General features: G+C 73.7%; 47 protein-coding genes. 23 read left to right on the top strand and 24 right to left on the bottom strand.

All coding sequences use genetic code 11. The features are described from left to right. Positions 1-2,151 (top strand): M14 family zinc carboxypeptidase (locus tag ABKW28_RS12255; RefSeq protein WP_348609934.1); only part of this gene is annotated, 2,151 nt, incomplete at its 5' end. A gap of 48 nt (positions 2,152-2,199) precedes the next feature. On the opposite strand, the gene ABKW28_RS12250 is transcribed toward ABKW28_RS12255, so the two are convergent. Next, positions 2,200-2,847, bottom strand: coding sequence for a TrmH family RNA methyltransferase (locus ABKW28_RS12250; RefSeq protein ID WP_193668427.1), 648 nt, complete (start codon positions 2,845-2,847; stop codon positions 2,200-2,202). An 88-nt stretch (positions 2,848-2,935) separates the two neighbouring features. Between ABKW28_RS12250 and ABKW28_RS12245 the strand changes: the two genes are divergently transcribed. Then, the gene (locus tag ABKW28_RS12245; RefSeq protein WP_307822982.1) at positions 2,936-3,589 is read left to right on the top strand and encodes a VTT domain-containing protein; all 654 of its coding nucleotides are present in this window, start codon (positions 2,936-2,938) and stop codon (positions 3,587-3,589) included. Positions 3,590-3,672: 83 nt separating this feature from the next. On the opposite strand, the gene ABKW28_RS12240 is transcribed toward ABKW28_RS12245, so the two are convergent. Both ABKW28_RS12240 and pyrE read right to left on the bottom strand, forming a co-directional pair. Then, the gene (locus tag ABKW28_RS12240; RefSeq protein WP_348609931.1) at positions 3,673-4,635 is read right to left on the bottom strand and encodes a DUF368 domain-containing protein; all 963 of its coding nucleotides are present in this window, start codon (positions 4,633-4,635) and stop codon (positions 3,673-3,675) included. Next, positions 4,632-5,183 carry an orotate phosphoribosyltransferase gene (pyrE, locus tag ABKW28_RS12235; RefSeq protein WP_348609928.1) on the bottom strand — a complete coding sequence of 184 codons (552 nt, stop codon included), beginning with the start codon at positions 5,181-5,183 and terminating at the stop codon, positions 4,632-4,634. Before pyrE ends, ABKW28_RS12240 begins: the two co-directional genes overlap by 4 nt. A 44-nt stretch (positions 5,184-5,227) precedes the next feature. Between pyrE and ABKW28_RS12230 the strand changes: the two genes are divergently transcribed. Further along, positions 5,228-6,442 (top strand): pyridoxal phosphate-dependent aminotransferase, encoded by a 1,215-nt coding sequence (locus tag ABKW28_RS12230; protein ID WP_348609925.1) that lies wholly within the window; start codon positions 5,228-5,230, stop codon positions 6,440-6,442. A gap of 70 nt (positions 6,443-6,512) precedes the next feature. Here the strand turns inward: ABKW28_RS12230 and ABKW28_RS12225 are convergent, their stop codons facing one another. Next, positions 6,513-7,634, bottom strand: coding sequence for a hypothetical protein (locus ABKW28_RS12225; RefSeq protein ID WP_348609922.1), 1,122 nt, complete (start codon positions 7,632-7,634; stop codon positions 6,513-6,515). Positions 7,635-7,702: 68 nt separating this feature from the next. On the opposite strand from ABKW28_RS12225, the gene ABKW28_RS12220 reads away from it, so the two are divergent. Next, positions 7,703-8,113, top strand: coding sequence for a hypothetical protein (locus ABKW28_RS12220; protein ID WP_348609919.1), 411 nt, complete (start codon positions 7,703-7,705; stop codon positions 8,111-8,113). Between the two features lie 37 nt (positions 8,114-8,150). Here ABKW28_RS12220 and clpB read toward each other — a convergent pair whose 3' ends face one another. Continuing rightward, positions 8,151-10,745 carry an ATP-dependent chaperone ClpB gene (gene clpB, locus ABKW28_RS12215; RefSeq protein ID WP_348609916.1) on the bottom strand — a complete coding sequence of 865 codons (2,595 nt, stop codon included), beginning with the start codon at positions 10,743-10,745 and terminating at the stop codon, positions 8,151-8,153. 221 nt (positions 10,746-10,966) lie between these two features. Here clpB and ABKW28_RS12210 point away from each other — a divergent pair, with 221 nt between their 5' ends. Genes ABKW28_RS12210 through ABKW28_RS12200 form a run of 3 tightly spaced genes read left to right on the top strand, consistent with a single transcriptional unit; the run spans position 10,967 to position 13,832 of the window. Beyond that, on the top strand, positions 10,967-11,683 hold the full coding sequence (locus ABKW28_RS12210; RefSeq protein WP_348609913.1) for a hypothetical protein: 717 nt from the start codon (positions 10,967-10,969) through the stop codon (positions 11,681-11,683). 2 nt (positions 11,684-11,685) lie between these two features. Next, positions 11,686-12,312 carry a hypothetical protein gene (locus ABKW28_RS12205; protein ID WP_348609910.1) on the top strand — a complete coding sequence of 209 codons (627 nt, stop codon included), beginning with the start codon at positions 11,686-11,688 and terminating at the stop codon, positions 12,310-12,312. After that, positions 12,309-13,832: a response regulator gene (locus tag ABKW28_RS12200; RefSeq protein WP_348609907.1), complete on the top strand. Its 1,524-nt coding sequence runs from the start codon at positions 12,309-12,311 to the stop codon at positions 13,830-13,832. The genes ABKW28_RS12205 and ABKW28_RS12200 overlap by 4 nt, the downstream gene beginning before the upstream one ends. A 76-nt stretch (positions 13,833-13,908) precedes the next feature. Here the strand turns inward: ABKW28_RS12200 and ABKW28_RS12195 are convergent, their stop codons facing one another. Then, entirely contained in the window at positions 13,909-14,916 is a 1,008-nt protein-coding gene (locus ABKW28_RS12195) for an Abi-alpha family protein (protein WP_348609904.1), read from the bottom strand. 19 nt (positions 14,917-14,935) lie between these two features. Continuing rightward, positions 14,936-16,234, bottom strand: coding sequence for a hypothetical protein (locus ABKW28_RS12190; protein ID WP_348609901.1), 1,299 nt, complete (start codon positions 16,232-16,234; stop codon positions 14,936-14,938). Between the two features lie 131 nt (positions 16,235-16,365). Here ABKW28_RS12190 and ABKW28_RS12185 point away from each other — a divergent pair, with 131 nt between their 5' ends. Beyond that, complete coding sequence (locus tag ABKW28_RS12185) at positions 16,366-18,270, top strand: alpha-amylase family protein (RefSeq protein WP_348609898.1); 1,905 nt, start codon at positions 16,366-16,368, stop codon at positions 18,268-18,270. Between the two features lie 190 nt (positions 18,271-18,460). Here ABKW28_RS12185 and ABKW28_RS12180 read toward each other — a convergent pair whose 3' ends face one another. The 4 genes from ABKW28_RS12180 to dnaK all read right to left on the bottom strand — a co-directional run bounded on the left by ABKW28_RS12180 (position 18,461) and on the right by dnaK (position 22,751). Beyond that, the gene (locus tag ABKW28_RS12180) at positions 18,461-18,901 is read right to left on the bottom strand and encodes a MerR family transcriptional regulator (RefSeq protein WP_193668429.1); all 441 of its coding nucleotides are present in this window, start codon (positions 18,899-18,901) and stop codon (positions 18,461-18,463) included. Beyond that, entirely contained in the window at positions 18,901-20,109 is a 1,209-nt protein-coding gene (dnaJ, locus tag ABKW28_RS12175) for a molecular chaperone DnaJ (protein ID WP_348609895.1), read from the bottom strand. Before dnaJ ends, ABKW28_RS12180 begins: the two co-directional genes overlap by 1 nt. 72 nt (positions 20,110-20,181) lie before the next feature. Then, on the bottom strand, positions 20,182-20,868 hold the full coding sequence (gene grpE, locus ABKW28_RS12170) for a nucleotide exchange factor GrpE (protein WP_348609892.1): 687 nt from the start codon (positions 20,866-20,868) through the stop codon (positions 20,182-20,184). Further along, on the bottom strand, positions 20,865-22,751 hold the full coding sequence (dnaK, locus tag ABKW28_RS12165) for a molecular chaperone DnaK (protein WP_193668296.1): 1,887 nt from the start codon (positions 22,749-22,751) through the stop codon (positions 20,865-20,867). Before dnaK ends, grpE begins: the two co-directional genes overlap by 4 nt. A gap of 162 nt (positions 22,752-22,913) precedes the next feature. Here dnaK and ABKW28_RS12160 point away from each other — a divergent pair, with 162 nt between their 5' ends. Continuing rightward, positions 22,914-23,435 (top strand): GNAT family N-acetyltransferase, encoded by a 522-nt coding sequence (locus ABKW28_RS12160; protein ID WP_348609889.1) that lies wholly within the window; start codon positions 22,914-22,916, stop codon positions 23,433-23,435. A 22-nt stretch (positions 23,436-23,457) separates the two neighbouring features. On the opposite strand, the gene ABKW28_RS12155 is transcribed toward ABKW28_RS12160, so the two are convergent. Continuing rightward, positions 23,458-23,895 (bottom strand): NUDIX domain-containing protein, encoded by a 438-nt coding sequence (locus ABKW28_RS12155; RefSeq protein ID WP_307822976.1) that lies wholly within the window; start codon positions 23,893-23,895, stop codon positions 23,458-23,460. A 65-nt stretch (positions 23,896-23,960) separates the two neighbouring features. On the opposite strand from ABKW28_RS12155, the gene ABKW28_RS12150 reads away from it, so the two are divergent. After that, entirely contained in the window at positions 23,961-24,806 is an 846-nt protein-coding gene (locus ABKW28_RS12150; protein ID WP_348609887.1) for an aldo/keto reductase, read from the top strand. Positions 24,807-24,844: 38 nt separating this feature from the next. Here the strand turns inward: ABKW28_RS12150 and ABKW28_RS12145 are convergent, their stop codons facing one another. From ABKW28_RS12145 to ABKW28_RS12135, 3 genes are all read right to left on the bottom strand, one after another. Next, entirely contained in the window at positions 24,845-25,429 is a 585-nt protein-coding gene (locus tag ABKW28_RS12145; protein WP_348609885.1) for a hypothetical protein, read from the bottom strand. A gap of 23 nt (positions 25,430-25,452) precedes the next feature. Further along, entirely contained in the window at positions 25,453-26,010 is a 558-nt protein-coding gene (locus ABKW28_RS12140; protein WP_193668305.1) for a hypothetical protein, read from the bottom strand. A gap of 90 nt (positions 26,011-26,100) precedes the next feature. Next, positions 26,101-26,526, bottom strand: coding sequence for a nuclear transport factor 2 family protein (locus ABKW28_RS12135; protein ID WP_193668307.1), 426 nt, complete (start codon positions 26,524-26,526; stop codon positions 26,101-26,103). A 45-nt stretch (positions 26,527-26,571) separates the two neighbouring features. Between ABKW28_RS12135 and ABKW28_RS12130 the strand changes: the two genes are divergently transcribed. The 4 genes from ABKW28_RS12130 to ABKW28_RS12115 are packed head-to-tail and all read left to right on the top strand — an operon-like array spanning position 26,572 to position 30,720. Then, a complete protein-coding gene (locus tag ABKW28_RS12130) occupies positions 26,572-27,450 on the top strand; it encodes a TIGR03619 family F420-dependent LLM class oxidoreductase (RefSeq protein WP_193668309.1) in 879 nt (292 codons plus the stop codon). Then, positions 27,447-28,688, top strand: a complete 1,242-nt coding sequence (locus ABKW28_RS12125; RefSeq protein WP_348609882.1) for a hypothetical protein — start codon at positions 27,447-27,449, stop codon at positions 28,686-28,688. Before ABKW28_RS12130 ends, ABKW28_RS12125 begins: the two co-directional genes overlap by 4 nt. Then, positions 28,685-29,563 carry an SDR family oxidoreductase gene (locus tag ABKW28_RS12120; RefSeq protein WP_348609879.1) on the top strand — a complete coding sequence of 293 codons (879 nt, stop codon included), beginning with the start codon at positions 28,685-28,687 and terminating at the stop codon, positions 29,561-29,563. The genes ABKW28_RS12125 and ABKW28_RS12120 overlap by 4 nt, the downstream gene beginning before the upstream one ends. Further along, positions 29,560-30,720 carry a sulfotransferase gene (locus ABKW28_RS12115; RefSeq protein ID WP_348609876.1) on the top strand — a complete coding sequence of 387 codons (1,161 nt, stop codon included), beginning with the start codon at positions 29,560-29,562 and terminating at the stop codon, positions 30,718-30,720. The genes ABKW28_RS12120 and ABKW28_RS12115 overlap by 4 nt, the downstream gene beginning before the upstream one ends. 39 nt (positions 30,721-30,759) lie before the next feature. On the opposite strand, the gene ABKW28_RS12110 is transcribed toward ABKW28_RS12115, so the two are convergent. From ABKW28_RS12110 to ABKW28_RS12085, 6 genes are all read right to left on the bottom strand, one after another. Next, the gene (locus ABKW28_RS12110; RefSeq protein ID WP_193668312.1) at positions 30,760-30,897 is read right to left on the bottom strand and encodes a hypothetical protein; all 138 of its coding nucleotides are present in this window, start codon (positions 30,895-30,897) and stop codon (positions 30,760-30,762) included. Positions 30,898-30,901: 4 nt separating this feature from the next. Beyond that, complete coding sequence (locus tag ABKW28_RS12105; RefSeq protein WP_348609873.1) at positions 30,902-32,200, bottom strand: MFS transporter; 1,299 nt, start codon at positions 32,198-32,200, stop codon at positions 30,902-30,904. 107 nt (positions 32,201-32,307) lie between these two features. Then, entirely contained in the window at positions 32,308-33,738 is a 1,431-nt protein-coding gene (locus ABKW28_RS12100) for a cytochrome P450 (protein WP_348609870.1), read from the bottom strand. 39 nt (positions 33,739-33,777) lie between these two features. Continuing rightward, the gene (locus ABKW28_RS12095) at positions 33,778-34,752 is read right to left on the bottom strand and encodes an alpha/beta fold hydrolase (RefSeq protein WP_348609867.1); all 975 of its coding nucleotides are present in this window, start codon (positions 34,750-34,752) and stop codon (positions 33,778-33,780) included. Further along, the gene (locus ABKW28_RS12090; RefSeq protein WP_348609864.1) at positions 34,749-35,351 is read right to left on the bottom strand and encodes a TetR/AcrR family transcriptional regulator; all 603 of its coding nucleotides are present in this window, start codon (positions 35,349-35,351) and stop codon (positions 34,749-34,751) included. The genes ABKW28_RS12095 and ABKW28_RS12090 overlap by 4 nt, the downstream gene beginning before the upstream one ends. Beyond that, positions 35,348-36,703 (bottom strand): NAD(P)-binding domain-containing protein, encoded by a 1,356-nt coding sequence (locus tag ABKW28_RS12085; protein ID WP_348609862.1) that lies wholly within the window; start codon positions 36,701-36,703, stop codon positions 35,348-35,350. The genes ABKW28_RS12090 and ABKW28_RS12085 overlap by 4 nt, the downstream gene beginning before the upstream one ends. A 138-nt stretch (positions 36,704-36,841) precedes the next feature. Between ABKW28_RS12085 and ABKW28_RS12080 the strand changes: the two genes are divergently transcribed. Continuing rightward, positions 36,842-38,239, top strand: a complete 1,398-nt coding sequence (locus ABKW28_RS12080; protein ID WP_348609859.1) for a M1 family metallopeptidase — start codon at positions 36,842-36,844, stop codon at positions 38,237-38,239. A 149-nt stretch (positions 38,240-38,388) separates the two neighbouring features. Here the strand turns inward: ABKW28_RS12080 and hutI are convergent, their stop codons facing one another. Genes hutI through ABKW28_RS12065 form a run of 3 tightly spaced genes read right to left on the bottom strand, consistent with a single transcriptional unit; the run spans position 38,389 to position 42,124 of the window. Further along, complete coding sequence (gene hutI / locus ABKW28_RS12075; protein ID WP_348609855.1) at positions 38,389-39,564, bottom strand: imidazolonepropionase; 1,176 nt, start codon at positions 39,562-39,564, stop codon at positions 38,389-38,391. Then, positions 39,564-40,895, bottom strand: a complete 1,332-nt coding sequence (locus ABKW28_RS12070; protein WP_348609852.1) for a formimidoylglutamate deiminase — start codon at positions 40,893-40,895, stop codon at positions 39,564-39,566. Before ABKW28_RS12070 ends, hutI begins: the two co-directional genes overlap by 1 nt. 8 nt (positions 40,896-40,903) lie before the next feature. Beyond that, entirely contained in the window at positions 40,904-42,124 is a 1,221-nt protein-coding gene (locus ABKW28_RS12065) for an allantoate amidohydrolase (protein WP_348609849.1), read from the bottom strand. A 61-nt stretch (positions 42,125-42,185) separates the two neighbouring features. On the opposite strand from ABKW28_RS12065, the gene ABKW28_RS12060 reads away from it, so the two are divergent. From ABKW28_RS12060 to ABKW28_RS12025, 8 genes are all read left to right on the top strand, one after another. After that, positions 42,186-42,806 (top strand): nitroreductase family protein, encoded by a 621-nt coding sequence (locus ABKW28_RS12060; protein WP_348609846.1) that lies wholly within the window; start codon positions 42,186-42,188, stop codon positions 42,804-42,806. A gap of 148 nt (positions 42,807-42,954) precedes the next feature. Next, entirely contained in the window at positions 42,955-44,322 is a 1,368-nt protein-coding gene (locus tag ABKW28_RS12055) for a M20/M25/M40 family metallo-hydrolase (RefSeq protein WP_348609843.1), read from the top strand. Further along, positions 44,319-45,776 carry an MFS transporter gene (locus ABKW28_RS12050; protein WP_204797228.1) on the top strand — a complete coding sequence of 486 codons (1,458 nt, stop codon included), beginning with the start codon at positions 44,319-44,321 and terminating at the stop codon, positions 45,774-45,776. Before ABKW28_RS12055 ends, ABKW28_RS12050 begins: the two co-directional genes overlap by 4 nt. Before the next feature lie 60 nt (positions 45,777-45,836). Next, a complete protein-coding gene (locus ABKW28_RS12045; protein WP_348609840.1) occupies positions 45,837-46,202 on the top strand; it encodes a hypothetical protein in 366 nt (121 codons plus the stop codon). A 52-nt stretch (positions 46,203-46,254) separates the two neighbouring features. Further along, positions 46,255-46,587: a hypothetical protein gene (locus ABKW28_RS12040; RefSeq protein WP_348609837.1), complete on the top strand. Its 333-nt coding sequence runs from the start codon at positions 46,255-46,257 to the stop codon at positions 46,585-46,587. A gap of 54 nt (positions 46,588-46,641) precedes the next feature. Continuing rightward, positions 46,642-47,220 carry a DUF1992 domain-containing protein gene (locus ABKW28_RS12035; RefSeq protein WP_348609834.1) on the top strand — a complete coding sequence of 193 codons (579 nt, stop codon included), beginning with the start codon at positions 46,642-46,644 and terminating at the stop codon, positions 47,218-47,220. An 82-nt stretch (positions 47,221-47,302) separates the two neighbouring features. Then, positions 47,303-48,406, top strand: coding sequence for a CoA ester lyase (locus ABKW28_RS12030; RefSeq protein ID WP_193668334.1), 1,104 nt, complete (start codon positions 47,303-47,305; stop codon positions 48,404-48,406). Between the two features lies 1 nt (position 48,407). After that, complete coding sequence (locus tag ABKW28_RS12025) at positions 48,408-49,274, top strand: CoA ester lyase (protein WP_348609829.1); 867 nt, start codon at positions 48,408-48,410, stop codon at positions 49,272-49,274. Positions 49,275-49,350: the final 76 nt, after the last annotated feature.

The raw sequence follows: 49,350 nt of genomic DNA, 5'->3' as shown, positions 1-49,350 counted from the left end.
GTCCCCCACCCCCGCCGGGCGCGCCGCCGCGTCGCCGGCCTGGCCGCGCTCGCTGCGCTGGCGGTGACCGCCCCGCTGGCCGCCACCGTGAACGCCACCGGCGCCGCCGCGACCACGGCCGCACCCAGCGTCTTCGCGCCCCAGCTGGTCACCGTCGACACGCCCGGGCGCGCCGACCGCACCCGGCTGCAGAAGCTCGGCCTCGACCTGACCGAGCACGCCGGCCGCGACTACGTCGAGGTGCTGCTGCACACCGCCGCCGACCGGGCCGCGCTGCGCGCCGCCGGCTTCACCTACGACGTGCGCATCGAGAACCTCGTCGAGCGCGGCGTCGAGATCGCCGAGCTCAACGAGGCGTACGCCGCCTCGGTCGACGTCTCGCCGCTGCCCTCGGGCCGCGACACCTACCGCACCCTGGCCGACTACGTCGCCGACATGACCACGCTGGCCGCCGACTTCCCGGGCCACGTGCGGATGTTCGACCTGGCCGACCCGACGCTCGACGGCAACACCGTGCACGCGATCGAGATCGGCGCCGACGTGGACAAGAAGGCGTCGGGCAAGCCGACCTTCCTGCTGATGGGCCTGCACCACGCCCGGGAGTGGCCGTCGGGCGAGCTGGCGATGGAGTTCGCCACCGACCTGGCGCAGGGCTTCGGCAAGGACAAGAAGATCACCCGGATGCTGAAGAGGGCCCGGGTGCTGGTCGTGCCGGTCGTCAACCCCGACGGCTTCGACCTCTCGCGCACCGACGGTGAGTACGTCGACCTGCGGGCCCTCAACGACGCCGACCCGCTGGGCGGCACCGGCACCGTGCTGGCCACCCCCGGCCAGGCCTACAAGCGCAAGAACTGCCGGGTGGTCGACGGCCAGGACATCCCCGACGGCACCTGCCGGCTGACGCTGACCAGCCCGGGCGGCTTCGGCCTCGGCGTCGACCTCAACCGCAACTACGGCGGCTTCTGGGGCGGCCCCGGCGCGGCCGGCCCGGTCCCGGCGGCCGGCGAGGTCGAGGCGGGCGTCCTCGACCCGACGTACCGCGGCGCGTCGGCGTTCTCCGAGCCCGAGACCCAGAACATCCAGACCCTGGTGCGCGAGCGCCAGGTGACGATGATGATCTCGAACCACACCTTCTCCAACCTGATCCTGCGGCCCAACGGTGTCGCGCCGACGACCATCGGCCCCGACGGCAACCCGGTCGGCAACGCCCCCGACGAGAAGGGCCTCAAGGCGCTCGGGGCCCGGATGAGCGCCCAGAACGGCTACCTGAACCAGAACAGCTGGCAGCTCTACGACACCACCGGCACCACCGAGGACTGGTCCTACAACGCCACCGGCGGCTACGGCTACACCTTCGAGATCGGCGCGCACGAGTTCCACCCGCCGTTCCCCGAGGTCGTCGACGAGTACCTCGGCGCCGGCGAGCACGAGGGCCGCGGCAACCGCGCGGCGTACCTGCTCGCGCTGCAGCACGCCATCGACACCAGCAAGCACGGCGTCCTCAAGGGCAAGGCGCCCAAGGGCGCGACGCTGCGCCTGCGCAAGGACTTCGAGTCCCCGACGTGGGAGTCCTCCTTCGAGGACCACCTCGACTCGACCATCACCGTGGGCCGCAAGGGGCGCTTCTCCTGGGTGGTCAACCCCTCGACGCGTCCGCTGCTGCAGGCGCGCCCCATCGAGGAGCTGGCCGCCGAGCCGTTCGCCGGCGAGACCATCGAGGGTGGCACCACCGAGCCGCTCGTCGGCACCGTCGACCACGAGTACGTCGCGCGCAGGGCCTCCGACGTGCTGCGCATCGACCTCGACTGGCCCACCCCCGACGACTTCGACCTCGAGGTCTACCGCAAGGACGCCTCCGGCGAGCTGGTGGAGGTCGGCACGTCCGGCAACGCGCCCGGCGAGAAGGAGCAGGTCCAGGTGCCCGACGCCGCCGCCGGCACCTACGTGGTGCGGGTCGTCAACTACGCCTCGGTCAGCCCGTCGTACACCGTCGAGGTCGGGCAGTACGCGACCCGGTCGACCTTCACCGACGGCCGGCGCGAGAAGTACACGCTGACCTGCGAGGTGGGCGGCAAGGCGCTGGCCACCCGCAAGGTCTTCATCGACCGCGGCCAGGTCAAGCGCTTCGACCTCGAGCGCGCCTGCCGCTGACCACAGCAGAACCCCTGAGCCGGCTCCCGCGCACCAGCGGGGGCCGGCTCAGCCGCGCCAGGTGCGCTCGTCGCCCAGGTCGGCGTGGTCGCGCACCCACGAGTGCATCGCGATCGCCGCGGCGGCCGAGGCGTTGATCGAGCGCGTCGAGCCGAACTGGGCGATCGAGAAGGTGGCGTCGCAGGCCTCGCGGGCGCCCTCGGAGAGCCCCGGGCCCTCCTGGCCCAGCAGGAAGCAGACCCGCCGCGGCACCGGCCCGGCCTCCAGCGGCCGCGAGCCGGGCAGGTTGTCGATGCCGTGCAGCTCGACCGGCCCGCCCGGCAGCGCGTGGAGGTAGTCGCGCAGCGCCGGCACGTCCTCGTGGTGGCGCAGGTGCTGGTAGCGGTCGGTGACCATCGCACCGCGCCGGTTCCAGCGCCGGTTGCCCACGATGTGCACCTCGGCGGCCAGGAACGCGTTGGCGCTGCGCACCACGGTGCCGATGTTGAAGTCGTGCTGCCAGTTCTCGATCGCGACGTGGAAGTCGTGGCGCCGGGTGTCGAGGTCGGCGCGGATCGCCTCGAGGCTCCAGTAGCGGTAGCGGTCGACGACGTTGCGCCGGTCGCCGCCGGCGAGCAGCTCGGGGTCCCACTGCGGGCCCGTGGGCCAGGGGCCCTCCCACGGGCCGACGCCCACCTCGACCGGCCCGTGCGGCATCGGGTCGTAGGGCGCTCGGCGTACGTCGTCGGGGGGTGAGGAGGACACGCGCCGCAGGCTAGTCGGCACCGCCCGATAGGCTGACGTCGTGCTGGGTATCGAGCCGTTCCTGTTCGGCATCGACTGGCTCCAGCTGGAGTGGTGGCTCGGCCACTTCGGCGAGACCCTCTTCTGGATCGCGCTGGCCGTCATCTTCGTGGAGTGCGGGCTGCTGTTCCCGTTCCTGCCCGGCGACACGCTGCTCTTCAGCCTCGGTCTCTTCATCGCCACCGGCCAGATCGACCTGTTCCCCGGCGGGGTCGTCGCCGAGCTGGTGATCTCGATGGTGCTGCTGGTCACCGCCGCCTTCGGCGGCAACGTCGTCGGCTACGAGATCGGGCGGCGCATCGGGCCGCCCCTCTACGCCCGCGACGGGCGGATCATCAAGCGCAAGCACTTCGACCAGACCCACGAGTTCTTCGACCGGCACGGCTCGACCGCGCTGGTGCTGGGCCGGTTCGTGGCGTTCGTGCGCACCTTCATCACCGTCGTGGCCGGCGCGACCGGCATGCCGCGGCGCACCTTCTGGCTGTGGAGCTTCATCGGAGCCGTCCTGTGGGTGCTGGGGATCACCCTGCTCGGCTACTTCCTCGGCGGGATCGCCTGGCTCGGCGACAACCTCGACTTCGCCCTGCTGCTGATCCTCGCGGTCTTCGCCGTGCCGCTCGTCCTCGAGTGGCGCCGCGAGTCCCGCACTCCCTGACCCGGCCCAGACTTCGCGCTGACCCGGCCCAGATCTCACGCTGACCCGGCCCGGACTTCGCGTCGAGCCGGCCCGGACCGGCGTCAGGCAGGGGCGTCGCGGTTCGCGCGCGACTCGACGACCACGAGCACCAGCACCACCGCGGCGCCCAGCAGCGCCAGCAGCACCGGCCCGGCCACCGGCGCGTAGGGCGCCAGCAGTGCGCCCGGGCCGTGGGCCTCGCCGTCGGCGGACGTCTCGGGCACCGACTGCCAGGGCCACAGCGCTCGCAGCGAGCCCAGCATCAGTCCGACCATCACCAGCAGCGTAGTGCGCCGGCGGTGGTCGAGCAGGTGGTTGAGCAGCTGCACGAAGGAGGCCAGGCCCAGCGTCGCGCCCGCTGCGAAGACGGCCAGGTAGACCAGGTCGCGCCCGTCGATGGCCTCGAGCGTGGTCGTGTAGAGGCCCACGGTGAGCAGGAAGAACGACCCCGAGACGCCGGGCACGACGAGGGCGCAGATCGCGATCGCGGCCGCCCCGAAGACGACGACCAGGGACGGGTCGGCCTCGGCGCCACCGCCGGCCAGACCGACCGTCCAGAACGTGGCGACCGCCACCAGCGCGACCAGCACCACGTCGACCCAGGCCGGGCGGTGCCCCGCGGGCATCATCCGCAGCGGCACCAGGATCGAGACCGCGACCATGCCGAGGAACAGCCCCCGCGACAGCTCGGGGTGGTCGGTGACGAACGAGCCCATCAGGCCCGCGATCGTCACCAGCGCCGTGGCCATCCCCGCCAGCACGGGCAGGATCAGGAACCAGTCGGTGCGCTTGAGCTCGGCCCGGGCGGAGGCGAGCCGGTCGGGGCCGGTGACCAGGCGGCGTACGGCCGAGACGACGTGGTGGGCGGAGTCGATGAGCTGCTCGTAGACGCCGGTGACCAGCGCGACCGTGCCGCCGGAGACGCCCGGCACCAGCTCGGCGGAGCCGATCAGGAAGCCACGGACCAGGTCGAGCGGCAGCGCGTGGCGCGGGCGGTTGGTGGCGAGGGTGCGGGCCTCGGTCACGAGACGGCGTCCAGCTGGGCCTTGGTCAGCACCGGGCGCACCTCGAGCCCGACGTCGGCCAGCGGGTCCTGGCCCTCGGGGCTGCGGTCGATCGCGCAGACGACGACCTCGACGACCGCGCCCGCGGCGCGCAGCGCGTTGGTCGCGTCGCGCACGGCGCCACCGGTGGTGACGACGTCCTCGATGAGCGTCACGCGGCGACCCTCGACGCCGGGGCCCTCCGCGAGCTTGCAGGTGCCGTACTCCTTGGCCTTCTTGCGCACGAAGAGCGCCGGTCGCCCGGTCAGGCTCGAGACCATGGTGGCGATCGGCACGCCGCCGAGCTCGAGGCCGCCGAGCAGCCCGGTGCCGTCGGGGTCGTCGGGCAGCAGGCCCACCATCTGGCGCGCCACCCGCAGCAGCAGCGCCGGGTCGGACTCGAAGAGGTACTTGTCGAAGTACTCCGGGGCCACCTGGCCCGAGCGCAGGGTGAAGCTGCCGGTCAGGCGGCACAGCGCGTCGATGTCGGCGGCCAGGGCGGCGTCGGGGGCAGCAGTCGTCTCGCTCACGCGAGACATTCAACCCGACCCGGGCGCGTGGCTACGGTGGGGCCATGGCTGCACCCGGCACGTCCACCGCCTCCTCCACCGTCCCCCGGCCCCGCGGCGCCTCCCCCGCGCACCGCCTCGACGGCATCCCGCCGACGATCTTCACGCAGATGTCGGCGCTCGCGCTGCGCACCGGGGCGGTCAACCTGGGCCAGGGCTTCCCCGACGTCGACGGGCCGGCCAGCAGCCGGGCGCGGGTCGCGCAGGCCGTCGAGGAGGGTGCCAACCAGTACGCCCCCGGCACCGGCGTGCCGGCGCTGCGGCGGGCGGTCGCCGAGCACCAGCGCCGCCACTACGGCATCGACCTCGACCCCGACACCCAGGTCTGCGCCACCACGGGCGCCACCGAGGGCATCGCGGCCGCGCTGCTCGGCCTGGTCGACCCGGGCGACGAGGTGGTGGTGCTCGAGCCCTACTACGACTCCTACGTCGCGATGATCCAGATGGCCGGCGGCGTACGACGCCCGGTCACCCTGCGCGCGCCCGACTACCGCCTCGACGTGGCCGAGCTGCGCGCCGCGGTCACGCCGCGCACCCGGTTCGTGCTGCTGAACTCCCCGCACAACCCCACCGGCACCGTGCTCTCAGCCGCGGAGCTGCAGGCCGTGGCCGACGTGGCGGTCGAGCACGACCTGGTGGTGATCACCGACGAGGTCTACGAGCACCTGGTCTTCGACGACGCCGTGCACACCCCGATCAGCACGCTGCCGGGCATGGCCGAGCGCACCCTGAGCCTGTCGTCGGTGGGCAAGTCGTGGTCGTTCACCGGCTGGAAGGTCGGCTGGGCGACCGGGCCGTCGTACCTGGTCGAGGCGGTGCTGGGCGCCAAGCAGTGGCTGACCTTCACCTCCGGCTCGCCGCTGCAGCCGGCGGTCGCCCAGGCCCTGCGCGAGGAGGCCGACTTCCCGCTCGAGCTGGCCCGCGACCTGCAGTCGCGGCGCGACCTGCTCTGCGCGGGCCTCGGGGCGGCCGGGCTCCCGTCGCGGGTGCCGCAGGGCACCTACTTCGCCAGCGTCGACGTCGAGCACCTGGGCTGGGAGGACTCCACGGCCTTCTGCCTGGCCCTGCCCGAGCGCGCCGGCGTCGTCGCGATCCCGCTGCGCGGCTTCTACCCCGACTCCGACGCCGGGCGGCACCTGGTGCGCTTCGCCTTCTGCAAGACCGTGCCGGTGATCGAGGACGGCCTGGCCCGGCTGGCCGCCGCCGACCTCACCGCCTGACGCCGACCCGGGAGATCCGGGCCGGGTCGGCGCGAAGTTCAGGCCGGGTCAGCGCGAGATCTGGGCCGGGTCAGCGTCGCCAGGCGCGCACTCCGGGCAGCAGCAGCAGGACGAACGTGGCGGCGACGGGGACGAGCACCAGCACCATCGGCGGAGCCGCCAGCACCGCCGCCAGCAGCATGCCGGTCAGGGCGCCCGTCGAGACGGTCAGCGCGATGCGGGCCCAGCGCACGCCGCGGAAGGCGAGCACGGCCAGCACGCTGGCCACGATGCCCCCCAGGACCAGGACCGCGGTCGCCGCGTAGATGCCCTGGACGAGGCTCTCCCAGCCCAGGTCCTCGATCTGGGCGGCCAGCTCGGCACGCTGGTCACCAGCGGCCTCCAGGAGCTCGGCCTCGGTGACGACCGAGAAGACCAGCGAGGCCAGCAGCATCAGAGCGACGGCCAGGCCGCTGCCGACCCAGACCAGCGCGCAGGCCCAGGCCAGCGCGGCCGGGCGCCGCTGGGGGCGGGCGGCGTGCCCGCCGACCGGGGCCGTCTGGGGCCGCTCGGGCTGCGCCTGGCCGAAGCCGGCGTACGGCGCCGGGCCGGGCTGCTGCTGGGGGTACGCCGGCGGCGGCGGGCCGGCGTGACCGACCGGCTGGCGCTCCTGCTCGTGCCGGGGAGCGGGAGGCGTGGGAGGCGCCGTGGGCGGAGGGGTCTGCTTGCGCGGCGCCTCCTCGGCCTTGCGCAGGGTGCCGTCGGCGTTGAAGCGCTCGGGCAATGGCTCGCCGGCCAGCCAGGAGCGGGCCGGCTGCAGCCACAGCATCACCACGGCGGCCGCGACCAGCGCGCCCATGAAGCCGCCGATGAAGGCGGCGGAGAGGAAGAGCGGCACCGCCAGCACCGAGAGCCACAGCCGGGCCGACCGGGAGCGCTGCAGCACCTGCGTGCCCAGGATGGCGGTGGCGGTCGCGGCGGCCGCGGCGACCATCGCGACGATCCGCAGGATCTCGAGCACGGTGTCGACCGCGAGGCCCAGGCCCTCGGCGGGCGGCTCGGAGAGCAGGGTCTCGATGCGTTCGCGGGTCTCGAGCGAGCTGCCGGCGGAGACCTGGCCGAAGGCGGAGAAGACGACGAAGACCGAGCCGAGGATGATCAGCCAGGCAGCGACCGTCACCTGCCGCGGTCGGGCGGGGGCGGCATCTGACATGGCACCCATTCCACCAGACGGCAGGTGAGACGACCGCGCCGCCCGAGGCCGGCTCCTAGGCTGGCGTCATGTCCTCGATGCTGCGCACCGCCTCTCGACTCCTGCTCGGCTCGGCCATGGTGGGCGCCGGGGTGCTGCACCTGACCACCCAGCGCGCCGAGTTCCAGGCGCAGGTCCCCGACTGGTTCCCCCTCGACGACGACCTGGTCGTGGTCGGCTCGGGCGTCGTGGAGATCGGCCTGGGAGCGGCCTTCGTGGCCCTGCCGCGGCGGCGCCGGCTCGTCGGGGCGCTGCTCGCGGCGTTCTTCGTGGTGATCTTCCCCGGCAACGTGGCGCAGTACGTCGAGGGCACCGACGCGTTCGGCCTCGACACCGACCGCGCCCGCCTCGTCCGGCTGTTCTTCCAGCCGGTCCTGGTGGTCTGGGCGCTCTTCGGTGGCGGCTGGCTCGGCCGGCGCCGCGGGGGCGATGGGGCCTGAGCCCGGCCGCCCCCGCCGGCGGTCCCGCCGCGCGACGTCAGGCGCCCAGCACCAGCCCGTCCTCGCCGACGTCGACGTGCACGGCTCCCCCGTCGACGACCTCGCCGCCGATGAGCATCCGCGCGAGCCGGTCGCCGATGGCGGTCTGGATCAGCCGGCGCAGCGGCCGGGCGCCGTACGCCGGGTCGTAGCCGGTCTCGGCAAGCCAGCGGCGCGCGGCGTCGGTGACCTCGATCGAGATCCGCCGCACCGCCAGCCGCTTCTCCAGCAGCGCCAGCTGCAGGTCGACGATGTGGGTCAGCGCCTCCTGGCTCAGCGACTCGAAGGTGACGATCTCGTCGAGCCGGTTGAGGAACTCGGGCTTGAACGAGGCCCGCACCAGCGCCAGGACCTTCTCTCGGCTGGCCTCCGCGTCGAGCGCGGGGTCGACGAGGTACTGCGAGCCCAGGTTGGAGGTCAGGATCAGCAGCGTGTTGCGGAAGTCGACGGTGCGGCCCTGCCCGTCGGTGAGCCGGCCGTCGTCGAGCACCTGCAGCAGGATGTCGAAGACCTCCGGGTGCGCCTTCTCGACCTCGTCGAGCAGCACCACCGAGTAGGGCCGGCGGCGCACGGCCTCGGTCAGCTGGCCGCCCTCGTCGTAGCCGACGTAGCCGGGAGGGGCACCGACCAGCCGCGAGACCGAGTGCTTCTCGGAGTACTCGCTCATGTCGATGCGCACGATCGCGCGCTCGTCGTCGAAGAGGAAGTCGGCCAGCGACTTGGCCAGCTCGGTCTTGCCGGTGCCGGTGGGGCCGAGGAAGAGGAACGAGCCGGTGGGTCGGTTGGGGTCGGCGATGCCGGCGCGCGAGCGGCGTACGGCGTCGCTGACCGCGGTGACCGCCTGGCGCTGGCCGATGAGCCGCTCGCCGATGACCTGCTCCATCTCGAGCAGCTTGGCGCTCTCGCCCTGCAGCATCCGGCCGGTGGGGATGCCGGTCCAGGCCTCGACGACCTCGGCGATCTGCTCGGGGCCGACCTCCTCGCCGACCAGCGGCTCGGTGCCCTCGACCTGGCCGCTCTCGGCGGCGGCCGCGGCCTCGATCTGCTGCTCGAGCTGGGGGATGCGGCCGTAGAGGATCTCGCTGGCGCGGCCCAGGTCGCCCTCGCGCTGGAGCCGCTCGGCCTCGATGCGCAGCCCGTCGAGCTGGCGGCGCAGCTCGCCCTCGCCCTCGAGGGAGGCCTTCTCGGACTCCCAGCGGGCCTCGAGCCCGCGCAGCTCCTCCTCGGCGTCGGCGAGGTCGGCGCGCAGCGACCCGAGCCGCTCGACGGAGGCCTCGTCGCTCTCCTTGGCCAGCGCGAACTCCTCCATCTTGAGCCGGTCGACGTGGCGGCGCAGCTGGTCGATCTCCTCGGGCGAGGACTCGATCTCCATCCGCAGCCGCGAGGAGGCCTCGTCGATGAGGTCGATGGCCTTGTCGGGCAGCTGGCGCCCGCTGATGTAGCGGTCGGAGAGGGTGGCGGCGGCCACCAGCGCGGCGTCGGTGATGCGCACCCCGTGGTGCGCCTCGTACTTCTCCTGGATGCCGCGCAGGATCTGGATGGTGTCCTCGACGCTGGGCTCGCCGACGAAGACCTGCTGGAAGCGGCGCTCCAGCGCCGGGTCCTTCTCGATCCGCTCCCGGTACTCGTCGAGCGTGGTGGCGCCGATCATGTGCAGCTCGCCGCGCGCCAGCATCGGCTTGAGCATGTTGCCGGCGTCCATCGAGGAGTCGCCGCCGGCGCCCGCGCCGACCACGGTGTGCAGCTCGTCGATGAAGGTGATGACCTGCCCGCCGGCCTCCTTGACCTCCTCGAGGACGGCCTTGAGCCGCTCCTCGAACTCGCCGCGGTACTTCGCGCCGGCGACCATCGCGGCCAGGTCGAGGCTGAGCACCCGACGGCCCTTGAGCGAGTCGGGCACATCGCCGTCGACGACGCGCTGGGCCAGGCCCTCGACGACGGCGGTCTTGCCGACGCCGGGCTCGCCGATGAGCACGGGGTTGTTCTTGGTGCGCCGGCTCAGCACCTGCACGACGCGGCGGATCTCGGCGTCGCGGCCGATGACCGGGTCGAGGCGGCCCTCCCCGGCGGCGGCGGTGAGGTCGACGGAGTACTTCTCGAGCGACTCGTACGTCGACTCCGCGTCCTGGCTGGTGACGCGGCGGTTGCCGCGCACGGCGGTGAGCCCCTCGCGCAGGCCGGCCTCGGTGAGCCCGGCGTCGGCGAGCACCTTCTGGGCGCTCGACTCGGTGCCGGCCATCGCGATCAGCAGGTGCTCGGTGGCGACGTAGTCGTCCTTCATCGAGGCGGCCAGGTCGAGCGCGCCGGCCAGCACCCGGGTCAGCGCGGCGGAGGCGGCGGGCTGCTGGACCGTCGCGCCGCTGGCGCGCGGCAGCGCCTCGAGCGCCGAGCCGGCCCCGGCCACGAGCTGCTGCACGTCGACGCCGGCCTTGGTGACCAGGCTGCGGGTGGTGCCGTCGTCCTGGCCGAGCAGGGCGACGAGGAGGTGCACGGGCTCGGTGTGGCTGTGGCCCGAGGTGGTGGCCAGGCGCTGGGCGGTCTCGATGGCCTCGCGGCTGCGGGTGGTGAACTTCTCGGCACCGAACTGGCTCATGGGGTCTCCTCCAGGTGCGGGTCCCGGCGGGCGGGACGGATCTCGCCGACACGACGATTGTCGCTGTCACCGTGCTCAACGCGCCAGGAGTTGAGTCTGTTCCGCTCAACTTTGACGGTCGACAAATTTTCTGTGATTCCGCTCGCACCGCCGCACGCGCGCCCTAGCGTGGGGCTCGGAGCAGGGCCCACCTGGGGAGGACGGGCCCGGAGGGGAAGCCGGTGACGGCCTGGGTAGGCGCCACGAGTGCCAGCACAGCCGCCCACACCGTGCACTACGCACTGGTGGTCGGCGGGCTCGTCGCGCTCGCCTGGCTGCTGGGCGCGCGCCTGCTGCCGGCGGGGCACCGGCCCCCGGACGCCCACGACCTGCGCGTCGCCGCGCTGCGCCGCGCCGCCACCAGCGGCACGCTGGGCGTGCGCCCGGTGCCGGCGAGCACCTCCGTGCGTGCGCCCGCGCCCCCGGGGCCCGCCGACGCGCTGCTGCCGCTCGCCCTGATCGCCAGCGGTGCGGCGGCCGGGGTGCACGCCGCGATGGGCCCCGCCCACCTGCGCGCGCAGACCGTCTTCGGGCTCTTCTTCGCCGCGGCCGCCCTGGCCCAGCTCGCCTGGACCGCCGTGGCGCTGCGCGGCCGGCCCGGTCGCGGCCTGCTGCTGGCCGGCGTCGTGGGCAACGGCGCCTGCATCGCCCTGTGGGCGCTGAGCCGCACCTCCGGGCTGCCGCTGGGCCTGCTGCCCGCCCCCGAGGCCGTCGGCGCCTGGGACCTCGCCGCCCTGGCGTGGGAGCTCGTCGTCGTGGGCGCCTGCCTGGCGCTGCTGCGCGGGGCGCCGGCGGGACGACGTACGACCCCGGGCCGGTGGCACCCCGCCGCCACCGCGTTCCTCGGCGCCTCCGTCACGGCGCTGGGCCTGCTGTCGCTGAGCGGGACGGGGGGTTGAGCATGGAGCCGTGGATCGTCGGGATGGTCTGCAACGCGTTGATCGCGATCGCCTACCTGCTCATCAGCACCGCCATCGTGGTGCCGCTGGCGCGCTCCAACCAGCTGCGCAGCAACCCGCTCGGCGCCGCGACCGCCGCGATCTTCCTGACCTGCGCGGTCCACCACGGCGCGCACTCGGTGCACATGCTGCTGCCCGCCTTCGGCCTCGACGACACCCAGGGCCTGGCGATGCGCACCGCGTGGGGCTGGCCGCTGGCGCTGTGGGACGTCGTCGGCGCCGCCGTCGGCATCTACTACTGGACCCAGCGCCGCCAGTACTCGTCGCTGATGGAGGGCGCCCAGCTCTTCCAGGACCTGCGCCAGCGCGAGCAGCAGGCCCTCGAGCTCAACGACACGGTGCTGCAGGGCCTCGTGGTGGCCAAGATGGCCCTCGACCTCGACGACACCGCGCGCGCCCAGGCAGCCCTGACCGCCTCCATCGACTCCGCCAGCCGGATCATCACCGACCTGCTCGGCAGCGCGAGCGCGAGCCAGTCGCTCGAGCTGGTGCGCAGCGCCGCCGCCGACATCGTCCGCGAGCCGCCCCCGGACGGCCCCGCGGGCCCACCAGAGAGGCCCGTCCCGTGAGCGCAGCAGCCCGAGCCCGACCGCTGCGGGTCGTGGTCATCGACGACACCGCCGACCTGCGCGACCTGCTGCGCCTGGCCCTGGGCCGAGGCGGGTACGACGTGGTGGGCGAGGCAGGCGACGGCCGCCGGGGCATCGAGGTGGTGCGCGAGCTGCGGCCCGACCTGGTGCTGCTCGACCTGTCGATGCCGGTGATGGACGGGCTGGAGGCGCTGCCCTCGATCCGGCGCGCCGTGCCGCGCGCCAAGGTCGTGGTGCTCTCCGGCTTCGGCGCCACCCAGATGTCGGAGCGCGCGCTGGCCGCCGGCGCCGACGGCTACGTGCAGAAGGGCGCCTCGCTCGACTCCCTGCTCACCTACGTCGCCGAGGTGACCGCCGGCCCGCCCGCCGCGCGGGCCCCGCGACCCCTGTCGGTGGTCACCACCCCCGAGCCGACGGCCGACGACACGGCACCGGTCCCCGAGGCCGACTCGGGGGCGACGCCGGCGCCGACCTCGGCGGGCCAGGTCTCGTGGTGGCAGGCGCTGAGCCTGGCCCCGATGGGCATCCTCGAGCTCGCCGACGAGCCGGTGTTCCGCATCGTCTTCGCCAACACCACCGCGCAGCGCCTGCTGGGGCCCACCGCCGCCCCGGGCACCCCGCTGGGCTTCGTCTCCGGCCCGCTGGCCACGCTGGTGGCCTACCACCGCCTCGACGCCGACGCCTCCTTCGAGGTCGAGCTCGACGGCGGCTCGGTGCGCGCGACGATGAGGCGTACCGGCTGGTCGGTGCTGGTCTTCCTCGACTCCACGGCCGACGACGTGGGGCTGCTGCGCCGCGCCATCGCCACCACCGCCCACGAGATCCGCGGCCCGGTCGCGGTCATCTGCGGCATCGCCGAGGCCAGCGACTGGGGCGAGAGCGACCTCGAGCCCGAGGTGCGGGGCAGGCTGATGGGCTCGGTGGCCCGGCAGGCGCGGATGCTCGACTCGATCACCGCCGACCTGCTCACCGCGGCCCAGATCCAGCACGGCACGCTGCGCCTCGACCTGCGCCCGGTGCGTCCGCGACAGGTCATCGAGTCGCTGGTCCACGACCGCTACCGCGGAGACCCCGACCTGGTCGTCGAGGTGCGCATCGACGACGACCGCGAGGTCCACGCCGACGCCCTGCGGCTGGAGCAGATGGTCGGCAACCTGCTCGGCAACGCGCTGAAGTACGCCCGCGCGCCGTTCCTGGTGCACGTGCGCGGCGAGGGCGAGCGGGTCTGCATCGACGTCGTCGACCACGGCCCGGGGGTGCCCGAGGACTTCCGCGACGCCCTGTTCCGCGAGTTCACCCGCGCCAGCGGCACCGTGGCCACCGGCACCGGCCTGGGTCTCTACGTCGTGCGCACCCTCGCCGAGGCCCAGCACGCGAGCATCGCCTACGCGCCGGGACGCTACGGCGGCTCGGTGTTCACCATCTCCCTGGCCGCGGCCCAGGAGCCGCTGCTCGCCGAGTCGCCCGTGGAGGGAGTGGGCGGCACGGTCGAGCAGTAGCCGGTCGCACCGGCGGAGCGGCCCCCGGCCCGGCACCGGGCCGGGGGCCCGGCACGTCCTGCGGGCGCCGCGTCCCTCAGTCGGAGCGGTGCTGCGACGGCTCGCCGCTCTCCGCCTCGGGCGGCGCCTCGTGGGCGGGGAAGGACCGCTCCGCGGTGACCTCGTCGACCAGGCAGGTGCGGCAGAAGTCCTCGCCGAAGGGCGTCAGGTGGATGCTGCGCCGCACCACCTTGGCGAACTTCACGCTGTGGCAGGCCTCGAGCACGTCGGGCTGGGCCTCGAGGACCTGGTAGTCCATCGGGTCGCGCACCGGCTCGCGGGGGAACCACACCAGCCCGAGCCGGAACAGGTTGTTGAGGTACGCCGGCACCTGGTCGACGTAGCGGCACCCCGCGCGGGCCCCGATCATCGTCAGCCCCGGCGCGATCAGCTGGCTGCTGACCATCCCGATCGGGCCACCGGTGCGCACGTCGACGCTGGGCTGGGGCCCGTGCTCGAGCAGGAGCAGCAGCACCCGGGCCTCGTCGGGCGCCAGCTCGCCGAGCATCCGCTCGTACGCCGGGTGCCCGTCGCGCTCGCTCCACACGTCGCGCGAGCGCTCCAGCAGCTGGGCGCCGCGCTCGCGCAGCGACGGGCGGCGCGGGTCGGAGCGCGGCGCCTCGTCGGCGTCGCGCCGGGCGCCCCGCCCGGCCCGCTGGGGGACCTCGGAGAACGACCCGAGCGTCTCGCCGGCGCGCACCAGGGCCGAGGAGACGGGGATGCCGGCGGAGACCGAGCGGGCCAGGTCGCTGACCACCTGCACCGCCTCGGTGGCCTCGTGGGCCAGCGAGGCGGCCTCGTGGGGGTCGGTGACCGCGCGGGCCAGCCGGGCGGTGCTGCGCAGCGAGGTGCGCACCCCCCAGCCGGTCGTGTGCCAGGCGGCGGAGGCCGCGACCCGGGCCAGGCCCGGCAGCGCCTCGACCGCTGGTGCCAGCCGGTCGTGGGCGTGCGCGCCCTCGTCCGGGGGCTCCTCGCGCAGCGCCTCGGGGGGATCGGGCAGCGGCGCGCCCGCCGGCGGCACCACCTCGTCGTGCAGATCGGTCATGACCAGCCCTCCTGTCGGCTCATGCGACACCGAAGATCCACAGGTGCAGGAACCCGCCGCCGAGCCCCATGATGGCGCCGTGGGCGTAGAGCATCCACTCGTCCTCCCGGATGGCCGAGCGCATCATCTCCACGAAGTCGCGCGGCGGCAGCTCCTTGGTGCGCCGCGCGATCAGCACCTGGATCTTGTCGGACTGCTGCCGGCTGAACTCGGGGTCGCGGAACGGCGTGAGCGTGCGCCCCACCGCCTCCTGGGCGACCTGGTCGCGGATCGTGTCGAAGCGCCGCGTGCCGACCGCGACCCGCACCGCCCCGCGCGCCGGGCCCACCGCCCGCTCGATCGCCGGGCGCAGCGAGTGCGCCAGCATCTGGCGGGTGCGGTCGCCGCTGGGGCCGTCGAGCAGGAAGTCGCCGATCCGCTCGAGGGTGATGACGTCCTCGGCGATGATCCGGGCGTACACCTCGGCCGCCTCGGCCTGGCGGCGCAGGAACAGCCCGTGCACCTTGACGCCGAGGATCCGGCGCGGCTCGGGCGGCTCGAAGATCAGCCACATGCCGAGCGCGTTGGTGATCCAGCCGACCACCACGCCCATCACCGGCAGCAGCCACCACTGGCCGAAGAGGCTGTCGACGACCGCGACCGGCACCCCGAGCGCGAAGCCGAAGACGAAGCCGAACGCGACCATCAGGTTGAGCTCGCGCTGGCCGAAGTCGCGGAAGATCCGCACCACCAGCGACGGGTTGTCGCGGAAGTGGTCGATGACCATGATCTTGGGGTCGAGCAGCTGGTCGATGTGCACCCCGATCTCGGTGGTGATGCCGCTGACCACGCCCGGCAGCTGCGACTGCACCCGCTCGACCATCGCGTGGCGGATCGGTCGCGGCAGGTCGCGCCACAGCCGCGGGTGCTCGCGGCGCATCACCTCCTCGACCAGGCCGGGCACCTCGGGGCGGAAGGACTCGACGATGTGCTCGGCGATCCGCTCGGGCTCGAGCTGCTGGTAGAACTCCGCCGGCGTCCCGAGCTTGGAGATCGCCTTGTCGACGGCGATCGAGCCCATCTTGGCCGCGCGCGCCGGCACGATCCCCTGCCAGCCGATCCCGCCCTGCAGGACGCCGGGCACCTCCTGGACCTTGCGTGGCAGCACCCCGGCGAGCTCGCGCATGCCGGGGATCCGCACGCCCTTGAAGTGCAGCGGGCTGAAGAGCATGAAGAGGCCCGACCAGTTGATCAGCCAGCCCACGACGCCGGTGAAGACCGGGATGGTCAGGAAGTGGACCCAGTGGATCCCCGCGACCCACTCGTTGATCCAGTCCACCGACGCCTCGTCCTTCGTCCGACCCTCCCCAGAGCCTGGCCCGGTGCCGGGGCACCCGGGCTGACCTGGTGAGACTAGCGTCGCACCCGGCGGTGCGACAGGCCCTGACGCAGGCCGGATAACGTGACGGCGTGACCCACGACACGTCGGCAGCACCGGCCCGCGCGCTGGCCGCCCTCCCCGAGCACCGGCAGCGCACCTTCGCCGCACGCGTCGAGCGGTGGCGTCCCGACCTGGTCGCCGCGCTCACCGAGGTCACGCCCGGGCCCGCCGAGGCCGAGGCCCTCGCCGAACGGCTGCTGGGCGTGGCCGCGCGCCGCTTCGCCGAGCGCGACGACGACCTGCACGACCTCGACGAGCGCCGGACCCTGGCCCCCGACTGGTTCCAGCGGCCCGGGATGCTCGGCTACGCGGCGTACGCCGACCGCTACGCCGGCACCCTCGCCGGCGTCGGCGAGCGCCTCGACCACCTGCGCGACCTCGGGGTCACCTACCTGCACCTGATGCCGCTGCTGCGCCCGCGCCCGGCGCCCAACGACGGCGGCTACGCGGTGATGGACTACCGCAGCGTGCGCGAGGACCTCGGCACCATGGACGACCTGCGCGCGCTCGCGGCCCGGCTGCGCGAGTCGGGGATGAGCCTGTGCCTCGACCTGGTGCTCAACCACGTCGCCCGCGAGCACGAGTGGGCCGCGCGCGCCCGCGCCGGGGAGGCGGCGTACCTCGACTACTTCCACGTCTACCCCGACCGCACCGAGCCCGACCGGTGGGAGGAGACGCTGCCCGAGGTCTTCCCCGACTTCGCGCCCGGCAGCTTCAGCTGGGACGACGAGCTCGACGGCTGGGTGTGGACGACGTTCAACTCCTGGCAGTGGGACCTCGACTGGTCGAACCCGGCGGTGCTCGAGGAGTTCGCCGACATCATCTGCGACCTGGCCAACGCCGGGTGCGAGGTGTTCCGGCTCGACGCGATCGCCTTCACCTGGAAGCGGATGGGCACCGACTGCCAGAACCAGCCCGAGGTGCACGCGCTGACCCAGGCGCTGCGGATGGTGGCGCGCATCGCCTGCCCGGCGGTGGCGTTCAAGGCCGAGGCGATCGTGGGACCGCGCGACCTGGTCGCCTACCTCGGCGAGGGCCGCCACCACGGCAAGGTCAGCGACCTGGCCTACCACAACGCACTGATGGTGCACCTGTGGTCGATGCTGGCCACCGGCGAGACGTGGATGAGCTCGCACGCGCTGGCCTCGCTGCCCACGCCACCCTCGAGCACGGCCTGGATCACCTACGCCCGCTGCCACGACGACATCGGCTGGGCGGTCTCCGACGAGGACGCGGGCGCGGCGGGTCTCGACGGCTTCGCCCACCGCCGCTTCCTCTCCGACTTCTACGACGGCTCGTTCCCCGGCTCCTGGGCGCGCGGGCTCGTCTTCCAGGCCAACCCCGCGACCGGCGACAAGCGCATCTCGGGCTCGCTGGCCTCGCTGGCCGGGCTCGAGGCGGGCGACCCGCACGCCCTCGACCGGGTCGTGCTGGCCCACGCGGTGGTGCTCGGGTTCGACGGGGTGCCGGTGATCTGGATGGGCGACGAGGTGGGGCTCCTCAACGACCCCGCCTGGGACGCCGAGCCCGACCACGCCGCCGACAACCGCTGGGTGCACCGGCCCCGGATGCCCTGGGCCGCCGACGGCACCGTGCCCGACCCGCACGGGCTGCTGCCGCGCCTGCGGCACCTGGTCGGCGTACGCCGCTCGCTGCCGCACCTGCACGCGGCCACGCCCGCCGAGGTGCTCGACCCGCCCGACACGGGCGTCTTCCACGTGCTGCGCCGCCACCCGGAGGGCCCGTTCCTGGCGCTGCACAACATGACCGCGGTGGAGCGCCGGGTGCCGTGGTGGCTGCTCGAGCAGGCCGGGCTGGGCCGCGCCGGCGCCCCGGTGCACGACCACCTCGCCGGCGGCCCGGTGCGCGCCGCCGACGGCCACGTCCTGCTGGCGCCCTACGCGGTCTCCTGGCTCACCGCCCCCACCCGCTGACCCGGCCCAGATGTCGCGCTGACCCGGCCTGAACTTCGCCTCGAGCCGGCCCGAACCTCCCGCCGCACGCACCTGCTCCGACGAGCGGGGATCCGGGCCCGGTCAGTGCGAAGTTCGGGCCGGCTCGGCGGGAGATTCAGGCCGGGTCGGCGGGAGATTTGGGACGGGTCGGCGGGAAGTTTGGGCCGGGTCAGCGGGGACGGCGCCACACCACGACCGAGCCGGAGGCGTCGGGGGCGCGCAGGACGGGCAGCTTGTTGGGCGGCAGGTCGCCACGGCGTACGGCGACGGCCTGGCGCAGGGCGGCGCGGGTGGCCTCGAGCTCGGCCACCAGCTCCTCGTTGCGGGCCGAGAGCGCGTTGACCCGGTTCTCCAGGTCGAGGATGCGCCGCACGCCCTCGATGCCGATGCCGGCGCCGGAGAGCTCGGCGATCTCGCGCAGCCGCTCGATGTCGCGCCCCGAGTAGCGCCGCCCGCCACCACCGGTGCGCCCGGGCGTGATCAGCCCGAGGCGCTCCCAGGTGCGCAGCGTCTGGGGGTGCAGCCCGGTCAGCTCGGCGGCCACCGAGATGACGAAGACGGCGGCGTCGGGGTGAGCGTCACCGAAGGGGCTGGCCGACCGCCTGGCCATCACGCACCGGCCTGCTCGAAGAGGTTGGCTCGCAGCGGCTTCGACGCCGTCGCCTCGCGGTAGGCCTCGACCGCGGCGCGGGCCTCGGCGTCGAGCACCGCCGGCACCTGCACCTCGACGGTCGCCAGCAGGTCGCCGCGCGACCCGTCGGCCTTCTTGGCGCCCTTGCCGCGCACCCGGAAGGTGCGCCCGTTGGGGGTGCCGGCCGGCAGCCGCAGCGTGACCGGGGTGCCGCCGAGGGTGGGGACGCGGATCTCGGCCCCGAGCGCGAGCTCGTCGAACGAGACCGGCACGTCGATGGTCAGGTTGTCGTCCTTGCGGCCGAAGACCCGGTGCGGGGAGACCTTGACGGTCACGAAGAGGTCGCCGGCGGGGCCGCCGTTCTCGCCGGGCGATCCCTTGCCCCGCACGCGGATGCGCTGGCCGTCCTTGACGCCGGCGGGGATGCGGGTCTGGATGGTGCGCGCCGAGGTGCCGCGCCCGGTGCCGCGGCAGGTGGGGCACGGCTCGTCGTAGACGAGCTGGCGGCCGCCGCAGGCGGGACAGGTCTCGTTGACCGAGAACGAGCCGCCCATCGAGGCGACCACGAAGCCGGCGCCCTCGCAGGTGGTGCAGATGTGCGGCTTGGTGCCGGGCTTGCCGCCCGAGCCGCCGCAGGTCGTGCAGGCCGACTCCGAGGAGAGCCGCAGCGAGACGGTCACGCCGTCCATGGCGTCAGTGAAGCTGATGGTCGCGGTGGTCTCGACGTCGCCGCCCTTGGTCGGGCGCGGGCGCGTCGTACGCCGGCGCCCGCCACCGCCGCCACCGCCGAAGAGGTCGCCGAACATGTCGCCGAAGCCGCCGGCGCCGGCCCCGCCGCCGTCGCGCAGCAGGTCCTCGAGGTTGATCCCGCCGCCCTGGCCGCCGAAGCCGCCACCGAAGCCCCCGCCGGCACCGCCCGCGGGGTAGCCGCCGGCGGCGTAGAGGCGGCGCATCTCGTCGTACTTGGCCCGCTTGGCGGGGTCCCCGACGACGTCGTAGGCCTCCGCGACCTTCTTGAACGTGTCGTGCTTGGCGGTGTCGCCGGGGTTGGAGTCGGGGTGGTTGGCCCGCGCGAGGCGCCGGTAGGCCTTCTTGATCTCGTCGGCCGGGGCGTCCTTCTTGACGCCGAGGACCGCGTAGAAGTCCTTGCCCGCCCAGTCGGCGCGCATGCCGTCGGTGTCGCTCACGTGGCCTCCCCTCGCTGCTGGTCTGGTGCTGGTGCGGGCCGGCCCGGGTGGGGGCCGGCCCGCCAGCGTGTCCTACTGGTCCTGCTGGTCCTGCTGTCCCTGCTCCTCGGGCGCGGACTGCGCACCCTCGGCAGCGGGGTCGACCACCAGCACCTGGGCGGCGCGCACCACCCGGTCACCGATGCGGTAGCCCGCCTTGGCGACGATCTTGCAGGTGGTCACGCTCACCTCGGGATCCTCCCCGACGTGGGAGAGGGCCTCGTGGAGGCTGGGGTCGAACGGGTCGCCGGGCGCGCCGTAGCGGGTCAGCCCGGCCGCACCCACGGTGCGCTCGAGCTGCTCGGCGACGGCCTTGAAGCCACCCTCGAGGGGCTCGTGCTCACGCGCCCGGTCGATGGTGTCGAGGACCTCGGTGATCGGGGCCAACGCGGCGTACGTCGCGTTCTCCTTGATCAGGTCGCGGTCCCGCTCGACGCGGCGCTTGTAGTTGACGAACTCGGCCTGCAGGCGCTGGAGGTCGAGCGTGCGCTCCTCCAGGGCGATGCGGGCCAGGGTCAGCTCGTCGTCGGCGCCCTCACCCGCGGTGTCCGCCGAGTCGGCGGCGGCGTCGGCGGCAGCGTCGGCGGCAGGGTCGGCGGTGGCGGGGTCACCACCGGCCGCACCCGCCTCGACGTCGGTCTCGGCGACCATCTCGGCCGCCTCGTCGGGGAAGGACCCCTGGGGCGGAGGGATGTTCTGCTCGTCGCGGGGCTCGGTCACTTGCTCTCACCCTCGGCAGCGCCGTCGGTGCTGTCGGTGCCCTCGGTGCCGGGCTCCTCGTCCACGACCTCGGCGTCGACGATGTCGTCGTCGGCCTCACCGGTCGCGCCGGTGGTGCCACCCGCAGCGGCCTGGTCGGCCTCGGCGGCGGCGTACATCGCGGCGCCCATCTTCTGGCTGGACTCGTTGAGCTTGGTCAGCCCGGCGTTGAGCTCGTCGGCGTCGGCGTCGTCCTTCTCCAGGGTCGCCTTCAGCGCGTCGACGTCGGCCTGAACCTCGGTCTTGACGTCGTCGGGCAGCTTCTCGGCGTTCTCGGAGAGGAACTTCTCGGTCGTGTAGACGAGCTGGTCGGCCTGGTTGCGGACCTCGATCGCCTCGCGACGCTTGGCGTCCTCCTCGGCGTACTGCTCGGCGTCCTTGACCATCCGGTCGATCTCCTCCTTCGACAGCGCGGAGCCGCCGGAGATGGTCATCGACTGCTCCTTGCCGGAGCCCTGGTCCTTGGCCGAGACGTGCACGATGCCGTTGGCGTCGATGTCGAAGGTGACCTCGATCTTGGGCACGCCACGCGGCGCCGGGGGCAGGCCGGTGAGCTCGAAGTTGCCCAGCGGCTGGTTCTGCGCCCACATCTGGCGCTCGCCCTGGGCGACCTTGATCTCGACCGACGGCTGGTTGTCGTCGGCGGTGGTGAAGATCTCCGAGCGCTTGGTCGGGATCGTGGTGTTGCGCTCGATGAGGTTGGTCATCACGCCGCCCTTGGTCTCGATGCCCAGGGAGAGCGGGGTGACGTCGAGCAGCAGCACGTCCTTGACCTCGCCCTTGAGGACGCCGGCCTGCAGGGCCGCGCCGATGGCGACGACCTCGTCGGGGTTGACGCCCTTGTTGGGCTCCTTGCCGCCGAGCAGGTCCTTGACGACCTCGGTGACCGCGGGCATCCGGGTCGAGCCGCCGACGAGCACGACGTGGTCGATCTTGTCGACCGCGACGCCACCGTCCTTGAGCACGGCCTGGAAGGGGGCCTTGGTGCGGTCGAGCAGGTCGGAGGTCAGCTTCTGGAACTCCGAGCGGGTCAGGCGCTCCTCGAAGTGCAGCGGGCCCGACTCGCCGTGGGTGATGTAGGGCAGGTGGATCGTGGTCTCGGAGCTCGAGGACAGCTCGATCTTCGCCTTCTCAGCGGCCTCCTGGAGGCGCTGCTTGGCGATCTTGTCGGCGGCGAGGTCGACGCCGTTGTTGTCCTTGAACTTCTTGACCATCCACTCCACGACGCGGGAGTCCCAGTCGTCGCCACCGAGGTGGTTGTCGCCGGAGGTCGCCTTGACCTCGACGACGCCCTCGCCGATCTCGAGGAGGGACACGTCGAACGTGCCGCCACCGAGGTCGAAGACGAGGATCGTCTGGTCGTCGCCCTTGTCGAGGCCGTAGGCCAGCGCGGCCGCGGTCGGCTCGTTGACGATGCGCGAGACGTTGAGGCCCGCGATCTCGCCGGCCTCCTTGGTGGCCTGGCGCTGGGCGTCGGAGAAGTACGCCGGCACGGTGATGACCGCGTCGGTGACCGTCTCGCCGAGGTAGGCCTCGGCGTCGCGCTTGAGCTTCTGCAGGACGAACGCGCTGATCTGCTGCGGCGTGAAGTCCTTGTCGTCGATCTTGGTCTTCCAGTCGGTGCCCATGTGGCGCTTGACCGACCGGATGGTGCGGTCGACGTTGGTGACCGCCTGACGCTTGGCGACCTCGCCGACGAGCACCTCGCCGTTCTTGGCGAACGCGACGACCGAGGGGGTCGTGCGGGCGCCCTCGGCGTTGGCGATGACGGTGGGCTCGCCACCCTCGAGGACCGACACGACGCTGTTGGTGGTGCCGAGGTCGATTCCGACCGCTCGGGCCATGGTGTTACCTCCATCTAGGGGGACGTGCTGGGGAAGTCCGGTGCGACCATCGTGCGTCGCTGCCGAGAGTCTGGCAAATTAGTTGAGCCGATTCAACTCAACTTTGCTCACTGGTCTCAATGCAATGGCGGCCGGTTTCATTCCCGTGCTTGGCTGCGCCCCATGAGCGACCTCCTGCTGCGACCCCTGGGCCCCGACGACGAGGCGCAGGCGCGCGCCGCGCACGCCGAGCTGGCGGCCGACGGTTTCGGGTTCTTGATGTTCGAGCGCGACGGAGAGTCGTGGCCCGACTACGTCGCCCGGATCGAGGGACACCGCCGAGGGCAGGGCCTCGAGGAGCGGATGGTGGCATCGACCTTCCTGGTCGCCGAGGTCGACGGCGAGATCGTCGGACGCGCCTCGGTGCGCCACGAGCTCAACGACTTCCTGGCCACCTGGGGCGGCCACGTGGGGTACGGCGTGCGCCCGGCCCACCGCCGGCGCGGCCACGCCACCGCGATCCTGCGCGGCTGCCTCGAGGTGTGCCGCGAGCACGGCATCGAGCAGGCGCTGGTGACCTGCGACGTCGACAACGTCGGCTCGGCCGCGGTGATCGAGGCCTGCGGCGGGGTGCCCGACGGGGTCGCGCCGGCCACGGAGTCGGTGGCGGCGAAGAAGCGCTACTGGGTGCCGACGGGGCCCTGAGCCGCGGCCCCTCAGACCAGCCTCAGACCAGCCCGGCGAGACGCAGCGAGATGTCGACGATCGAGACCCGGTCGAGGCGGCGCACCTCGTCGAGGGTGAACCAGCGCGCCTCGTCGGTGCTGCCGTCGCGCTCGTGGGTCAGTTCGCCGCCGACGATCTCGGCGCGGAAGACGGTGCGCACGGCCTTGAGCGAGCGGTCGCTGTCGTTGAGCCGGCGGTGCGGGGGCAGCACGTAGGTGTCGACGCCCAGCAGCGCGCCGGCCACGACGTCGTACCCGGTCTCCTCGCGCACCTCGCGCACGACGGCCTGCTCGACGCCCTCCTCGAGCTCGACCCCGCCACCGGGCATCGTCCACTGCCGGCGCGAGCCCTCGTTCCACAGCGCGAGCAGCACGCGCCCCTGGTCGTCGGTGATGACGGCGTACGCCGCGAGCCGGGTGTCGTAGTCGGTGTAGTGCACGTGAGCATCCTCTCCCCACCCCGTTGGCAGGAATGACCCAGGGCGTGATGGGCATTGTGGACACCATGAACGTTCCCACCATCACCCTGAACAACCAGACGCAGATCCCGCAGCTCGGCTTCGGCGTGTTCCAGGTGCCGCCCGAGCAGACGGCGGACACCGTGACCAAGGCCTTCGAGGTGGGCTACCGGCACATCGACACCGCGCAGATGTACGGCAACGAGCAGGAGGTCGGCATCGCCATCGCGAACGCCGACATCCCGCGCGACGAGCTGTACGTGACCAGCAAGCTCAACAACAGCTTCCACCGCCCCGACGACGCCCGCCGCGCCTTCGACGACACGATGGACAAGCTGGGCCTCGACCAGATCGACCTGTTCCTCATCCACTGGCCGCTGCCGACGCTCTACGACGGCGACTTCGTCTCGACCTGGCAGACCCTGGCCGAGTTCGTGGCCGACGGTCGCGCGCGCTCCATCGGCGTCTCGAACTTCCAGCCCGCCCACCTCGAGCGGATCATCGCCGAGACCGGCGTGGTGCCGGCGGTCAACCAGATCGAGGTGCACCCCTACTTCACCAACGAGGAGGCCCGCGCCGCCTCGATCCGCCACGGGATCGAGATCGAGGCCTGGTCGCCGATCGCCCAGGGCGCGGTGCTGTCCGACGACACCATCGGCAAGATCGCGGCCGCGCACGGCAAGTCGATCTCGCAGGTGACGCTGCGCTGGCACGTCGAGCGCGGCGACATCGTCTTCCCGAAGTCGATGCACGAGGAGCGGATGCGCGAGAACTTCGACATCTTCGACTTCTCCCTCACCGCCGAGGAGGTCGAGACGATCGCCGCCCTCGACCGCGGCGCGGACGGGCGTCGCGGGCCGAACCCCGACGAGTTCGACTACATCCCGGGCTGAACCAGCCCCCGCACGCCCCGTACGCCGCCCGGCCCGCCTCAGGTGAGCCGGGCGGCGACGTCGTCGGCCTCGGCGCGGGTCCAGCCCCCGCCGACCTGCAGGACCGCCCCGACCCCGTCCGCGGCGCGGGGCAGGTCGACCACGGTGCCGTCGACCACCACGGCGAAGCGGCCCTCGGAGCCGACCAGCCCGCCCACGAGGTCGCCCAGCGCGTCGGCGGAGGCCTGGTCGAGACCGACCTGCACGGCGTACCCGCCACGGACCTCGACCACCTCGGCCCGCTGCACGCCGCCGTCGACCCCGGCCGGGCCGAGCAGGAACCCGGCGCCGCGGGTGTCGCAGGCGAGCATCGCCTCGGCGGTCGGCGCGTTGGCCGTCGGCGCCTTGCGCAGGCAGTCCAGCGTCTCGAGCCGGCGCACCAGCCCCGGCTCGAGCCCGGCGCCGTCGAGGACGCGACCCTGCACGGCCAGCACCGGCCGCGCCTGGAAGGGCGCCGGCCCACCGGCCGCGCTCGGCGTCACGCCGTCGCCCGGGCTCGGCTGCGAGGGCGACGAGCCGCCGTCGGCGCAGCCGACCGCCCCCGCCGCGACCAGCAGCAGGCCCACGAGCCGAGTCGTCCGCATGCCTCGAGCCTACGCACGCGGGCTCAGCCCACCGTCACCTTGACCTCGTTGGAGGCGGTCTCGGAGTCGTTGTCGACGACCCGGAAGCGGTTGACGCCCTGGGCGCTGGTCTGCACGTAGGTCGCGAAGGTCTCGTTGCTGACCACGGCGGTGACGGGGAAGTCCTGCCAGCCGCCGCTGACGAACTTCTGCACCTGCAGCACCGCGCCCTCGCCGCCGGGGTAGACACCGGTCAGGTCGATCTGGCCCATCGGGGCGACCTGGGTCTGCCCGGCCGACAGGGAGATCTCCTTCTCGGCCTTCTCCTTCTCGGTGGGCTCCTGGCTCGGCTCCTGGCTCGCGCCCTGGCCCGGCTCGGCGCCCAGCGTCAGCAGCGGCCCGGAGGGCTCGCCGGTCTCGGAGGGCCGGGGCAGGTAGAGCGAGCCGACGTCGGTGGCCGTGGTGGTCGCCGAGGAGCCGTCGACGCCGAGCACCCGCGTCACGGCCAGCGCGCCGCCGCCGAGCACCAGCCCGACCGCGAGGCCGACACCGACCAGGGCGAGCAGACCGGTCAGGACCGGACGGTCGTCGTGCAGGGCCACAGGGGTCTCCGTCGTCTCGGCGTGCAGTGGCTTCTCATTGTCGCGGAGAGGACGGCCGCGACCAAGCCACGCGCCCCGGCTCGGCGTTGCTCAGAGCCCGCGCCGCCAGGTGATCTGCTCGTGCAGGCGCCGGCTGCGCCAGCCCTCGGCCGTGCGCACCATCTCGTGGTGGTAGATCCCACCGAGCTCGACGACCTTCTCGCCACCCGCCCCGTCGGCCATCGCCATCGGGTTGTGGAAGTACGCCGCCACGCGCGCGGTGTCGCCGTCGACCACGCTCTCGACCTGGCCCAGCATGTGCAGGCGGCGCAGGAAGAAGGCGGGCAGCACCTCGGCCAGCCACGGCTTCACCGCGGCGTACTCGCCGGCGATGCCGCCGGACTCGGTGTAGTCGATGGTCGCGTCGGGGGTGAAGACGGTGTCGAGCAGGTCCCACTCACCGGTGTCGATGGCACGCGTGTAGCGGGTCAGCACGTCTGCTGTCTCGAGCCGGTCACTGATCTGTCGGAGGTCCACGTGCCGACCCTGGCACAAAACTGGAACACGTTCTAGTGTGACTGCATGCGTTTCACCTATGCCGAGGCGATGACCCGCCTGGAGCTCTACGCGCCGCTGGCCCAGGCCGCCGAGGCGGCCGGCTACACCTCGATGACGGTGGCCGACAGCCTGATCTACCCCGAGGTGTCGGACTCGACCTACCCCTACACCGACACCGGTGACCGGGAGTTCCTGGCCGGCAAGGACTTCGTGGAGACGATGGTGATGTGCGCGCACCTCTTCGCGCTCACCTCCACGCTGCGCCTGACGCCGTTCGTGCTCAAGCTGCCGGTGCGCCCGCCGGTGCTGGTGGCCAAGCAGGCCTCCAGCCTGGCCGCGCTGTCGGGCGACCGGCTGGGTCTGGGTGTGGGCCTCTCCCCCTGGCCCGAGGACTTCACCGCGCTGGGCGTGCCGTGGGAGCGCCGCGGCAAGCGGATGGACGAGTGCCTCGACATCGTGCGCGGCCTGACCTCCGGCGAGTTCTTCTCCTACGAGGGCGAGTTCTTCTCGATCGAGTCGATGCAGCAGCGCCCGGCGCCGGGGCGGCCCGTGCCGCTGCTGGTCGGCGGGCACGCCGACGCCGCGCTGCGCCGCGCGGTGCGCAAGGGCGACGGCTGGATGCACGCCGGCGGCGACGGTGAGGAGCTCGACCGGCTGCTGGCCCGCCTCGCCGAGATCCGCCGCGAGGAGGGCGACACCCGCGACGACTTCGAGGTGCACGTGATCTCCTACGACGCCTACGACCTCGACGGCATCAAGCGCCTGGCGGACAAGGGCGTCACCGACTGCATCGTCGGCTTCCGGGTGCCCTACATCAAGGGCCCCGACACCGAGCCGCTCGAGACGAAGCTGGCCCACCTGGAGTCCTACGCCGAGAAGATCATTAGCAAGGTCGGCGCATGAGCAGCCCGACCCAGGCCCAGCCCCAGGACCAGGCACAGGCCCAGGCACAGTCCCCGTCGCAGGAGCCCACCGCGGACCCCGGCTGGGACCTGACGGCGCCGCTGCGCGAGGCCATCGCCGAGGGCGAGCACCTGGTCGCCACCGCCCCCTTCATCCGCACCGAGCAGGACCGGCTCGAGGGCTACGACTACCTGGCCGGCCGCATCCGGATGGCGATGCAGACGGCCTTCGACCACGACCTCGAGCGGCCGCTGTTCATCAACGCCACCCACCAGTTCGCCCGCCAGGGCCTCGACAACCCCGACGCCGTCTACTTCAGCGCCTACCTGCGCGAGGGCGTCGAGTACGTCGTGCGCGGGCGCCGGGGCAGCTCGGCCGACCTGTCCTTCCAGGTGATGGGCGGCGCCTACACCGCCGACTCGGCCGCCACCTCGCTGATGGCCTTCGACGACCGCGAGCTCGAGGTGCGCCCCGACGGCACCTTCGACTTCACCTACACCGCCGAGCCGGGCGCCAGGACGATGATCGTGCGCGAGGTCTTCAACGACTGGGACACCGAGGAGCGCGGCACGATCACCATCGAGCGCACCGACACCCTGGGCCGCCCCGCCCGCGAGCTGACGCGAGAGCTGCTGGCCAAGAGGTACGACGTCGCCGCCCGCACCCTGACCGGGTCGATCCGCACCTGGTTCGCCTTCCCGCACTTCTTCCAGTACGCCGAGCCGGTCAACACCCTGACCACCCCGCAGCAGACCCCCGGCGGGCTGGCCTCGCAGCGCTCCTCGATCGGGCACTACGCGCTGGCCGAGGACGAGGCGATGATCGTCTCGGTGCCGCGCTGCGACGACTGCTCCTACCAGGCGATCCAGGTCGGCTCCGACTGGTACGCCTCCACCGACTACGAGACCCACCAGACCTCGCTGACCAAGGCCCAGGCGGTCACCGACCCCGACGGCGTGATGCGCTTCGTGGTCTCCGAGCACCCGCCCAGCGGCCACGCGGACGCGCCGTACCTGGCGAACTGGCTGGAGACCACCGGGCACCGCACCGGCTCGATGATGCTGCGCTGGCAGCGCCTCGAGCGCGACCTCGGCCCGGCCGACGGCCCGAGCGTGCAGGTCGTGCCCCTCGCCGAGGTGCCCGCGCACCTGCCCCACCTCGCCCCGCTCACCCACGAGCAGCACGCCGAGCGGATCACCGCCCGGCAGCGCTCCGTCGCCCGGAGGATGATCAGTTGAGCACCACCGCCACCCCCGCCACGGCCGCCTCGGGCTCCGCCGCCGTCCCCGACCACGACGCCATCGACGCGGCGTACGCCCCGCTGCCGCTGCTGGCCGACAAGGTCGTGGTGCTCTCCGGGGTCGGTCCCGGGCTGGGTCGCGCGCTCGGCGAGGAGGCCGCCCGGATGGGCGCCGACCTGGTGCTCGTCTCGCGCACCGCCTCGCGGCTGGAGAAGATGGCCGACGTGGTGCGCTCGCACGGGCGCCGCGCGCTGGTGGTGCCCACCGACATCACCGACGAGTCGGCGCAGGCCGCGCTGGTCGAGAGCGCGCTGGCGGAGTTCGGGCGGGTCGACTGCCTGGTCAACAACGCCTTCGCGATCCCGCCGATGGACCCGATCAGCACGATCGGCCTCGACGCGCTGCGCGCGGCCAACGAGACCAACGTCTTCGCGCCGCTGCGGCTCTCGGCGGCCTTCGCCGACGCACTGGCCGCGGCGCCGGGCAAGCCGGGCGGGTCGATCATCATGCTCAACTCGTGCGTGCAGTACTCCTCGCAGCCGGAGTTCTCGGGCTACAAGCTCTCCAAGGGCGCGCTGGCCCACCTCGCCTCGTCGCTGGCCACCGAGCTCGGCCCGCGGGGCATCCGGGTCAACAGCGTCGCACCGTCCTACATCTACGAGGACGTCAACAAGGCCTACTTCGAATGGATCGCCGCGGAGTCGGGGCGCAGCCACGCCGAGGTGTACGCCGAGAAGGCCGCACCGACCGACCTGCAGCGACTGGCCTCCCCCGCCGAGATCGCCCGGGCCACGCTGTTCCTGGCCACCGACCTGGCCTCCGCGGTCAGCGGCCAGACCCTCAACGTCGACTGCGGCGAGTTCCACTCGTGAGCAGTGCCAACGTGATGGCCCGCGAGCGTGCCGACGTCGGGTCCTACGACGACATCGCGGCCGCCGCGGTGCGCACCACCGGCCTCGATGACTTCGGCGGGGACGCCCACGAGGAGGGCCTGCGGGTCCTGGTCGAGGACCTGGGCAGCCCGGAGGCCGGCCTGACCGGGCGCGGCAACTACTTCCAGCGCTCCGAGGTCAAGAGCGCGCTGGTGGGGCGGCTGCTGACCCAGGCCCAGTTCAACGCGCTGCCCCAGCACGCCGACGTACCCGTCGAGCGGCCGGTCTTCGTGATGGGCCTGCCGCGCACCGGCACCACGGCGCTGCACCGGCTGCTGGTCTGCGACCCGGCGCACCAGGGCCTGGAGATGTGGCTGACCCAGTTCCCCCAGCCGCGCCCGCCCCGCGAGACGTGGGAGACCGACCCGGTCTTCGCCGCGATGCAGGAGGCCTTCAGCGCCCACCACGTCGAGGACCCGGAGTACATGGGGATCCACTACATGGACGCCACCTCGGTCGAGGAGTGCTGGCGGCTGCTGCGCCAGACGGGCAAGTCGAACTCCTACGAGTCGTTGGCCAACCTGCCGCGCTACACCGACTGGCTGCGCGGCCAGGACTGGACCGACGCCTACGCGCGGCACCGGCAGAACCTGCAGCTCATCGGGATGAACGACCCCGAGAAGCGCTGGGTGCTCAAGAACCCCTCGCACATGACGGCCCTCGACGCGCTGATGAGCGTCTACCCCGACGCCCTCGTGGTCTCCACGCACCGCGACCCGGTCTCGTGCATCGCCTCGTCGTGCTCGCTGTCGGCCGCCACCACCGCCGGGCACTCGGAGACCTTCGTGGGCGGCGTGATCGGCCACACCCAGCTCGACCTGTGGTCGCGGGCCTACCACGCCTTCCACGACGCCCGTCCCCGCTACGACCAGGCGCAGTTCGTCGACGTCGACTTCGCCGACCTGCAGGGCGACCCGGTCGGCACCGTCCGGGGCGTCTACGCCGCCTTCGGCCTGAGCCTGTCGGCCGAGGCCGAGGAGCAGGTGCGCCTCATCGACGCCGAGGCCCGCTCGGGCCACGCCCGCCCCAGCCACCAGTACTCGCTCAAGGACTACGGGCTCTCCGAGGCCCGCGTGCGCGACGCCTTCGCCCGCTGACGGTGGTCGAGGAGGGACGAAGTCCCGTCTCGAGACCCCTCAGCCCAGCGGCTCGCCCTCGCAGCAGTTCGCCTTGAACTTGCAGTGCGGGCAGAACCAGCGGGTGGCGATGGGGTCGAACTCGTGGCCGCAGGCCATGCAGGAGTAGTAGCCGCTCATGGCGGCCAAGCCTGCCACGAGATCACTCCTCGCCGCGGGCGGCGCGCACCGCCCGCTCGGCCACGGCGTGCTCGTCGGTGCGGGCGTCGTAGGACCAGAAGTCGCGCAACCACAGCGCGGTCGCGCCGACCCCGACGACGCAGGCCACCCCGCCGCTGGTGATCGAGCCGCGCACCGACCACAGGTCGGCGGTGACGCCGGCGCGCACCTGCCCGCCCAGCGGTCCCACCGAGTAGGAGAGCATCTCGATCCCGGCCAGGCGCCCGCGCATCCCCTCGGGGATCGTCTGGCTCCACACGATCCCGCGGAAGACCCCGGAGACCATGTCGGCGGCACCGGCGAGCGCGAAGAAGCCGGCGACCAGCCAGAAGGTCGGCATCAGCCCGGCGAGCGCGATGCACACGCCGTACGCCGCTGCCGCCAGCACGATCACCCGCCCGTGGTGGTGCACCCGCGCGGTCCACCCCGACAGGGCGGTCGCCACCAGGGCCCCGACGGTCTCGGCGGAGTAGAGCAGCCCGATCAGCTCGGGGCGCCCGAAGACGGTCTCGGCCAGCGCCGGGAAGAGCACCACCGGCATCGCCAGCAGCATCGCCGCGACGTCGACGAGGTAGGTGCCGAGCAGGTCGCGGCGACCCAGCGCGTAGCGGAAGCCCGTCGCGATGCCGGCCAGGCTCGGCGGGGTGGTCTCCTCGCGGTGCGGGTGCGGGCCCATCGCCAGGTACATCAGCGTGGCCACCCCCAGCCCGACCACGTCGACCACGAAGCACCAGCCCAGCCCGACGAAGGCGATCAGCAGGCCGCCCACCGCGGGCCCCACGAGCACCCCGATCTCCATGCCCAGGCTGGTCAGCGCCTGCGCGGCGGGGATCTCGTCGTGGCGCACCGTGCGCGGCATCAGCGCCTCGCGGGAGGGCCGCTGCATCGAGGAGGTCGAGGCCAGCACCGCGGCCAGCGCGAAGACCAGCCACAGCTGCGGGTCGGGCCCGAAGGCCCCGAACGCGTTGGCGGCCAGCACCGCCGTGGCCACCGCCTGGGCCACGCCGGTGGCCACCAGCAGCCGCCTGCGGTCGACGTGGTCGGCCAGCGCGCCGCCGTACAGGCCGAAGACGACCAGGGGCACCAGCTCGACGAGGCCGACCAGGCCGACCGCGAGGTTGGAGCCGGTCTCGGTGTAGACCTGGAAGGGGATCGCGACGTAGGTGACCATCGCGCCGAGGTAGAAGACGGTGCCGGCCACGAAGAGCAGCCGGAAGTCGCGCGAGGTGCGCAGCGGGGTCAGGTCGATGCGCAGCGCCCGCAGCCGCTCACCCCAGGTCATGCTCGGTCACGACAGCCCAGGCTGCCAGCGCGGCGGCCCGGCGGCGAGTCATTTTGCGCCGGGTCAGTGCGACATCTGCGCCGGGTCAGCGCGAGATATGGGCCGGGTCAGCGGCGGGTGACGCGGATGCGGGCGCCGCCGCGGGGCACCGAGGTGATGTTGCGGACCTTCGGCACGTCGCCGGTGGGGGTGGCCACGTCGTGGACCCGCAGCACCTCGCGCAGCACCGCGACGCCCTCCATCTGCGCGAAGCCCGCGCCGATGCAGCGGCGTACGCCGCCGCCGAACGGGATCCAGGTGTTGGTCGGCGGGTTCTGGCCCAGGAACCGCTCGGGGCGGAAGACCTCGGGGTCGGGGTGGTTCTCCGACTTCTGGTGGGCCACGATGATCGAGGGCCCGACGGTGACGCCGCGGGGCAGGTCGACCCCGCCGATGGTGGCCGGGCGCATCAGCGTGCGCACCACCATCGGGATCACCGGGTGCAGGCGCATCGACTCCTTCATCACCGCCTCGAGCCAGGCGTCGTCCTCGGCGCCGTCGCCGTCGGCGGCGGCCTGCGAGCGGCGCAGCAGCTCGGGGTCGCGGCCGAGCTCGTAGAGCGCCCAGGCCAGGGAGGTCGCGGTCGTCTCGTGCCCCGCGAGCAGCAGGGTGATCAGCTGGTCGCGCAGCTCGGTGTCGCTGAGCCCGCCGAGGCCCTCGCCCTCCTCGGCGCCGCCGTGGCGGATCAGCCGCGAGAGCACGTCGCTGCGCTCCGCGAGGTCGGGGGCGGCGCGCCGCTCGCGGATCTCGGCGTAGATCAGCCGGTCGAGCTCGGCCTGGTTCTGCACCGTGCGCCGCCAGGGCCCGAACCGCTGCAGCCGCGGGTAGCCCCAGCCCAGCAGCACAGCGGGACTGATGTCGACGGTGGCGTTGACGCGCGGGCGCATCGCGGCCAGCCGCTCCTCGTCGGTGACGCCGAAGACCACGCGCAGGATGACCTCGAGGGTCAGCACGTTCATCCGGTCCAGCGAGCGCAGCACGACCCCGTCGGGCCAGTGCGCGGCCTCGTCGGCGGCCAGGTCGGTGACCAGCGAGCGGTACTCGCGCAGCGCGGCGCCGTTGAAGGCGGGCATCAGCAGCTTGCGGGCCCGCTTGTGGTCGTCGCCGTCCTGCAGCAGCAGCGAGTGCTCCCCCATGATCGGGCCCAGGATGGCGTTGCCCTTGCCGGCGTGGAAGAACTCCGGGTCGGCGGCGAAGATCTCCTTGGCGTGCTCGGGGCGGGTGAAGAAGACCAGCGGCTGGCCGCCCGGGACCAGCCGGACGGTGAAGACGTCGCCGTAGGTGCGGTGCAGGTAGGGGTGGAACCAGTGCCGGAAGCGCATCAGCGCCGCGCTCTGCACCAGCACCGGCCACCGCGGGCCGGGCGGCAGGCCCTGCGGAGCCACCCGTGGGGCGCGGCCGTCGCCGACCGACGCACCGCTCATCTTCTTGAAGCGCTCCTCGGTGAGCCCCCCGGTCTCGGGGAGCTGGTCGAGCAGGGCGTTCTGAGTGGTGGCCATGTCACATACTAGGAGTACGTACCCCCGGCATGTCGAGGGTCAGCGGTCGTCGGCCCGCTCCGTGGACGCCTCCGGCGCCAGGTGGCGGGTCAGGAAGTGCACCTGGTGGGCGAGCGCGGGGGCGAAGAAGTCCTTGCCCGGCCAGACGTCGAAGTGGTCGCCCGGGTAGTGCCGAACCTCCGCCCGCCCCTTGACCGCCGCCTTGGCCGCGGCGTGCGGCGGCGCCAGCCGGTCGAAGTCGGCGATCTGCACCAGCAGCGGGCAGCCGACCTGCTTGGCCTGCTTGACCGGGCGGTGGCTGCCGAGCTCGAGGGCCACGGCGGCATCGACCTCGTTGCGCCACGACGGGCCGGCCAGGGCCAGGTAGTCGTCCTTGCAGCCCGGCAGCGTCAGCGCGCCCTGCTGACCGGGGTCGGCGACGACCGGCACCATCACCGGGCCGCGCCGGGAGCCCAGGGCCCGCGAGCGCACCCCGTCGACGGTGGAGCGGGCCAGGGTCAGCGGCGAGTGGTGGCGCAGCGCCAGCCGGCCGGCCGCGGCGCCGTCGACCAGCGGGGTCAGGGAGACCACCGCGGCCACGTCGTCGCGCCCGGCGGCCACGCTCAGCACGTGCCCGCCGGCGAGCGAGACCCCCCACAGCACCAGGCGGGCGGGGTCGACCCCGGGCAGCGCGGCCGCCGCCCGGCAGGCCGCCGCGAAGTCCTCGAGCTGGCCGGTCACCGACACCCGCTGGCGCGTCGACCCGCCCGAGAGCCCGAAGCCGCGGTAGTCGAAGGCCAGCACGTCGAGCCCGGCCGCGGCCAGGCCGTCGGCGAAGGGCAGCAGGCCCGAGTCGACGGTGCCGGCGAGGCCGTGGGCCATCACCACCACCGGGCGCCCGGCGGGGCCGGCCAGGTCGTCGTGGGCGGCCACGACGTGGGTGGCCACGCACTCGTCGCCGCCCGAGCGGAAGCGCACCTCGCGGTGGCCGGCCGCACGCGCGGCGGCCTCGGGGCTCAGGGTCGTGTCGGTCATGACGTCCTTCCGTAGATGGAGCGCAGCCACACCGCGACCACGCCCTCGACCAGCTCCTCGCGCCCCAGCGGCCCGCCCAGGGCCACCCGCTCGAGCATCCGGTCGTTGAGCTCGAGCAGCACGCTGGCCAGGGTCGGGGCCGGTACGCCGCCGGGCGCGCGGCCGGCGGCCCGCTCCGCCTCGATCATCGCGGCGACCACGGGCACGAACGACTCGCGGTCGGCGTCCCACAGCTCGCGCACCGCCGGGCTGGAGGCGCGGGCCTCCAGGGTCGCGCGGCACAGGTGCTCGTGGCGGTCCCAGCTGGCGAAGAGGCCCCGGATGGTGGCCTCGATCCGCTCCTGGGGGGTGCCCTCGCCGGTGAGGTGCGCCGCGGCGGCCGCCGTGTCGTCGTACATCTGCTCCATCAGCGCCGCGACCGCGGCGGCCTTGTTCTCGAAGTAGAAGTAGAACGCCGAGCGGGTCACCCCGGCGCGCCGCGAGATCTCCGAGATGTTGATGGCCTCGAGCGTGGAGTCCTGCAGCAGCGCGTCGAGGGCCCCGAGCAGCGCCGTACGCCGCTGGTCGCCGCGCGGGGTCGCGGTGTCCAGGGCGTTCACCGGGCTCCCGCGAGCACGCCGCCGCCGAGACGCTCGGCGCGCCGCAGGCCCGCCGGGATCTCCTTGGTGCGCATGTCGTGCTCGTAGATGAAGTAGTCGAGCTGCTGGGTGTGGCGGGGCCGGTCGAGCACGTGGCCGGTGTACTTCTGCTGGTCGGCGTCGATGACCTGCTCCATCGTGGCGACGTCGGGCAGCCGGTAGCGGCCCACGGCGTACGCGCCGAGCAGGCGGGCCTGGCACTCCACGAAGGGGAACAGCGTCGGCGTGGACTGCGCGAGACCCATGAAGACCAGGTCGTCGCGACCGGGCAGGAACATCCGCTTGAAGAGGCGGATCTGGTTGCCGGGGGCGCTGACCACGTCGGGGTCGAAGAACGGGAAGGTGATGTTGTAGCCGGTGGCGTAGACGATGACGTCGAACTCCCCCGACGTGCCGTCCTCGAAGTGCACGGTCGAGCCGTCGAGGCGCGAGACGTCGGGCCTGGGGGTGACGTCGCCGGAGCCCAGCCGCAGCGGCAGCTCGACCGACTGGGTCGGGTGCGCCTCGAAGAACTTGTGGTCGGGCTTGGGCAGCCCGTAGAGCTCGGGGTTGGACCCGGCCATGAACTGCATCTTCTGCAGCACCTTGCGCTGCCACGACAGCGGCAGGTACGGCGTGGTCACGTAGTACTTGTCGGCCGGCAGCCCGCCGGTGTACTTCGGCACGATCCAGGCGCTGGAGCGGGTGGAGAGGGTGACCTCGTTCTGCAGGCTGCGGCTGGAGAGCTCGACGGTGATGTCGGCGGCGCTGTTGCCCAGGCCGACCACGAGGATGCGCTTGCCGGTGAAGTCGAGCGGGTCGCGCGGGTCGACGTAGTGGTGGGAGTGGATCTCGGTGCCGGTGAACTCGCCGGGGAAGTCGGCCATCCGTGGATCCCAGTGGTGGCCGTTGGCCACCACCAGCAGGTCGACGTGGCGCTCCTCGCCCGACTGCAGGCGCAGGTCCCACCCGCCGCCGGGGGCGGGGTCGGCGTGCTCGACGCCGTTGCGGAACTCGATCGGGTCCAGCAGGCCGAACGCCTCGGCGTAGGAGTCGAGGTAGGCCTTGACCTGCGTGTGGTGCGGGAAGTCGGGGTAGTCCTCGGGCATCGGGAAGTCCTTGAAGGACAGCCGGTGCTTGGAGGTGTCGATGTGCAGCGAGCGGTAGGCGCTGCTGTGCCCGTTGGGGTTGCCGAAGGCCCAGTTGCCGCCGATCCGGTCGGAGCTCTCGTAGCAGGTGTAGGGCACCCCGTAGTCGCCGAGCATCTTGCCGGCGGTCAGCCCGCTGATGCCGGCGCCGATGACGGCGGTGGTCGGCAGGGTGGATGCGGGCACGGGGCCTCCCGGGCTAGGAGCGGTGCCGGCCGGACTGACCGGCCGGTGTGACGCGGGCCACGTTAGGGCGGTGAGTTGACACGCGTCAACAGAATCGTGCGACCCCCCTGCTCGCCCGCCCGGCCGTACGCTTCGCCCGTGCCCACCTCCCCGCGCCGGCGCGCGCGCCTGGCCTCGTCGCTCGCCCTCGCACTCGGGACGGCCGTGGCGCTGCTGCCGGCCGCACCGGCCGGGGCGCGGCCCGCCGGCGACACGCTCTTCCCCGACCAGGGCAACAGCGGCTACCAGGTGCGGGTCTACGACGTGGCGATGGACTACCAGCCGCTGACCAACCGGGCCACGGCGCGGGTGCTGGTGCGGGCGCGCGCCGCACGGACCCTCGACTCCTTCCACCTCGACTTCTCGGGGCCGCGCGTCACCGAGGTGCTCGTCGACGGCGTCGCGGCACGGCACCGGCGCACGGGCGCGCACGAGCTGGTCGTCACCCCCGCCGAGCCGGTGCGCCGGGGCCGGTTCACCGTCGCGGTGTCGTGGCGGGGCGAGCCGCCCGAGCACACCGACGCCGACGGGAGCACCGAGGGCTGGGTGCGCACCTCCGACGGGGCGGTGGCCCTGGGCGAGCCGGTGGGCGCGATGACCTGGCTGCCCTCCAACAACACCCCCGGCGACAAGGCCCGCTTCCGCTACGCGATCACGGTGCCGACCGGCTACGAGGTGGCCGCCAACGGCGACCTCGTCGGGCGCGACGAGAGCGCCACCTCGACGACCTGGCGCTGGGACGCGCGCGACCCGATGGCCACCTACCTGGCGATGGTCGCGATCGGGCAGTTCGACGTGCACGAGTCGACGACGACCTCGCTCGACGGGCGCACCATCCCCATCTGGTCCTTCACCGATCCCACCACCGGGTCGGCGGCCGAGGCCCGCGCGGCGCTGCCCGAGATCATCGCCTTCAACGAGCGGCTCTTCGGGCCCTACCCCTTCACCTCGGCCGGCCTGGTCGTCGACGACGCCCGCGTGGGCTACGCGCTCGAGACCCAGACCCGCGCCTTCTACCCGCCGGGCGCGGCAACCACCTCGACGGTGGTCCACGAGGTCGCCCACCAGTGGGTCGGCAACGCCGTGACCCTCACCGACTGGCACGACATCTGGCTCGCCGAGGGCTTCGCGGTGTACGCCGAGTGGCTCTACGCCGCCGAGCACGGCGGCCCCCGCCCCGGGCAGCGCTTCGACGCGCTCTACGCGCGCCCGGCCTCCGACGACCTCTGGAGCCCCGCCCCGACCCGGTTCACCGACAGCGCCGACCTCTTCGGGGAGCCGGTCTACCTGCGCGGCGCGATGACCCTGCACGCGCTGCGCCAGCGGGTCGGCGACGACGACTTCTTCGCGATCCTGCGCGCCTGGGTGCGCCGCCACGACGACGCCAACGTGCGCACCCGCGACCTGGTGCGCCTCTCCGAGCGGGTCTCGGGCGAGGAGCTGAGCGGGCTGTTCCGCGAGTGGCTGGTGCGCGACGGCAAGCCGCGGGGCTACTGACCGGGCGCGTCCCTCGTGCGCGGGGCGCGACCGTGGCGCCTCGTCAGCAAGCAGGTCGTAGTCGAACGGGCACAACGACCCTTGGCGCCGCGCGCTCCCGCGGAGCGCCGGGGTCCGGACGGCCGGACACGGGCGTTGTGCCCGTTCGGCTACGGCAGCGCGACGCCGCCGCGGTAGACCGCGCGCACCAGCGGCACCCCGGGCCGGTAGGCCAGGTGCACGTGGCTGGGGGCGTCGAGCACGACCAGGTCGGCGCGCCGGCCGGGCACCAGCGCGCCGACGTCGTCGCGGTCGAGGGCCCGGGCGCCGCCGAGCGTGACCGCGCGCACCGCCTCGGCGGGCGTCATCCCCATCTCGCGCACCGCCAGCGCGACGCAGAACGGGATCGAGCTGGTGAAGCACGAGCCGGGGTTGCAGTCGGAGGCCAGCGCCACCTCGACGCCGGCGTCGAGCAGCCGGCGCGCATCGGGGTAGGGCTGGCGCGTCGAGAACTCCACCCCGGGCAGCAGGGTCGCGATGGTGCCGCTGTCGCGCAGCGCGTCGACGTCGGCGTCGTCGAGGTGGGTGCAGTGGTCGACGGCGACCAGCCCGAGCTCGCAGGCCAGCTGCACGCCCGGGCCGGGGCCGAGCTGGTTGGCGTGCAGCCGCCCGCGCAGGCCTGCGGCCGCGCCCGCCGCCAGCACCGCGCGCGCCTGGTCGGCGTCGAAGGCGCCCCGCTCGCAGAAGGCGTCGATCCAGCGGGCGTGCGGCGCCGCCGCCTCGAGCATCGGGCCGGTGACCAGGTCGACGTACGCCGCCGGGTCGTCCGCGTGCTCGGGCGGCACCACGTGGGCGCCGAGGAAGGTCGTCTCGTCGGTGAGCTCGCGGGCGACCGCGAGCGAGCGCGCCTCGTCGTGCACGCTCAGGCCGTAGCCGCTCTTGATCTCGACGGTGGTGGTGCCCTGGCGCCGCATCTCGGCGACCAGCCCGGCGGCGTGGGCCAGCAGGTGCTCGTCGGTGGCGGCGCGCGTGGCGGCCACGGTGGTGCGGATGCCGCCGGCGGAGTAGCTCTCGCCGGCCATCCGGGCCGCGAACTCCGCCGACCGGTCGCCGGCGAAGACGAGGTGGCTGTGGCTGTCGACGAAGCCGGGCAGCACCGCGCGCCCGCCCAGGTCGACCGCGGCGTCGGCGGCCGGCGCGGCGGCGGCCGCCCCGACCCAGGCGACGCGGCCGCCCTCGACGACGACGGCCGCCGCGGGCACCAGGCCGAGCGGGTCGGCCGCGGTGGTGCGGGCCGGGTCGTTGGTGGCCAGCTCGGCGATGCCGGTGAGCAGCAGGGAGGTCATCAGGCGTCCTTCCACAGACGGTCGATGGCGGCGGCGAGGTCGCGCCCCACGTCGGGGGCCCGGTCACGGGTGTGCACGAGCCGGCCGTCGGCGACCACGCGGGTGACGTCGGCGCCGGTCGCGGCGAAGACGGCCGTGTGCTCGTCGGCGCCGGTGCCGGCGGTGCGGGGGCTGCTGGTGTCGAGCGTGACCAGGTCGGCGCGGGCCCCGACGGCGATCCGGCCGGCGTCGGCGAAGCCCAGCGCGTCGTGGCGCAGCCCCGCCTCGAGCAGCTCGGCGGCGGCCCAGTGGCCCCGGCTCTCGGCGACGAGCCGCTCGTCGAGCTCGACGGCACGCATCTCCTCGAGCAGGTCGACCACGGCGTGGCTGTCGGAGCCGAGGGTCAGCGCGCTGCCGGCCTCGTGCAGCGCCCGGCTCGGGCCCACGCCGTCGCCGAGGTCGCGCTCGGTGGTGGGGCAGAAGCAGGCGTGCGTGCGGCTGGCGCCGAGGGCCAGCACGTCGGCGTCGTCGAGGTGGGTCGCGTGCACGGCGCTGGTCAGCGGGCCGAGCACCCCGGCGTCGGCGAGCACCTGCGTGGGCGAGGCGCCGTACGCCGCGCGGCAGGCGTCGTTCTCGGCGCGCTGCTCGCTGAGGTGCACGTGCAGCGGGCGCCCCCGGGCCGCCTCGACCACGGTCGCCAGCTGCTCGCGCGGCACCGCACGCACCGAGTGCACCGCCGCCCCGACGACGACGTGGTCGGCACCGGCCACCGCCGCGTCGAGCGCCTCGACGCGCTGCGCCCACCGCTCCGCGTCGCCGTCGCTGTAGCGCAGCTGCGCACCCTCGACCGGCGCGCCGAAGCCCGAGGAGAGGTAGCAGGTGTCGAGCAGGGTGATCCGGATCCCCGCTCGCCGCGCCGCCTCGACCAGCACCAGCCCGGTCTCGTTGGGCTCGGCGTAGGCGCGCCCGCCGGGCGCGTGGTGCAGGTAGTGGAACTCCCCCACCGTCGTGATCCCCACCGCAGCCATCTCGCGGTAGAGCGCCGTCGCCAGCTGCAGGTAGTCGTCGGGGTCGAGCCGCTGCGCCAGGTCGTACATCTGCTCGCGCCAGGTCCAGAACGTGCCGCCGCCGCGCTGGGTGCGCCCGCGCAGCGCCCGGTGGAAGGCGTGGCTGTGGTTGTCCGCCAGGCCGGGGAGGGTCAGGCCGGGGACCCGCTCGACCCCCGGCACGCCATCGGCGGCGGGCTCGACCCGGGTGAACCGGCCGCCCTCGACCTCGACCAGCACGTCGTCCTGCACCCGGCCCGCGACCCACGCCCGCTCGAGCAGGTACGCCGTCACGTGCCCACTCATCGGCCCCGTCACGTGCACAGCCGCTCGAGGGTGTCGGCCAGCGCGTCGACGCCGGCCAGGCAGTCGGGCAGCTCGGCGTGCTCGGCCGGGGAGTGGGAGACGCCGGTGGGATTGCGCACGAAGAGCATCACGGTCGGGATGCCGGCGGCCGACAGCACGCCGGCGTCGTGGCCGGCCTGGGTGGGCAGCACCGGCCAGTCGGCCCCGGAGTGGTCGGCGGCGACGCGGCGGGCGAGGTCGGGGTCGAAGAGCACGAGGCCCGAGACCGACTCGGCGACCACCCGCACGGTGGTGCCGTCGGTCTCGGCGCGCCGGGTCGCGGCCTGCTCCAGGGCGGCGACCAGGTCGCTCACGGCGTCCTCCGACTCGGCCCGGGCGTCGAGCCAGGCGGTGACCCGCGAGGGCACCGCGTTGGTGCCGTTGGGCACGACCTCGACCCGGCCGAAGGTGGCGCGCGAGCCGCGCAGGCGGGCCTGCTCGTCGGCGGCCAGCGCGGTCGCCGCGTAGGTCAGCATCGGGTCGGCGCGGTCCTGCATCCGGGTGGTGCCGGCGTGGTCGGCGGTGCCGGTCAGCTCGAAGCGGTAGCGCCCGTGCGGCCAGATCCCGCTGGCCACCCCGATGGCCCGGCCCAGGTCGACCAGGGCCCGGCCCTGCTCGACGTGCAGCTCGACGAAGGTGGTCACCCCGGCGAGCAGGTCGGGGTCGGCGGGCCCCGGCCCGGGCAGGCCGGCGGCCTCGAGGGCGTCGGGCAGCGCCACGCCGTCGCGGTCGCGCAGCTCGCGGGCCCGCTCCCACGACGTCGATCCGGTCAGGAGCCGCGAGCCCAGGCAGGCCAGCCCGAAGCGCGAGCCCTCCTCCTCGACGAAGACCGAGACCCCGACCGGGCGGGCCGGCACGACGCCGCGCTCGCGCAGCCGGTCGATCGCCGCGAGCGCGGAGACGACGCCGAGGGGGCCGTCGTACGCCCCGCCGTCGAGCACGGAGTCGAGGTGCGAGCCGGTGAGCAGGCGCTCGTCGGGGCGGGTCGCGTGCTCCTCGCCCCACCAGCCGACGAGGTTGCCCAGGCCGTCGCCCACGACGCGCAGCCCGCGTTGGGCGCAGGCCTCGACGAACCAGGAGCGCAGCTCGCCCTCGGCGCTCGCCCACGGCTGGCGGAAGTAGCCACCGCTGGCGGCCGAGCGGCCCACCGGCGCCAGCGTGCCCCACATCGCCTCGAAGTCATCGGCCACCGGGCCACCCGCCTCTCGCCTCGCGCTGCTCGTGCCCCGACCGGTCGCCATACTCGACCCCATGGAGTTCCAGGACGTCGTACGCCGCCGCCGCATGGTCCGCGACTACGCCGACCGGCCGGTCGCGCGCGAGCAGGTCGACCGGATGCTCGACAACGCCACCCGCGCGCCCAGCGCCGGCTTCAGCCAGGGCTGGTCGTTCCTGGTGCTCGACACCCCCGACGACGTGCGCCGCTTCTGGCGCGCGACCTCCGACGACGTCGACGAGCCGGACCGCTGGCTGGCGGGGATGATGCGCGCGCCGGTGGTGGTCGTGCCGTGCAGCAGCCGCGCGGCCTACCTCGAGCGCTACGCCGAGCCCGACAAGGACGGCACCCGCCGGCGCAACGGCGCGCCCGCCGGCGACCCGTGGACGGTGCCCTACTGGCACATGGACGCGGCGATGGCCAGCCTGCTGATCCTGCAGACCGCGGTCGACGAGGGCCTGGGGGCGTGCTTCTTCGGGCTGCCGCCGCACCGGGAGCCCGAGGTCCGTGAGGAGTTCACGGTGCCCGACGACGTCGACCCGGTCGGGGTGATCACGATCGGCCACCGCGCCGAGCGCACCGGCGCGAAGGGCTCGCCCGCGACCCGCCGGCGCCGACCCGTGGACGAGGTCGTGCACCGGGGCGGCTGGGCCTGACCCGGCCGGGAGAGATGGGGTGGGGGGCACGCCCCCAGTCCAGCCAGCGCGGCCCCGCGGGTCAACGACCCGCACCGCCCCTGCTGTCTCGGATGCGAGACCTGACGTTCCGCCCCGGCGGGCCCGCCCGGACGCGTAGCCTGCGCCCGTGACCTTGAGGGAGGGCGCGGAGCACTCGCGCGCGGTGGGCAAGCTGCAGGCGCTCGTGCGGATCCCGACGGTGAGCCACCGCGACCCCGCCCTGGTCGACACCGCCGCCTTCGACGACTTCCTCGCCGAGCTCGAGCGGCAGTTCCCGCTGCTCCACCAGCACCTGGACCTGACCCGGGTGCACACCCACGGCCTGCTGCTGCACTGGCGCGGCGCCGACGACGCGCGGCCGGTGGTCCTGATGGCCCACCTCGACGTGGTGCCCGTCGAGGGCGAGTGGCAGCACCCGCCCTTCAGCGGCGCGATCGCCGACGGCAGCATCTGGGGCCGCGGCACCCTCGACGACAAGGGCTGCCTGGTCGGCGTCTGCGAGGCCGTCGAGACCCTGCTCGAGGCCGGGCACACCCCGGCCCAGGACGTGTGGCTCTCGTTCGGGTGCGACGAGGAGGTCTTCGGCCACGCCGCTCCGCTCGCGGTCGACGAGCTGCGCCGGCGCGGCGTACGCCCGTGGTTCGTGCTCGACGAGGGCGGCGCGATCGCCTCGGAGGCCTTCCCCGGCGTCGGTGCGCCGATCGGCGTCATCGGGGTGACCGAGAAGGGCACCACGTCGGTCGAGCTGCGCGCCGAGGGCCGCGGCGGGCACGCCTCGACCCCGGCCCGCAACGGCCCGACCGCGCGGATCGCGCGCGCCATCACCCGGCTGGAGAAGGCGCCGCTGCCGGCGAGCCTGCCCGCACCCACGATCGAGCTGTTCCGCCGCCTGGCGCCGCACGCGCCGCTGCCGCTGCGCCCGCTGATGGCCAACGCCGAGCGGCTGCGCCCCGCGCTGACGCGGGTGCTGCTGGCCGCCGGGCCCGAGACGGCGGCGATGGCGCGCACCACCGCCGCGGTCACCACGCTGTCGGGCTCCCCCGCCCTCAACGTCATCGCCGGCACCGCCAAGGCCGGGGTCAACCTGCGGCTGATGGTCGGCGACACCGTCGAGGAGGTGCTGGCCCACGTGCGGCGCACCGTCGGCAAGGGCGTCGAGGTCGACGTGCTCGAGAGCGGCGAGGCCAGCCCGGTCTCGCCGTACTCCACCGTCGACGGGCGCGGCGGTCACGCCACGGTCGACGAGGCCTTCGCCCTGCTCGAGGAGACCATCACCGAGGTCTTCCCCGACGCCGTGCCGGCGCCGTACGTGATGATGGCCGCCACCGACTCGCGCCACTTCACCGCGATCTGCGAGCGGGTCTACCGCTTCGCGCCGTTCCGGATGACCAAGGCCCAGCGCGAGTCCATCCACTCCTACGACGAGCACATCGGGGTCGAGGCATTCCTCGACGGCGTCGACTGGTACCGCCGACTCATCGAGAGGCTCTCGTGAACCGCTCCCTGCCCCCCGCCGTCCGTGGTCTGGCCACGATCGTCGGCTTCCTGGTCGTCGTCGAGCTGGCCAGCGGCGTGCTGCAGGGCTACTACACCCCGATCTTCAGCGACATCGCCGACCACCTGGGCATCCAGGACGCCGACGTCAACTGGTTCGAGGCGGCCCAGCTGCTCGTCTCGGCGCTGTGCGTGCCGCCGCTGGCCCGCCTCGGCGACCTGGTGGGCCACAAGTTGGTGCTGCTGGTCTCGACCGCGGTCACCGCGCTCGCCTCGTGGGGCGTCGCCTTCGCGCCGTCCTTCGAGACCTTCCTGGTCGCCTGGGCGCTGCAGGGCTTCTACGTCGTCTGGCTGCCGCTCGAGGTCGCGATCATCTACCGCCGCACCGCCGGCTCGGGGCGCCAGGGCGTGCTGACCCGCCGCTCGGCCGCGGTGCTGGTCGGCGCCCTCGAGCTGGCCGTGATCATCGGCGCGCTCACCTCGGGGATGCTCGTGGAGCGCACCTCGATGACGGTGCTCCTGTCGCTGCCGGCCGTGGTGGTCACCGCCTGCCTGCTGATCATCTGGGTCGGCATCGACGACACCCCCGGCGAGGCCACCGGCGGCTTCGACTGGCCCGGCCTCGGGCTGGTCACCGCCGCGCTGCTGCTGGTGATGGGCGGGCTGATCGCGGTGCGCCTGCAGGGCCCGGCCAGCGTGCTGCCGTGGCTGCTGGTCGCCGCCGGCCTGGCCGTGCTGGTCCCCTTCCACCGCGTCGAGGCCGCCCGCGCGGACCCGATGATCGACGTGCGGCTGCTCGCCACCCGCGGCCAGTGGCCCGTGCAGCTGACGGCGTTCCTCTTCGGCATCTCGGTGCTCGGCGCGCAGATCCCGCTCTCGACCTTCGCCCGCACCGACCCCGACGTCGTCGGCTACGGCCTCGGCGCCGACGCCGCGTTCGTCTCCACCCTGGTCGGCGTGTACGTCGTCTTCCTCGCGGTCGGCGCCTTCACGCTGCCGCTGAGCGCCCGCCTGCTCGGCCCCCGCGGCGCGCTGGTGGCCGGGGCGCTGCTGGTCGCCCTGGGCTACGGGCTCTTCCTGCCGCTGCACGACTCCACCACCCAGACCTTGGTGAACATGGCGATCGCGGGCGTCGGCTCCGGGGCCCTGGTCGCGGCGCTGCCGGCGACCGCGGCGGCCGCCGCGCCGCCCGACCGCACCGGCTTCGCGACGGGGATGACCAACGCGACCAAGACCGTGGGCGGTGCCTTCGCCAGCTCGGTCTTCGCGATCGCCCTGGCCTCCACCGGCTCCCTCGACGAGCCGGGCGCCGGCCAGGCCCCGCTGTCGGGCTACCTCACCGTGTGGGCCATCTGCTCGGTCTCGGCGGTCGTCGCGGCCGCGGTGCTGCTGATGATGCCGCGCACCTTCGAGGACGTTCCCGAGACGCCGGTCGAGGCCGTGCCGGTGCCCTGAGCACCGATCTGGGTACGCGGGCTCACGACTGGAGCCGTCGACGCGGGGCAGGCTGTGCCCATGAGCTCCCCCACCGGCCCCGCCCCGACGTCGTACGGCGCCACGGCGGCGGTCGCCACCTCGCCGCGGGTCGCCACGGCGTACCGGATCGCCGCCCGGGTCGTGCTGGGCCTCAGCGCCCTCGCGACGGTCGGCGTGGTCGCCCTGTGCGTGGCCGGCGCCACCGACCCGGGCGGCTACGCCGGCTTCTGGTACCTCTTCGCCATCCTCCTGGCGGCGCCCGCGCTCGTGGCGCTGGCGCTGCTGTGGGCGGCGCGCTGGCTGCGGCCCCGCGCCCCGAGGGCCTCGCTGGCGCTGGCCTGCGTCGCGGCCGCGGGCATGACGTGGCTGGCGTTCGGCGCCCTGGCCGTGCTGTGGCCGTTCTGACCGATCTCCCGCAACGACCACGCCGGCGGAGCCCGGAGAGCAGGATGTGCCCATGACCACCGACCTCGCGCCCCGAGCGGTCGCGCCACGTCCCTCGGCCCTGATCTGGCTGGCGCGCGTCGTGCTGGCCCTCGACCTGCTCGCCCTGGTCGGCTGCCTGGTGCTGGCCACCCTCTCCTGGAACGACACGAGCTCCTCGACGGCCTCGCTGGGGGTCGCGGTCGCGGTCGTGCTGGCGGTCCCGGTCCTCGTCTCCGCGGCGCTGGTCGTCCGCGCCCGGCGGGTGCGGCTGCGCACCGACGCCTGGACCCTGGTGGTCCTCGGCTCGGTCATCACCTTCGGCCTCCTCGGCCTGGTCTGCCTGCAGCTGCTCCTCGGCTCCTGACCACCCGCCCGCCTCGGGCGGGCTGCCTATCATCGGGGCGAGGGAGGTGGCGACATGTCCGAGGAGCCCCGCCGCCGCGCCGACGCCGCGCGGCCCACCGACGAGTCCCAGGCCGCCGACGAGGTCGAGCGCCGCAAGCGCAGCGGCGAGAGCATCGCTGCCGCCCGGATCGCCAACCAGGCCACCTGGGTCGACCAGCAGGTGCGGGTGGCGATGGCCAAGGGCGAGTTCGACGACCTGCCCGGCAGCGGACGCCCGATCAAGGACCTCGGCTCCGAGCACGACCCCGACTGGTGGGTCAAGCGCCTCGTCGAGCGCGAGCAGATCACCGGGGTGCTGCCCCCGAGCCTGCAGCTGCGCAAGGACGACGCCGAGCTCGACGCCCACCTCGACACCCTCGCCGTCGAGCGCGAGGCCCGCCGCGAGGTCGAGGACTTCAACGCCCGGGTCATCCGCGCCCGCTACACCCCCGCCGACGGCACGCCGCCGCTGATCACCATGCCCCGCGACGTCGAGGCCACCCTCGCCGCCTGGCGCGAGCGGCGTACGGCGCGCGCGGCCGCCGCCCGCGCCCAGGTGCAGGCCCAGGCCCCGGCACCCACCACCCGCCGCCCCTGGTGGCGCCGCCGCTGACGCTCGTGCGGCCGCCTGGACCACCCGCCGCTGTCAGATCCGTCATACCCACGGGTAATGCTTCGCTGCTACTTTCGCGCGCATGCCCAGCTCGAGCCGCAGCGCCAAGGACTTCTTCCGCCCCCTCGCCGTGGGGGCACCGACCCCGCCGAGCGAGATCCCGGCCCGCCCCAGCCGGGCGATCCACTTCTTCGACCCCAGCAACGCCAAGATGGCGGCGAAGGTCCCGCAGATGGTCGGCACCGTCGACGTGCTCCTCGGCAACCTCGAGGACGCCGTCAAGGCCGACAACAAGGAGGCCGCCCGCGACGGCCTCGTGCAGATCGCGACTGACACGGACTTCGGGCCGACGCAGCTGTGGACCCGCATCAACTCGCTCGACAGCCCGTGGGTGCTCGACGACCTGACCACGCTGGTGCCGGCGATCGGGCACAAGCTCGACGTGATCATGGTGCCCAAGGTGCAGGGCGCCGAGGACATCCACTACGTCGACCGCCTGCTGGCCCAGCTCGAGGCCAAGGCGGGGCTCGAGAAGCCGATCCTGGTGCACGCGATCCTCGAGACCGCGCGCGGCGTGGCCAACGTCGAGGAGATCTGCGGCGCGAGCCCCCGCATGCAGGGCCTCTCGCTGGGTCCGGCCGACCTGGCCGCCGACCGCCGGATGAAGACCACCCGCGTCGGCGGGGGCCACCCCGGCTACCTGGTGCGCCAGGACCCCGACGGCTCCGGCGAGGAGGCGGTCAACGCCGCCCGCACGACGTACCAGCAGGACCTGTGGCACTACACGATCGCCCGCATGGTCGACGCCTGCGCGATGCACGGCATCTACCCCTACTACGGCCCCTTCGGCGACATCGCCGACGTGGTGGCCTGCGAGGACCAGTTCCGCAACGCCTTCCTGCTCGGCTGCGTCGGCACCTGGAGCCTGCACCCCAAGCAGATCGCGATCGCCAACCGCGTCTTCAGCCCCAGCGTCGAGGACGTCACCCACGCCCGGCGGGTCGTCGCCGCGATGGGCGACGGCACCGGCGCGGTGATGCTCGACGGCAAGATGGAGGACGACGCCTCCCTCAAGCAGTGCCTGGTGATGGTCGAGCTCGCCGAGGAGCTGGCCGCGATCGACCCCGACCTCAAGAAGCAGTACGACGCGATCACCCTGGGCGACCAGCCCGGAGAGAAGGCCTGACATGACCGACGTGACCCCGCTGCGCAGCGTCCTCTACATGCCCGGCTCCAACGAGCGTGCGCTCGAGAAGGCCAGGTCGATCGCCTGTGACGGACTGATCCTCGACCTCGAGGACTCCGTCGCCCCCGACGCCAAGACCGCGGCGCGCGACCAGGTGGCCGCGGCCGCCTCCTCCGGCGCCTACGGCCGACGCACCGTGGCCATCCGGGTCAACTCCATCGGCACCGAGTGGCACGACGACGACATCGTCGCCGCCGCCCAGGCCGGCCCCGACGGCGTCGTGGTGCCCAAGGTCAACAGCGCCGACGAGGTGCGCGCGCTCGTCGCTAGCCTCGAGAAGGCCGGCGCCCCCGACCGCACCCGGCTCTGGGCGATGGTCGAGACCCCCGAGGCGATCTTCAACGTGCGCGAGATCGCGGCCGCCTCCGACCGCCTCGCGGTGCTGGTGATGGGCACCAACGACCTGGTCAAGGAGCTGTACGCCGAGCACGTGCCGGGCCGCGCGCCGCTGCTGACCTCGCTGTCGCTGAGCCTGCTGGCCGCCCGCGCCGCGGGCGTGCAGATCCTCGACGGCGTCTACAACGACGTCAAGGACGCCGAGGGCTTCCTCGCCGAGTGCGCCCAGGGCCGCCAGATGGGCTTCGACGGCAAGACCCTGATCCACCCCGGCCAGGTCGCGCCGGCCAACGAGCAGTTCGCACCCTCGGCCGAGGCGGTCGAGGACGCCCGCGGCCTGATCCAGGCGTGGGAGGACGGCCAGGGCACCGGGGTGGTGACCTACAAGAACAAGATGGTCGAGAACCTGCACGTCGAGTCGGCCCGGCGCACCCTGGCCATCCACGAGGCCGTGCAGGCGCTCGAGGCCTGAGCCGGCGGCGTACGCCCTCAGCCGCCGTCGGGGCGCGCCCCCCCGCCCCCCCCCGCCGCCCGCCGGGAGGGCGCCT

Source organism: Nocardioides sp. 31GB23, assembly GCF_040012395.1.
Lineage (GTDB): Bacteria > Actinomycetota > Actinomycetes > Propionibacteriales > Nocardioidaceae > Nocardioides > Nocardioides salarius.
This window is presented reverse-complemented; position numbering and strand designations above follow the sequence as displayed.

Bases quoted from the DNA above. Each gene is read 5' to 3' on its own strand.
- ABKW28_RS12250 (WP_193668427.1), bottom strand. From the start codon at position 2,847: ATGCCGCACGGGCCGGTCGAGGTGGGCGTCGGCCCGTGGGAGGGCCCC.
- ABKW28_RS12230 (WP_348609925.1), top strand. From the start codon at position 5,228: ATGGCTGCACCCGGCACGTCCACCGCCTCCTCCACCGTCCCCCGGCCC.
- ABKW28_RS12225 (WP_348609922.1), bottom strand. From the start codon at position 7,634: ATGTCAGATGCCGCCCCCGCCCGACCGCGGCAGGTGACGGTCGCTGCC.
- ABKW28_RS12220 (WP_348609919.1), top strand. From the start codon at position 7,703: ATGTCCTCGATGCTGCGCACCGCCTCTCGACTCCTGCTCGGCTCGGCC.
- clpB (WP_348609916.1), bottom strand. From the start codon at position 10,745: ATGAGCCAGTTCGGTGCCGAGAAGTTCACCACCCGCAGCCGCGAGGCC.
- ABKW28_RS12205 (WP_348609910.1), top strand. From the start codon at position 11,686: ATGGAGCCGTGGATCGTCGGGATGGTCTGCAACGCGTTGATCGCGATC.
- ABKW28_RS12195 (WP_348609904.1), bottom strand. From the start codon at position 14,916: ATGACCGATCTGCACGACGAGGTGGTGCCGCCGGCGGGCGCGCCGCTG.
- ABKW28_RS12180 (WP_193668429.1), bottom strand. From the start codon at position 18,901: ATGGCCAGGCGGTCGGCCAGCCCCTTCGGTGACGCTCACCCCGACGCC.
- dnaK (WP_193668296.1), bottom strand. From the start codon at position 22,751: ATGGCCCGAGCGGTCGGAATCGACCTCGGCACCACCAACAGCGTCGTG.
- ABKW28_RS12160 (WP_348609889.1), top strand. From the start codon at position 22,914: ATGAGCGACCTCCTGCTGCGACCCCTGGGCCCCGACGACGAGGCGCAG.
- ABKW28_RS12150 (WP_348609887.1), top strand. From the start codon at position 23,961: ATGAACGTTCCCACCATCACCCTGAACAACCAGACGCAGATCCCGCAG.
- ABKW28_RS12145 (WP_348609885.1), bottom strand. From the start codon at position 25,429: ATGCGGACGACTCGGCTCGTGGGCCTGCTGCTGGTCGCGGCGGGGGCG.
- ABKW28_RS12130 (WP_193668309.1), top strand. From the start codon at position 26,572: ATGCGTTTCACCTATGCCGAGGCGATGACCCGCCTGGAGCTCTACGCG.
- ABKW28_RS12125 (WP_348609882.1), top strand. From the start codon at position 27,447: ATGAGCAGCCCGACCCAGGCCCAGCCCCAGGACCAGGCACAGGCCCAG.
- ABKW28_RS12105 (WP_348609873.1), bottom strand. From the start codon at position 32,200: ATGACCTGGGGTGAGCGGCTGCGGGCGCTGCGCATCGACCTGACCCCG.
- ABKW28_RS12100 (WP_348609870.1), bottom strand. From the start codon at position 33,738: ATGGCCACCACTCAGAACGCCCTGCTCGACCAGCTCCCCGAGACCGGG.
- ABKW28_RS12095 (WP_348609867.1), bottom strand. From the start codon at position 34,752: ATGACCGACACGACCCTGAGCCCCGAGGCCGCCGCGCGTGCGGCCGGC.
- hutI (WP_348609855.1), bottom strand. From the start codon at position 39,564: ATGACCTCCCTGCTGCTCACCGGCATCGCCGAGCTGGCCACCAACGAC.
- ABKW28_RS12070 (WP_348609852.1), bottom strand. From the start codon at position 40,895: ATGAGTGGGCACGTGACGGCGTACCTGCTCGAGCGGGCGTGGGTCGCG.
- ABKW28_RS12060 (WP_348609846.1), top strand. From the start codon at position 42,186: ATGGAGTTCCAGGACGTCGTACGCCGCCGCCGCATGGTCCGCGACTAC.
- ABKW28_RS12045 (WP_348609840.1), top strand. From the start codon at position 45,837: ATGAGCTCCCCCACCGGCCCCGCCCCGACGTCGTACGGCGCCACGGCG.
- ABKW28_RS12040 (WP_348609837.1), top strand. From the start codon at position 46,255: ATGACCACCGACCTCGCGCCCCGAGCGGTCGCGCCACGTCCCTCGGCC.
- ABKW28_RS12035 (WP_348609834.1), top strand. From the start codon at position 46,642: ATGTCCGAGGAGCCCCGCCGCCGCGCCGACGCCGCGCGGCCCACCGAC.
- ABKW28_RS12030 (WP_193668334.1), top strand. From the start codon at position 47,303: ATGCCCAGCTCGAGCCGCAGCGCCAAGGACTTCTTCCGCCCCCTCGCC.
- ABKW28_RS12025 (WP_348609829.1), top strand. From the start codon at position 48,408: ATGACCGACGTGACCCCGCTGCGCAGCGTCCTCTACATGCCCGGCTCC.